This is a genomic window from Arthrobacter sp. 05L417, from assembly GCF_056397865.1.
On the sequence record NZ_JBFTOG010000038.1, the window covers coordinates 1 to 56,748 of the forward strand.

52 protein-coding genes and 4 pseudogenes (1 of these 56 only partly in view) are annotated in these 56,748 nt (G+C 62.3%); 35 read left to right on the plus strand and 21 right to left on the minus strand.

Features of this window, described 5'->3' with window-relative positions:
• The first annotated feature begins 176 nt into the window (after positions 1-176).
• The 5 genes from AC1DJW_RS21310 to mauJ all read left to right on the plus strand — a co-directional run bounded on the left by AC1DJW_RS21310 (position 177) and on the right by mauJ (position 4,870).
• Entirely contained in the window at positions 177-422 is a 246-nt protein-coding gene (locus AC1DJW_RS21310; protein ID WP_476902445.1) for an ABC transporter substrate-binding protein, read from the plus strand.
• A complete protein-coding gene (locus tag AC1DJW_RS21315) occupies positions 419-1,201 on the plus strand; it encodes an enoyl-CoA hydratase/isomerase family protein (RefSeq protein WP_476902446.1) in 783 nt (260 codons plus the stop codon). Before AC1DJW_RS21310 ends, AC1DJW_RS21315 begins: the two co-directional genes overlap by 4 nt.
• A 10-nt stretch (positions 1,202-1,211) precedes the next feature.
• Complete coding sequence (locus tag AC1DJW_RS21320; protein ID WP_476902447.1) at positions 1,212-1,937, plus strand: alpha/beta fold hydrolase; 726 nt, start codon at positions 1,212-1,214, stop codon at positions 1,935-1,937.
• Between the two features lie 66 nt (positions 1,938-2,003).
• Positions 2,004-2,750, plus strand: coding sequence for a FadR/GntR family transcriptional regulator (locus tag AC1DJW_RS21325; protein ID WP_476902448.1), 747 nt, complete (start codon positions 2,004-2,006; stop codon positions 2,748-2,750).
• 1,145 nt (positions 2,751-3,895) lie between these two features.
• Positions 3,896-4,870, plus strand: a complete 975-nt coding sequence (gene mauJ / locus AC1DJW_RS21330; protein WP_476902449.1) for a methylamine utilization protein MauJ — start codon at positions 3,896-3,898, stop codon at positions 4,868-4,870.
• Between the two features lie 221 nt (positions 4,871-5,091).
• On the opposite strand, the gene AC1DJW_RS21335 is transcribed toward mauJ, so the two are convergent.
• Positions 5,092-6,423 (minus strand): 3'-5' exonuclease, encoded by a 1,332-nt coding sequence (locus AC1DJW_RS21335; RefSeq protein ID WP_476902450.1) that lies wholly within the window; start codon positions 6,421-6,423, stop codon positions 5,092-5,094.
• Between the two features lie 144 nt (positions 6,424-6,567).
• Between AC1DJW_RS21335 and AC1DJW_RS21340 the strand changes: the two genes are divergently transcribed.
• Both AC1DJW_RS21340 and AC1DJW_RS21345 read left to right on the plus strand, forming a co-directional pair.
• Complete coding sequence (locus AC1DJW_RS21340; protein WP_476902451.1) at positions 6,568-7,224, plus strand: hypothetical protein; 657 nt, start codon at positions 6,568-6,570, stop codon at positions 7,222-7,224.
• Positions 7,225-7,376: 152 nt separating this feature from the next.
• Entirely contained in the window at positions 7,377-8,081 is a 705-nt protein-coding gene (locus AC1DJW_RS21345) for a hypothetical protein (RefSeq protein ID WP_476902452.1), read from the plus strand.
• 69 nt (positions 8,082-8,150) lie between these two features.
• Here the strand turns inward: AC1DJW_RS21345 and AC1DJW_RS21350 are convergent, their stop codons facing one another.
• Positions 8,151-8,915, minus strand: a complete 765-nt coding sequence (locus tag AC1DJW_RS21350) for a hypothetical protein (protein WP_476902453.1) — start codon at positions 8,913-8,915, stop codon at positions 8,151-8,153.
• Positions 8,912-9,295 carry a hypothetical protein gene (locus AC1DJW_RS21355; protein ID WP_476902454.1) on the minus strand — a complete coding sequence of 128 codons (384 nt, stop codon included), beginning with the start codon at positions 9,293-9,295 and terminating at the stop codon, positions 8,912-8,914. The genes AC1DJW_RS21350 and AC1DJW_RS21355 overlap by 4 nt, the downstream gene beginning before the upstream one ends.
• Positions 9,296-9,557: 262 nt before the next feature.
• On the opposite strand from AC1DJW_RS21355, the gene AC1DJW_RS21360 reads away from it, so the two are divergent.
• Genes AC1DJW_RS21360 through AC1DJW_RS21370 form a run of 3 tightly spaced genes read left to right on the plus strand, consistent with a single transcriptional unit; the run spans position 9,558 to position 10,714 of the window.
• On the plus strand, positions 9,558-9,965 hold the full coding sequence (locus AC1DJW_RS21360; RefSeq protein ID WP_476902455.1) for a MarR family winged helix-turn-helix transcriptional regulator: 408 nt from the start codon (positions 9,558-9,560) through the stop codon (positions 9,963-9,965).
• Between the two features lie 33 nt (positions 9,966-9,998).
• Positions 9,999-10,454, plus strand: coding sequence for a hypothetical protein (locus AC1DJW_RS21365; protein WP_476902456.1), 456 nt, complete (start codon positions 9,999-10,001; stop codon positions 10,452-10,454).
• Positions 10,451-10,714 (plus strand): hypothetical protein, encoded by a 264-nt coding sequence (locus AC1DJW_RS21370; protein WP_476902457.1) that lies wholly within the window; start codon positions 10,451-10,453, stop codon positions 10,712-10,714. Before AC1DJW_RS21365 ends, AC1DJW_RS21370 begins: the two co-directional genes overlap by 4 nt.
• 64 nt (positions 10,715-10,778) lie before the next feature.
• On the opposite strand, the gene AC1DJW_RS21375 is transcribed toward AC1DJW_RS21370, so the two are convergent.
• Complete coding sequence (locus tag AC1DJW_RS21375) at positions 10,779-11,390, minus strand: TetR/AcrR family transcriptional regulator (RefSeq protein WP_476902458.1); 612 nt, start codon at positions 11,388-11,390, stop codon at positions 10,779-10,781.
• A gap of 105 nt (positions 11,391-11,495) precedes the next feature.
• On the opposite strand from AC1DJW_RS21375, the gene gap reads away from it, so the two are divergent.
• On the plus strand, positions 11,496-12,503 hold the full coding sequence (gene gap / locus AC1DJW_RS21380) for a type I glyceraldehyde-3-phosphate dehydrogenase (RefSeq protein ID WP_476902459.1): 1,008 nt from the start codon (positions 11,496-11,498) through the stop codon (positions 12,501-12,503).
• A complete protein-coding gene (locus AC1DJW_RS21385; RefSeq protein ID WP_476902460.1) occupies positions 12,500-13,600 on the plus strand; it encodes a hypothetical protein in 1,101 nt (366 codons plus the stop codon). The genes gap and AC1DJW_RS21385 overlap by 4 nt, the downstream gene beginning before the upstream one ends.
• A gap of 98 nt (positions 13,601-13,698) precedes the next feature.
• On the opposite strand, the gene AC1DJW_RS21390 is transcribed toward AC1DJW_RS21385, so the two are convergent.
• Complete coding sequence (locus tag AC1DJW_RS21390; protein ID WP_476902461.1) at positions 13,699-14,325, minus strand: TetR/AcrR family transcriptional regulator; 627 nt, start codon at positions 14,323-14,325, stop codon at positions 13,699-13,701.
• Positions 14,326-14,435: 110 nt separating this feature from the next.
• On the opposite strand from AC1DJW_RS21390, the gene AC1DJW_RS21395 reads away from it, so the two are divergent.
• The 3 genes and pseudogenes from AC1DJW_RS21395 to AC1DJW_RS21405 all read left to right on the plus strand — a co-directional run.
• Positions 14,436-15,857, plus strand: coding sequence for an MFS transporter (locus AC1DJW_RS21395; protein ID WP_476902462.1), 1,422 nt, complete (start codon positions 14,436-14,438; stop codon positions 15,855-15,857).
• Between the two features lie 59 nt (positions 15,858-15,916).
• Complete coding sequence (locus AC1DJW_RS21400) at positions 15,917-16,747, plus strand: oxidoreductase (RefSeq protein WP_476902463.1); 831 nt, start codon at positions 15,917-15,919, stop codon at positions 16,745-16,747.
• A gap of 703 nt (positions 16,748-17,450) precedes the next feature.
• Positions 17,451-17,672: pseudogene (locus tag AC1DJW_RS21405) on the plus strand (IS3-like element ISAar46 family transposase); the annotation flags it as partial.
• A gap of 242 nt (positions 17,673-17,914) precedes the next feature.
• Here AC1DJW_RS21405 and AC1DJW_RS21410 read toward each other — a convergent pair.
• Positions 17,915-18,850: a LysR family transcriptional regulator gene (locus tag AC1DJW_RS21410; protein WP_476902464.1), complete on the minus strand. Its 936-nt coding sequence runs from the start codon at positions 18,848-18,850 to the stop codon at positions 17,915-17,917.
• A 127-nt stretch (positions 18,851-18,977) separates the two neighbouring features.
• On the opposite strand from AC1DJW_RS21410, the gene AC1DJW_RS21415 reads away from it, so the two are divergent.
• The 3 genes from AC1DJW_RS21415 (at position 18,978) to AC1DJW_RS21425 (ending at position 22,047) form a co-directional block, all read left to right on the plus strand.
• Entirely contained in the window at positions 18,978-20,117 is a 1,140-nt protein-coding gene (locus AC1DJW_RS21415) for a PrpF domain-containing protein (RefSeq protein WP_284754977.1), read from the plus strand.
• A gap of 60 nt (positions 20,118-20,177) precedes the next feature.
• On the plus strand, positions 20,178-21,488 hold the full coding sequence (dctA, locus tag AC1DJW_RS21420) for a C4-dicarboxylate transporter DctA (RefSeq protein WP_476902465.1): 1,311 nt from the start codon (positions 20,178-20,180) through the stop codon (positions 21,486-21,488).
• A gap of 247 nt (positions 21,489-21,735) precedes the next feature.
• Positions 21,736-22,047 carry a hypothetical protein gene (locus tag AC1DJW_RS21425; RefSeq protein WP_476902466.1) on the plus strand — a complete coding sequence of 104 codons (312 nt, stop codon included), beginning with the start codon at positions 21,736-21,738 and terminating at the stop codon, positions 22,045-22,047.
• Between the two features lie 79 nt (positions 22,048-22,126).
• Here the strand turns inward: AC1DJW_RS21425 and AC1DJW_RS21430 are convergent, their stop codons facing one another.
• The 9 genes from AC1DJW_RS21430 to AC1DJW_RS21470 all read right to left on the minus strand — a co-directional run bounded on the left by AC1DJW_RS21430 (position 22,127) and on the right by AC1DJW_RS21470 (position 32,598).
• Positions 22,127-22,237 (minus strand): hypothetical protein, encoded by a 111-nt coding sequence (locus AC1DJW_RS21430; RefSeq protein ID WP_390280820.1) that lies wholly within the window; start codon positions 22,235-22,237, stop codon positions 22,127-22,129.
• Between the two features lie 181 nt (positions 22,238-22,418).
• Positions 22,419-23,912, minus strand: a complete 1,494-nt coding sequence (locus tag AC1DJW_RS21435) for a glycoside hydrolase family 32 protein (protein ID WP_476902467.1) — start codon at positions 23,910-23,912, stop codon at positions 22,419-22,421.
• A gap of 232 nt (positions 23,913-24,144) precedes the next feature.
• Positions 24,145-25,704 carry a glycoside hydrolase family 32 protein gene (locus tag AC1DJW_RS21440; RefSeq protein WP_476902468.1) on the minus strand — a complete coding sequence of 520 codons (1,560 nt, stop codon included), beginning with the start codon at positions 25,702-25,704 and terminating at the stop codon, positions 24,145-24,147.
• Complete coding sequence (locus AC1DJW_RS21445; RefSeq protein WP_476902469.1) at positions 25,701-26,771, minus strand: ATP-binding cassette domain-containing protein; 1,071 nt, start codon at positions 26,769-26,771, stop codon at positions 25,701-25,703. The genes AC1DJW_RS21440 and AC1DJW_RS21445 overlap by 4 nt, the downstream gene beginning before the upstream one ends.
• Positions 26,768-27,733: an ABC transporter ATP-binding protein gene (locus AC1DJW_RS21450; protein WP_476902470.1), complete on the minus strand. Its 966-nt coding sequence runs from the start codon at positions 27,731-27,733 to the stop codon at positions 26,768-26,770. The genes AC1DJW_RS21445 and AC1DJW_RS21450 overlap by 4 nt, the downstream gene beginning before the upstream one ends.
• A complete protein-coding gene (locus AC1DJW_RS21455) occupies positions 27,730-28,656 on the minus strand; it encodes an ABC transporter permease (RefSeq protein ID WP_459341359.1) in 927 nt (308 codons plus the stop codon). The genes AC1DJW_RS21450 and AC1DJW_RS21455 overlap by 4 nt, the downstream gene beginning before the upstream one ends.
• Before the next feature lie 10 nt (positions 28,657-28,666).
• The gene (locus AC1DJW_RS21460) at positions 28,667-29,644 is read right to left on the minus strand and encodes an ABC transporter permease (protein ID WP_476902471.1); all 978 of its coding nucleotides are present in this window, start codon (positions 29,642-29,644) and stop codon (positions 28,667-28,669) included.
• 127 nt (positions 29,645-29,771) lie between these two features.
• Complete coding sequence (locus tag AC1DJW_RS21465) at positions 29,772-31,448, minus strand: ABC transporter substrate-binding protein (RefSeq protein ID WP_476902472.1); 1,677 nt, start codon at positions 31,446-31,448, stop codon at positions 29,772-29,774.
• Between the two features lie 79 nt (positions 31,449-31,527).
• Positions 31,528-32,598, minus strand: a complete 1,071-nt coding sequence (locus tag AC1DJW_RS21470; protein ID WP_059389026.1) for a LacI family DNA-binding transcriptional regulator — start codon at positions 32,596-32,598, stop codon at positions 31,528-31,530.
• A gap of 460 nt (positions 32,599-33,058) precedes the next feature.
• Between AC1DJW_RS21470 and AC1DJW_RS21475 the strand changes: the two genes are divergently transcribed.
• Complete coding sequence (locus tag AC1DJW_RS21475) at positions 33,059-35,581, plus strand: GH32 C-terminal domain-containing protein (protein ID WP_459341356.1); 2,523 nt, start codon at positions 33,059-33,061, stop codon at positions 35,579-35,581.
• A gap of 196 nt (positions 35,582-35,777) precedes the next feature.
• On the opposite strand, the gene AC1DJW_RS21480 is transcribed toward AC1DJW_RS21475, so the two are convergent.
• Complete coding sequence (locus AC1DJW_RS21480) at positions 35,778-36,071, minus strand: putative quinol monooxygenase (protein WP_476902473.1); 294 nt, start codon at positions 36,069-36,071, stop codon at positions 35,778-35,780.
• Between the two features lie 47 nt (positions 36,072-36,118).
• Complete coding sequence (locus tag AC1DJW_RS21485; protein ID WP_284754991.1) at positions 36,119-37,117, minus strand: LacI family DNA-binding transcriptional regulator; 999 nt, start codon at positions 37,115-37,117, stop codon at positions 36,119-36,121.
• 166 nt (positions 37,118-37,283) lie between these two features.
• Here AC1DJW_RS21485 and AC1DJW_RS21490 point away from each other — a divergent pair, with 166 nt between their 5' ends.
• The 4 genes from AC1DJW_RS21490 to AC1DJW_RS21505 all read left to right on the plus strand — a co-directional run bounded on the left by AC1DJW_RS21490 (position 37,284) and on the right by AC1DJW_RS21505 (position 41,412).
• Entirely contained in the window at positions 37,284-38,399 is a 1,116-nt protein-coding gene (locus AC1DJW_RS21490; protein WP_476902474.1) for a substrate-binding domain-containing protein, read from the plus strand.
• A 98-nt stretch (positions 38,400-38,497) separates the two neighbouring features.
• Positions 38,498-39,544, plus strand: a complete 1,047-nt coding sequence (locus AC1DJW_RS21495; RefSeq protein WP_234750546.1) for an ABC transporter permease — start codon at positions 38,498-38,500, stop codon at positions 39,542-39,544.
• Positions 39,541-40,335: an ATP-binding cassette domain-containing protein gene (locus tag AC1DJW_RS21500; RefSeq protein WP_284754994.1), complete on the plus strand. Its 795-nt coding sequence runs from the start codon at positions 39,541-39,543 to the stop codon at positions 40,333-40,335. The genes AC1DJW_RS21495 and AC1DJW_RS21500 overlap by 4 nt, the downstream gene beginning before the upstream one ends.
• A gap of 123 nt (positions 40,336-40,458) precedes the next feature.
• Complete coding sequence (locus tag AC1DJW_RS21505; RefSeq protein WP_476902475.1) at positions 40,459-41,412, plus strand: carbohydrate kinase family protein; 954 nt, start codon at positions 40,459-40,461, stop codon at positions 41,410-41,412.
• Positions 41,413-41,939: 527 nt separating this feature from the next.
• Here the strand turns inward: AC1DJW_RS21505 and AC1DJW_RS21510 are convergent.
• Positions 41,940-42,209 (minus strand): annotated as a pseudogene (locus AC1DJW_RS21510) (phenylacetaldoxime dehydratase family protein); the annotation flags it as partial.
• 223 nt (positions 42,210-42,432) lie between these two features.
• Positions 42,433-42,585, minus strand: coding sequence for a hypothetical protein (locus tag AC1DJW_RS21515; RefSeq protein ID WP_390280822.1), 153 nt, complete (start codon positions 42,583-42,585; stop codon positions 42,433-42,435).
• A gap of 72 nt (positions 42,586-42,657) precedes the next feature.
• Between AC1DJW_RS21515 and AC1DJW_RS21520 the strand changes: the two genes are divergently transcribed.
• The 3 genes and pseudogenes from AC1DJW_RS21520 to AC1DJW_RS21530 all read left to right on the plus strand — a co-directional run.
• The gene (locus AC1DJW_RS21520) at positions 42,658-43,725 is read left to right on the plus strand and encodes a LacI family DNA-binding transcriptional regulator (RefSeq protein ID WP_390280578.1); all 1,068 of its coding nucleotides are present in this window, start codon (positions 42,658-42,660) and stop codon (positions 43,723-43,725) included.
• Between the two features lie 11 nt (positions 43,726-43,736).
• Positions 43,737-44,732, plus strand: a complete 996-nt coding sequence (locus AC1DJW_RS21525) for an aldo/keto reductase family protein (protein WP_284754999.1) — start codon at positions 43,737-43,739, stop codon at positions 44,730-44,732.
• 23 nt (positions 44,733-44,755) lie between these two features.
• Positions 44,756-45,451 (plus strand): annotated as a pseudogene (locus AC1DJW_RS21530) (glycoside hydrolase family 32 protein); the annotation flags it as partial.
• Here the strand turns inward: AC1DJW_RS21530 and AC1DJW_RS21535 are convergent.
• A complete protein-coding gene (locus AC1DJW_RS21535) occupies positions 45,415-45,840 on the minus strand; it encodes an RbsD/FucU family protein (RefSeq protein ID WP_476902476.1) in 426 nt (141 codons plus the stop codon). The pseudogene AC1DJW_RS21530 and the gene AC1DJW_RS21535 overlap by 37 nt on opposite strands.
• Before the next feature lie 366 nt (positions 45,841-46,206).
• Here AC1DJW_RS21535 and AC1DJW_RS21540 point away from each other — a divergent pair, with 366 nt between their 5' ends.
• The 9 genes from AC1DJW_RS21540 to AC1DJW_RS21580 all read left to right on the plus strand — a co-directional run bounded on the left by AC1DJW_RS21540 (position 46,207) and on the right by AC1DJW_RS21580 (position 55,959).
• Positions 46,207-46,644, plus strand: a complete 438-nt coding sequence (locus AC1DJW_RS21540) for a GlcG/HbpS family heme-binding protein (RefSeq protein WP_390280582.1) — start codon at positions 46,207-46,209, stop codon at positions 46,642-46,644.
• Between the two features lie 92 nt (positions 46,645-46,736).
• Positions 46,737-47,582 carry an aldo/keto reductase gene (locus AC1DJW_RS21545; RefSeq protein ID WP_390280584.1) on the plus strand — a complete coding sequence of 282 codons (846 nt, stop codon included), beginning with the start codon at positions 46,737-46,739 and terminating at the stop codon, positions 47,580-47,582.
• Positions 47,583-47,950: 368 nt separating this feature from the next.
• The gene (locus AC1DJW_RS21550) at positions 47,951-48,898 is read left to right on the plus strand and encodes a sugar ABC transporter substrate-binding protein (protein WP_284755006.1); all 948 of its coding nucleotides are present in this window, start codon (positions 47,951-47,953) and stop codon (positions 48,896-48,898) included.
• Positions 48,899-48,957: 59 nt separating this feature from the next.
• Positions 48,958-50,553, plus strand: a complete 1,596-nt coding sequence (locus AC1DJW_RS21555; RefSeq protein WP_476902477.1) for a sugar ABC transporter ATP-binding protein — start codon at positions 48,958-48,960, stop codon at positions 50,551-50,553.
• Positions 50,554-50,597: 44 nt separating this feature from the next.
• Positions 50,598-51,659, plus strand: a complete 1,062-nt coding sequence (locus AC1DJW_RS21560) for an ABC transporter permease (protein WP_390280588.1) — start codon at positions 50,598-50,600, stop codon at positions 51,657-51,659.
• Between the two features lie 72 nt (positions 51,660-51,731).
• On the plus strand, positions 51,732-53,384 hold the full coding sequence (locus tag AC1DJW_RS21565; protein ID WP_390280591.1) for a GMC family oxidoreductase: 1,653 nt from the start codon (positions 51,732-51,734) through the stop codon (positions 53,382-53,384).
• Positions 53,385-53,428: 44 nt separating this feature from the next.
• Positions 53,429-54,154 (plus strand): gluconate 2-dehydrogenase subunit 3 family protein, encoded by a 726-nt coding sequence (locus AC1DJW_RS21570; protein WP_476902478.1) that lies wholly within the window; start codon positions 53,429-53,431, stop codon positions 54,152-54,154.
• A gap of 222 nt (positions 54,155-54,376) precedes the next feature.
• Entirely contained in the window at positions 54,377-55,408 is a 1,032-nt protein-coding gene (locus AC1DJW_RS21575) for a nucleoside hydrolase (RefSeq protein WP_284755012.1), read from the plus strand.
• Between the two features lie 260 nt (positions 55,409-55,668).
• On the plus strand, positions 55,669-55,959 hold the full coding sequence (locus tag AC1DJW_RS21580; RefSeq protein WP_476902479.1) for a hypothetical protein: 291 nt from the start codon (positions 55,669-55,671) through the stop codon (positions 55,957-55,959).
• A 530-nt stretch (positions 55,960-56,489) separates the two neighbouring features.
• Here AC1DJW_RS21580 and AC1DJW_RS21585 read toward each other — a convergent pair.
• A pseudogene (locus tag AC1DJW_RS21585) lies at positions 56,490-56,748 on the minus strand (hypothetical protein) (its annotated part continues 136 nt past the right edge of the window); the annotation flags it as partial.

Consider the following 56,748-nt stretch of genomic DNA (forward strand, 5'->3'; position numbering starts at 1 on the left):
ACCTCGAAAACTCACGCCGGGCCGTTCGTTGTATCCGGTCATCGTCAGCCTGACGCCGCCGACGGCACTAAATCAAGACACCCACGGGAAAACCTGCATCGTCACCGGCAAAGACGCCCCCATCGCTAAACAATGCGACGCATAACACCTCATACGCGATCGACGGCTACACGGCGGTGAAGCTCATCGCAGCAGCGGTTTTGAAAGCCGGTAGTGATGACCCGAAATTTGTGCGGGATGCCCTTGAAGAGGTTGACGTCGTCACCCCCCAAGGCCGATACCGATACTCGGCCACCAACCACCATGGCCTGAACGCTGACCAAGTAGCGGTAACCGTCATTGAAGACGGCAGATTCGTCGTAACAGACTGGTCCAGTAACGAGCTGGCGCAAGAAAGAAATCACCAAGGGAGGTCGTTATGAACGACAGGCAGGTTGTCCTGACCCATGTGGAAGGCCCCGTCGGATGGATACGACTGAATCGTCCGGAAGCACTCAATGCACTCAACGCCGAACTAGTACCTCAACTGGATGAGGCACTTACCCGCTTTGAGACGGACCCCAGCATCCGGGTCATGGTTATCACCGGAACGGGACGCGCGTTCTGCGCCGGCGGCGACTTGAACTCCTTCGACCCATCAGCCGAAGCCACCGTACAGGTATTCCTCGAACGCGCCGCCGAAACACTTGAACACATACCCCGGATCAATAAACCGGTCATCGCAGCCCTTAACGGCGTCACTGCTGCGGGGGGCCTGGAGATAGCAATGGCATGCGACCTCGTCATTGCAGCCCGCAGCGTCCGGATCGGCGACGCCCACGCGAACTTCGGCCTCCTTCCAGGGGCTGGAGGAGCGGTGCGTCTGGCACGCGCTGTGGGCCCAGCCCGTGCGAAATACCTGTCCTTCACCGGCCAGCTCTTTCCCGCTGAATTCTTCCTTTCATGGGGGCTGGTCAACGAAGTTGTCGACGACGACCAGCTGGATAATCGCGTCCAGGAACTGGCCGAGACGATAGCGGCCAAGAGCCCAATAGTCCTCGCCGGAGCAAAGCAGCTCATTGATGAAAGCTTTGACCAATCCCTTGAAGCCGGACTCAAGGCCGAACGCGACGCGATGTACGCGCACATGCGAACCGAGGACATGCGCGAAGGACTCGCAGCCTTCGTTGAAAAGCGAACCCCCAACTACACAGGACAATGAGGACCACCAAATGACCATTTACGTACTCGTGCACGGCGCCTGGCAATTCGGCGAAAGCTGGGACCAAGTGCGCTCAGAACTAGAAGCGCTCGGACACGAAGTCCACACACCCACCGCAGCAGGACTCCGCCCAGGCGACCCGGCCGATGTCAGCACCGACGACGCCTGCAAACCCATCATCGAGTACATCCTTGAGAAGGACCTCGATGACTTTGTCCTCGTCGGCCACAGCTGGGGCGGCGTTCTGATCGCCAAGATCGCAGAAGCACTGGCTTACCGGATACGGCGAATGGTCTTCCAAGGCGCATTCGTGCTCCTCGATGGACAAACGGTCCTCGATAATATCCCCCCGTTCTTCCCTCCAGCCCTTCAGGCGAACGCCGAGGAGCGAGGCGACGGAAGGGCGATGCTGCCGTTCGAAGTATGGCGCGACGGCTTCATGAACGATGCCGCATTTGACCTCGCAAAGGATGTCTACGACGGTCTGCGACCTCATCCCTTCCGGACCTTCACCGAGCCGGTTAACCTGGAAAAGTTCTTCGAACTACCGATTCCGAAGAGCTATCTGCACGCTACCGAGGACAACTGCCTGCTGCAGGGCGAATGGGGGTGGCACCCGAGGATGTCCAACCGGCTGGGGTACTTCCGCTTGGTCCAAATGCCAGGAGGCCACGAAGTCATGTACACCGCGCCCAAGTTGCTGGCTTCAAAAATCGAAGAGGCAGGTCGGGACTAAGAATAGTCAGTTGGTATGACCAGCTAAGCTAGGAGGTGGACACAAAACGGCGGAAGGACCCCCCGTATGACGCACCCCGCAGACGAAGAAGGCAACGTCGAGCTATTTGCCCCGGTTGGAAAACAAAGGCTTTTCGAGAGCGTTTTAGGCCAATTGGAAACCCTCATCCACGAAGGGCAGCTCAACGCGGGGGACCGTCTGCCCAGCGAACGCGCGCTGAGCGAAATGCTGCAAGTCAGCAGACCCTCCGTTCGTGAAGCACTTCGGGTTCTGGATGCGATGGACATCATCACCGTACGAACAGGTGTAGGGTCCGGCGGGGGTACGAAAATCAGCGACAAGCTCGGCCCCATGATTTCAAGGCTGATGCGCCTCTACATGGCCCTGGGACACTTTGACCTCGACAACGTCCTGGAAACCCGCCGGCTACTCGAGGAAGAAGCCGTCCGGGTGGCCTCGACGAAACGCACAGACGAACAACTTGCCGGGATGGACAAGCTGCTGGCTCAGATGGACGACCAGGTAGAGGACCGTGAACGGTACCTATCGCTTGACGGAAAATTCCACGTAGCCGTCGCACTGGCCAGCAGCAATCCTCTGCTGGCGCACCTCATGGGATCCATGCGGGACGCCGTCACCGAAAACCTCGTGAAGGCGCACATTGATGAGAGTGAGTGGCCGAGACTAGCAGGCAAGGCCCAACAAAACCACCGAAGGCTGGTCGAAGCGCTGCGAGCAGGAGACGCAGACACTGCCGCGCAATGCGTCGGGCAGCACGTCGACTTCTACGACGAGGCCCGTCTCAAGCGTTAAACGCAATAGAGCTCAACGGCGAAACCCGCCACCGTCGACAACGAATGTGTCCCATTTCCAAGGAAGTGGGACACATTTGTGCGATTATCCGTTGAGCCTTTCCTCCAGCGGCTTGCAACGGAAATGTCAGTCCGTCGGCTCATATACTGTGCGCATTATCGAAACACGTCCGCTCTTCCCGCGCGACTGGGACCGCAGAGCCTCTCGTCGCGTACAACAACGCAGACCGGCGTGTTGTCGTCGAGGCGGCGATGCGCCGCCTCGGACAATCAGCAGGTGAGCGGTTCTTGGGTTACCCTCCCACGTCGAAGCGGAGGGCCGGATCGCATTGCCCAATCTGTCACCTATTGCAGCCAGCGTGCGGTGCTCGTTAGCCGGTCCTCCACGAACGGCAGAATGCGCGGCGGGAAGCGCGCGATCCGGGACATCGCCAAGACGATCGAGGTCAGTGAGGCTACGGTGCTCCGAGAGCTCGCACGGCATCGGAAGAGTCTCCAGGCCCCGCAGGAATAAGGGTGTGACCGTGAGTCCTCCCGGGCCTTAGCTAGCGGGAGCGGGCTGCCCGCACCCAGGCAATCCGGACCGTTAACACCGAGCTCATCGTACTGCACTGGTCCGTCGGCATCGCGTTTCCATGAGCTTTCTCCCGTAAAAGCGGCGTCGGCCGTGGGCGTTAGATTTCGGCGTCGTTCTGATACAGGGACCGCTGCTGGGCACGAGGGTCCGGAGTGCAACTTGGGGAACCGGGAACAATCCAAAAGTTCGCGAGGAAATAAGCGACGCAGGAGCGCCGAACGAAGTTTTGTATTGGGATCGGCGCAAAGCGCCCTGGTTGCGCGGAGGACCCGCCCAGCGATGATCGGGTATCAGAATGACAAACAGCGAAGGTTCTTGTGGCTGTTCGTGGCTGGGCTTCGGCGTGTGCAGGCGGAGCGCGATGCGGGGCGACGTCCATCGCAATGTCTGCGCTCCGTGAACAGTATTCCAAGTCCACCCCGGTTGTCGGACGCAAGGTGGTAGCGTCTCGATCGTCGCGGATCCACGGCAGGCAGCATGAAGTCAGAGAGCAAGGAGTCGTTGTGAGAACAGACTGGAAGCCGATGGGGGAGCCTCTGCGGACCGGGCGACCTCTCACTACACAGCGAATGGAATACACGGTTGTGCCGATGTTCCCGGTATCGGATCCGCGCCATGGACTGTCTAACGGACCTACGGGATCAGCTGGCGGATACGGCGTCACCTATGTACTTGCGGTCCCTGGGGTGAACGTCAATCAGGAATCCGTTGATTTCGACCGACTAGAAGAACGAGGCGACAGTCTGTTCGAGGTGGAACCGAACGACGGAGACCTCGTGTTCAACGTTGGCGGGCAGGATACGTCCGACCCGGCCTTTCTTATTGCTGGGACCGTGAACGACAGGAATCATCTGCGCACCCTCAGCCACGAGGTCCAGGCCAATGGGTTCTCCGATGCCGCCGCCAAAAGCTATGACGTCATGATGCCGTTGTTGAGCAGATGGGCTTTCGAACACGACGCCCCGATTACCGTCTCGGGCGTTGAGCTTTGGGAATTAGCAACGGATGCACAGAAATGGATCCATACATTCGTAGGAGCCACAAAGCGATTCGCTCCGGTCACCGGCTACGTGACTGATCCGGTGAAACATGCGCTCGGCTCGTACAGGGAAGGACTGAGTTCCAGTGAGCCTCTTTATCAGGCGCTCTCCTTCTACAAGGTCTCAGAGATGGTCTTCCAACTCCGAGCTCATGCCAGGAAAGCGGCAGGGGGAAGCTACCGTGACCCAGGCGAGCGAGTCCCCACGGCGCTTGCGGAGTTTCTGCACCCCTTTGATCTGCAGATGTACGGCAACACATTTGCACCGTATCTCGGAAAGAAGTTCACGGCCGTCCGTGATGAGTTGAAGTCAACGCTTCGAAATTCAATAGCTCATCTGGATCCCGACCGCGATCCGTTCGGAGCCGATTCTTACTCAGACCTCGCTCGTGTAGAAGCGAGCATTCCTGTTTTGCGCTTCATGGCACGGGTCCTGCTTTCTTCCGTTCTCGACACGCCAGCTGATGCAGGGCAGCGGGACTGGCCTTCCTCTACAAAGTTCTGATCAAACTTGCGATTCGACAGAAATGGACTGCACCCGAGCATCCGTCCGGCGCGATGACCGCCTGCGGCCATGGGCTCGCCAGTCGGCACCGGCTTCCGTCCGAACAGGGGAGATGCCGTCTTCAATATTCTCAGCTTGCACGCTTTGCGCTCCTCGAGAATCAAGGTGCAACACATATCGGCGACCACACATGCCCTGTTGCGGGTATTTGCGATTCTGTTTCAGCTGAGGTCGGGGCAGTTTGATCGGTAGTGGCCCGGTGCCCGGCAGTGCCCGCATCTTCTTGGTGTTCGTGGCTTGTTGGCGGGAGACGATTCCGGTCCGATGCCGGGGCCTTCGCCGCGCAGATCCACCGGGGTGGCGGTGAGATCGTCGAAATATCCCGGAGTGCCGAGGAGCAACGCTGTGCGGTTGAGTTCGGTGAGTTCCCCTGGCGTGAGGATCTGGTCGGAGAGAGCGGCTTCTCTCATCATCTCCAGGAACCGTTCATTGAGCCCGCGGACCTGGGCGGCGCCCATGCCTCCGTTACCGGCGATGCGGGCAAGCAGCTTTGCTTCCTCTCCAACGATCTTGCCGTCCTCCACCGCGGAAACCAGTGCGTCGAGGTAGGCGGCAGCAGCGGCGTCACTGACCTCGCCTGTGCTGATCGGCAGACGGGACATCAGAGATGACATCCAGCCGTCGGTTCCCTTCCGCAAGGCGACTGCACGCGTCATCGGAGTAACGGTTCCAGGCCGGTGCCGTGCGCCCAGGCCGTAGGCGGGAGGGTGGCCGAACTCAATCCCGCCGTCGAAGCGTTCCAGCATCATGGGCAACAGGGCCGAGGTTGCCCTCACGTCACCAAGGGCGGCGTGTGCGTCCACCAGGGCTATACCTGCGTGCTGAGCAAGCGTCGCCAGTTTGTGGTTTGGTGTGTCGAACGTTTGCTGGCCAAGCCAAAGCGAGCAAAGCGCCGGCATAAGCGGTGTTGCAATACCGGCCCGGCCAAACTCCGCGGCGAGGAAGCGTTCCTCGAAGACGGCGTTGTGGGCAACAATGACCGTGCCTTCCAGACGGGAAAGGATGTCGCCAACAACGTCCGCGAAGTACGGGGCGTTCCGGACGGCGTCATTGCTGATGCCATGAATGAAGACGGCCCCAGTATCGCGGCCCTCGGGATTTAGCAAGGTTGAGTACTCATCCTCGATGCGGCCATTCCTGTCCACCCTGGCGACGGCAATCTCTATGACCCGGTCGCCGTTTACGGGGGAGAAGCCCGTTGTTTCGACGTCGATGACGGCGAAGGGACCGTCGTGAACATACCCTTTGCCGCTTGACGGACCGCCGTAGCTAAAAAGTTTGCCGGTCTTTCCGGGTTCCGCAAAGCGCATGACCGGATCGAGGGCTTTCGAGCTCGAATCGGTGCCTGGATGCGTGCGTGAAGGGGAGCAGGATTTCGGTTTCGGCGCTGGCTGGGTAGCGGTCGGTATAGGTCGTCCTTGCTTGGACTGTTTCGACGGCCAGAACCACCAAATGACGGCAGCGACAATGAGCAGAACAATCAAAATCCCCATAAGTGAATCCTTCGGCAAGGTAGAGCCCTGGTTCGTACCAGCGGGGGCAGAGATGCCGTCCTTGAACTTCCTATCACGGCTAAGCGATGCGAATCGGATCAACGGCACCGCGTGAAGCTGCCCACGCCCCTTAGGCTAAGGGGCGTGGATATGCAGAGTTGGTTAGCCAGTCTTACGCCCGAGGCGTGGTTTGCTGCTGCGGCAGCGCTGATTTCTTTTGCTGCGCTATTCTTCACGGGCATCGCGGCGAAGGCTGCGCGGGATCAAACACAAATTCAGCGGCAACTCCGCGTCGATTCTGCGCAGCCATATGTATGGGCAGACATCCGGCCCGAAACGGGGCAGGCCGGGCTTCTACGACTTGAAGTCGGCAATAGCGGTCCCACTGTGGCCACGAACATCCGGATCACCACCAGCACGCCGTTACCGGCCTCGGGTCAACGATTCGAGGAAAGAGCACGAGCGGTTGAGCGTCGACTTGCCTGTGGCGGTATCCGATCCCTCGCTCCCGGACGGGTCCTAGCCTGGACACTCGGAGTGACGCACGAGGTGGTTGCCGTCGAGGGGAACCCTCCTTGTGTTCTTACCATCGATGCGGACGGCCCCTTCGGGCCTCTTGAAACGCTCACATACGCTGTGGACTTGGATGATCTGAGGCAGACCGATGCGCGTCCCCTCGGTAGCTTGCACCTTGTCAAAGAGTCAATTGAGGGCCTGACCAAGCAGTTGAACCGGAGCTCAAGTGAGGTGGCCAGAAGTCTTGGTCGTTTTGATTCTGATGAAGAGAAAGCGGCGGAGTGAGAAGGGCGGGCCTGGAAACCTTCTTGGTCAATTGCATTGCCAGAGACGTTGGCCAAAATCAGAATGGCGACCCGAAACGCTTCGGCGGGTGAATCCTGAAACAGCGGCAGTTCCTCGGGAAGTCGTTGACCACGATCGTTCAGAATTGGGTTATGGCAAGCAGTAAGAGTTCTCGAACAGTTGGATCGGAACCCCTTGGTAAGCCAGCAGACTCAAACTACTCGCCGCAAGTCGCGGCCGCCATCAGGTTACTGGAGCAGGCCAACGATCCTTACCAGGTTCAGGCCTGCTTCACACTCTCACGTGGACTGGCGCTCGTTTCGGATCCTGAAAGTGCCATCATTGAGTTCGTCAAGCTGATCGAGCTGTACGTTAAGCAGCTCGCTTGGGTCGGCGACTTGGGGCCTGCCGCAGCGAAGAACGTCCTCGAGGACAAGATCATCTTTTCCAAGAGGGTCAAGGAAGACCTGAGGGCACGGATAATCCTGACGGATGAGACGGTGGACTTGATCTACAAAATAAAGGAGGTCCGAAACAAATTCGTAGGGCATGGGGGAATGCGTCCATTGCTCGGCGAACTCTTCGGAGATCCAGAAGGCAACCGAGGGCTCTTAGACCAGGCTGAGTTCAATTACGACCCTTATCTCGAGTACGGTCCGCACTTCTTTGAGCGGTTCCTGAATGACGTCATGCTGATGGGCGGCTTTCTGTTTTCAAAAATGCAGGGACTCGAACCCTTGGTGTGCGTTACGCCCGGATGCTGGTCCCAGAGCAGCCAACACGTTCATGATGTTCTCACCGAAGCCGGAGCTGGTTGGATCGGACCCAACCAAAACAGGCTCACGCCTGCCAAATGACAACCTGAGCCTGAGCAGCAGGAGCAGGTGTACACGCGCATCAAGGTCCGCACGCGCACCGACGGCGGGCTAGCGGCAGTCCAGTCCGTACATGGCCAGGACGTAGTCCAGGTCCGGGTCTGTGCGGTGGATTTCGGCTTCGTCCAGTACGGTGACGGGATCTGAGCCCAGGGCGTCGTCTTTGCGGCGCATCCAGTAGGCCCAGCAAATCCCGCCGCCGTATTTCGAATGTGCGCGTACTCCAGCGGCGTAGTTGCCGTCGTCGAGGACCTGTTCGCGCAACCACCCGGCGATGCGGGTTGTGGCTTCGCGGTCCTCGCCGGCCAGGGTTGCCAGCGTGATGACTCCCGTGCCGAAGGTGTCCGCGAGCTGTTCGCCGAGGTGGCGGTTCAAAGCGGCGATCGATTCGGCGGCGGTGAGGTCGATCCACCGCCGGGGTGCGGTGACCTGCAGCCTGTACATCAGGCGTCCGTCCCGCCAGCTGGCCGGCAGCCAGCCTGGAACCATGTTTCCGTTCCTGGTCCAATCGTCCTGGACCATCTTGCTAGCTTCCTCCACAGTTACGTCGAACTGCCGGGCGGCGAAGGCAATGGCGTTGCGGAAGTCGCTGGCCACCCGCGCCACCGCCAGGGTTTCGGCGTAGGCCGTCCTCCTGTCCCCGGCCAGGTATACGGTGGACCCTGGGGTGTCGAAACGTGACCATGAGGACCGGTCGGGGGAGCCGGTGGTGCGCGGGAGCGGGTTCAGGGGGCCGTAGGAGGATTTCGCGATTCTGTAGCCGTGGACGGGCCCGTCCACGAAGGCCAGGCCCGTGGCGGAGCAGACCTGGGTCAAGCGGTGAACCTGTCCTCGGTCATGGCGGCGGCTGCGCCCATGACGTCTTTGGCGCGCATGTCCCTGATCGCCTCGATCGGGGACACTTCGCCCAGCCAGGGGTTCGCGCCGACAAACCAGAGACGGGCCACGTGTTCGCCTTCCACGCCCGCGACGGCCGTCCAAGCGCGGTGTGCCAATTGCAGTCGGGCTTGGGCTTCGGCCCGCGGTTCGGGTCCGTCGGTGCGGGCCCAGCGGTAGCTGATCTTCGGGTCCTTGCTGCCGGCCAGGGCAGCGACCAGCGTCGCCCCCAGGGCGCTGTTGAGCTGCCTGACGATCTCCCGGATGCCCAGGCGTGCGGTTCCGCCATGGGCGGCTCCGACGTCGATTGATATGCTCACAGGTTTCACGCTCCTTCGACCTCTATCCTAGCGGAACGTACATGAAATCCAACCAAAAAAGCACGAAAAAAACACCAACTTGGACCAAGTAGCTTCGCGAGCGTCACAGCTTCACGGTCCGGGAGTTGCTGATGCTCGTGGCGCCATTTGTCGACGGGCAGGGAGAAGTGCACCTTGGCTTGTTTTGCGCACTGTAGCTTGGCCGGCGCGGTCCCTTCCATGCATTTGCAGCCCTCGCGTTGACCGCCCGTATACTTCGAGCATGTCAGATGCTCCCCCCTTCAGTCCGACGATTGCCCTTCTGGCTGTGGCACGGCAGTACGAATCGGAGCTCGGGGCTGCGCTGAAAAACCTGGATGTCAATATCCGTAAGTTCGGACTGCTCGGCCATATCGAGGCCACGCCTTCGATCTCCTTCAGCCAGCTCGCCCGGCGTTCCCGGATTACCGTGCAAAGCACCCACGCAGCTGTAGAAAGCCTTGTTAAGGCGGGCCTTGTTGAAGATGCCACGGCAACGTCCGGATCGGCCTCGACCCTCCGCCTGACGGAAGGCGGGCGGGAACTGTTAGCGAGAGCCAAGAGGGAAGTTCAGGCGTTGGATGAGAGTCTTGCGGGGCGATTTCCACAGCTCGCGGAGGCTCTAGAAAAATTCGTCCTCGAAACACGATGATGTATAGCGGCAACCTTCAGTTAGACTGAAGGTATGGAAGCTACTCTCCTCTCTTTGCACGTCGTCGCAGGCATTCTGTTTGTGGGGCCCGTGGCCGTAGTGGTCAGCCTCTTTCCCTGGTACGCACCGAACGGCACCGGAGCTCCCTCAGGCCGTTCCGATAACGGGGATAATGCCGTGGCGTGGGCTTTGCATAGAACCACCCGCACATATGGCGCCCTGGCGGTCATCGTTCCCGTTATCGGCATCCTCCTGGCGCTTGTCCAGGGCCGCCTGGGTGAAATTTGGATATCCCTCGCCATGATCCTGACTGCCGTGGCGGGCGCATTGCTCGTATTGAGAATCGCCCCAGAGCAACGCGATGCGCTCAATTTTCCTGGTGACAGAACGAGGCTCCGTCGCATCCGAATACTGGCCGGCGTGTTCAATGCGCTGTGGGTTCTGGTTGTCATCATGATGATCGTGCGTCCCGGATCGAAATATTCATGAGACCCGTACTGCGAGTCCTTGCAGCCTTGTCCATCCTCGAACTGGCGAGCGTCCTGGTGCTGCTGTTGAACGTCTCCGCGATGCAGGTTCACGCCGTCACGGTCACCGTGGGGCCGATTCACGGCGCGCTTTACCTTGCAGTGGGCGTTACGGCCCTGTTCGAACGTCGCCTGCGCCTGCGTACTCGCATTGGCGCGCTCGTCCCCGTCATTGGGGGCGTCCTGACGCTGATCAACGTTCGGGCAGAAGATTCGGCGTAGATCCGCCTCGCGAGTTGACGGCGGGCGCCGGGGTCGTCCGGACGGGCGAAGTCATCGGGCAGGTTCAGTGGGCCTGGACCATCACGAAATCCGGGTCGACGATTTCGAGTGCGGAGAGGTACTCGTCCCCGTCGAACCCTGGCACGATCGCGGCCTGCAGCAGGTAGCCCTGGCAGATGCCGACGATGACCGGGGCGACCGCCTTTGCGCGCTGCCGTGCCGCGGCCGCTGGAAGGTCGCGCTCGAGGAACCAAGCCTGGAAATAGCCCTCGAATAACCCGATCAGTTCCAGCATCAATTCGCCCACGAGCTCCTTGAGCCCTGCGTCGACGACGGCGACACCCCACACCTGCACGAGGATGCTGGGGTCGCCGAGATCGCGGCCCAGCCCTCCGAGAAAGTCGCGCACCACGGCGGCCGGATGGGGGAGGGGGGTCTGCTTCTCGAGTGCCGCCAGATCGGCAGTGCGGCCGGACATGACGTCGTGCACGACGCGCTCAACGAGATCCTGTTTGTTCTTGTAATGGTTGTAGATCGCGCCGGCCGAAAGTTGTGACTCGGCAATGATGTCAGCCATCGACGTACCCTCGAAGCCTTTGCGCGAAAAGCAGTGTAGGGCGGCGGTCGCGATTTGACGGCGTCGCTCGGCGCGGTGGTCATCGCTCACTTTAGGCATAGTCCTATTAAAAACGATTATTCGTTCTTGACAAGTCGATCAGACTTCCCAACAATAAAGAACGGTTATTCGTTTTTATTTCTCCGGACTGGAAAGGACCCACCCATGACTCGTCTCGCCATCAACGGTTTCGGCCGCATCGGACGAAACGCCCTGCGTGCCCTACTTGAGCGCGACACTGACCTTGAGGTCGTCGCCGTGAACGACCTTGCCGATCCCCCGACCCTCGCCCGCCTCCTTGCCTACGACTCGACGGCAGGCCGTCTGGGCCGCCCGGTGACCGTCAATGGAGACACCCTCGTCGTCGACGGCCGGCGCATCCGCGTGCTCGCCGAGCGTGAACCGGCGCAGCTGCCCTGGGCCGACCTCCGCGTCGACATCGTGCTTGAGGCAACCGGCCGCTTCACCTCCGCCGCCGCCGCCCGCGCGCACCTGGACGCCGGCGCGAAGAAGGTGCTCGTAAGCGCGCCGTCCGACGGCGCCGACGTCACCCTCGCCTTCGGCGTGAACACGGATGCCTACGACCCCGCCGCGCACACCATCGTCTCCAACGCCTCCTGCACCACCAACGCCCTGGCCCCGCTGGCGGCGGTCCTCGACGACCTCGCCGGCATAGAGCACGGCTTCATGACCACGGTGCACGCCTACACGCAGGAGCAGAACCTGCAGGACGGCCCGCATCGCGACCCGCGCCGCGCCCGCGCCGCCGGCATCAATATCGTGCCCACCAGTACGGGCGCGGCGAAGGCGATCGGCCTGGTATTGCCGACGCTCGAGGGCAAGCTCTCCGGCGACTCGATCCGGGTTCCGGTTCCGGTGGGCTCGATCGTGGAACTCAACACCACGGTCTCTCGCGACGTCACACGCGGGCAGGTGCTGGCCGCCTACCGCGCCGCGGCGGAAGGCCCGCTCGCGGGAATCCTCGAGTACTCGGACGACCCTCTGGTCTCCAGCGACATCACCGGCAACCCGGCGTCGTCGATCTTCGACTCCGCGCTCACCCGGGTCGACGGGCGGCACGTGAAGGTGGCCGCCTGGTACGACAACGAGTGGGGCTTCTCAAACCGCGTCATCGACACCCTCGAACTGCTCGCCAAAGGAACTCACCTATGAACCCCTCCCGTTCGGCCCGCCCACACACGCCTTGGGCAATTGTGGCCGCGATCGCCGTCGTCGCGTCCGTCGTCATCGGCGTCTTTGTGCTCGCCTTCACCTGGCCCTCCGTCACGTCGACCGTGCAGCACATTCCGGTCGCCGTCGCTGGCACGGGGCCGCAGGCCGACGCCGTCGCCAAGCAACTCGAGCAGGCTGCGGGCGCCCAACTCACCGTCACCCGCGTAGACGCCCGTGGGGACGCGCTGTCACTCCTGAAGTCGCGCGACGCATTCGGTGCCGTCGTCGTCGTCGGCGACGCCGCCTCGGCGGGCCCGGAAGTACTGGTCGCCGGCGCCAACGGCACCACTGTCACACAGGTAATGACTGCCGTCGCAGGGCAGATCCAGGTCGCACTCACCAAACAGCTGACTGCGCAGGGCGTCCGACAGGCCCAAGTGCCCATGGTGCCAGTGACAGATCTCGTGCCCTTCGCCTCGACGGATCAGCGGGGTGCCGGACTTAGCGCGCTCGCTTTCCCCCTCGTCATCGGCGGCGTGATCGGCGGAGTCGTGTTCACGTTGTTCGTCGCCGGGGTCTGGCGCAGACTCATCGGTGTCACGGCGTACGCTGTTGCTTCTGGGATCGTAGTCGTCGCGATCGCTCAGCACTGGTTCGGCATTCTGCAGGGGGACGCCATCGCGAACGGCCTCGCGATCGGCTCATCCACGCTCGCGATCGGCGGCCTCGTCGTCGGTATCACAGCTCTCCTTGGCCCCCGAGGCATTGCGATCGGAGCGGCGCTCGCTCTCCTGATCGGCAACCCGATGTCCGGCGCAACGCAGCCCCGGCAGTTCCTGCCTGATCCCTGGGGTGCAGTGGGGCAATGGTTCGCGCCAGGCGCCTCGGCCACGCTGCTGCGCGATCTGTCGTACTTCCGGGACGCGGCGACCATATTCCCGTGGCTCGTCCTCGCCGGCTGGGTCGCTCTCGGCGTCGTGCTCGTGGCCGCCGGCCGCTTCCGCAGCCAGGCAACCCTCGTGCCGCATGGCAGTCTCGAGGGAGATAGGCCGGAGGCCGCGCACAGCGATCTTCAGGACGCACGTCAGCCGGTGTAGGCAGCGGCCTGAAGGCCGGAGTGGGCCGAGCGACCCTGGCGGCTGGAAGCAGCCGCGGTCTGGAGGGGCAAGGCTTGGGGGGCAGCCGCAGGGGTCGCTCAGCGTTTTGCGGCGAACGACTCGACGTATGCCAGGGCGCCGTACAGGGCATCGCGCAGCGGCGTGCTGTCGCCGGCCGCCTGTTCCAGCAATGCTCCGCCCTGGAACGCGGCGGCGAGCAGGTGGGCTAATGCTCTCGGGTCGGCCTCTGGCCGCAGTTCGCCGCGTTCGCGCATCTTGTTCAGGCCGCGTTTGAACAGCTCCTGCCATCGCTTGAAGCCGTCGGCTACCGCATCGCGGTGGGCGGGTTCGGTTTTCACGACTTCGGCGGCCAGGGAGCCGAACGTGCAACCGCCGCGCAGCATGTCCTCCGAGGCGATGTACGTGTCATACCACCGGTGCAGGGCAGCGAAACTGTCCAGTTCGCCCAGCTCGGGTACTTGGTGGCGGGCCACAATGTTGTCGGCCTGCCAGGCGAGCACCGCGCGCACCAGGGACTCCTTGGTGGGGAAGTGGCGGTTCAGCTGGGAGCCGCTGATCCCGGCGGCCGCGCGGATCTGCTCGTTGTTGGTGTTCTGGGCACCGTGCTCGTAGATCAACTCGGCGGCTGCTTTGATGATGCGCTCGCGTGTGGCCAGGCCTTTGGGGGTCAGCTTCTGAGTCGACGCTTCGCTGCTTGCGGTCATGGAGACAACCTTAGCAGAAAAATGGGCTTGACAACCCCTTTTTTAAACGGTCTCATTGAATTGAGCCCAAAAAGGGCTAATAGGCCCATTTTCCTGAAGGAGCGGACGGCGTGTCCACACAGGCTTCATTGCAGGCGGTCGCAACGACACCACACCCCGGACCGGCGCCGGTCGTCAAGGAGACGGGCCACCCGCGCCGCTGGAGCATCATGGCGGTGCTCGGTGCGGTCGCCTTCATGGCACAGCTGGACTTCTTCGTCGTCAACGTCGCGCTCGACGGGATCGGCCAGTCGTTCCCGGGCGCCAGCGTTGCGAGCGTGTCGTGGGTCCTCTCGGCCTACGCGATCGTCTTCGCCGCCGTGCTCGTGCCCGCGGGTCGGATCGCGGACCATTGGGGACGGAAGAAGATGCTGCTCGCCGGGGTGGTGGTCTTCACCCTCGCTTCCGCCGGCGCGGCCGCCGCGCCTGATCTCCCCGTGCTGGTCGCCGCCCGCGCCATCCAAGCCGTCGGTGCGGCGATGATCGTCCCGACCTCGCTTGGCCTGCTCTACCCGAGTTTCCCTAAACGCCAGCACACCCTCGTGGTCGGCCTGTGGGCGGGTGTGGGCGCGATCGCGGCCTCGGCCGGCCCGCCCGTCGGCGGTCTGCTCGTCACCCTCGACTGGCGGTGGATCTTCCTGATCAACGTTCCCGTCGGGATTGCCACCCTCGTCGCCGGCGCGCTGCTGCTTCCCGAGGTTCGCCAGCCCAAGGGCGCCTCCCGGCCGGACCCGGTTTCCGCCCTCACGCTGCTGCTGGCCGTGAGCATGCTGGTGCTTGCCACCGTCCAAGGACCGGAATGGGGCTGGGCCGACGCACGCACCATCGCGCTGTTCGCCGCCGCCGTCGCGGTCGGGGCCGCAACCATCGAGCGGACCCTGCACGCCAAGTCACCGGTGATCGAGAAGCAGTTGTTCACCAGCAGGCCGTTTACCGCCGCCACGGTGGCTCTGTTCCTGTTCTTCGTAGGCTTCGCCATCGTCCTGCTCAGCACTGCCCGGTTCATGCAGGAGGTGTGGCACTTCAGCCCGCTCAGCGCCGGCGTCGGCATCGCCCCGGCTCCCCTGGCCTCGATCGCCTTCGCGATGAACGCCGGACCAATCCAGCGCCGCTTCGGCCGCATCGCTCCAGCCGTGGCCGGCACCCTGATCATGGCGCTTGCCGCCGTTTACTGGCTCGCGGCCGTGCACACCGCCCCCGACTACTGGGGTGGTATGTTCCCGGGCCTGATCATGGTGGGCCTGGCCGGCGGCCTGGCCCAGGCGCCGCTGTTCGCCGCAGCCGGAACCCTCGCACCCGAACGCGCCACCACCGGAAGCGCGGTGCTCAACATGAGCCGGCAGATCGGTAGCGCCGTGGGCGTGGCCGTGCTCGTCGCCCTCACCCCTCACGCCACTATCGAGGGGTTCGACCACGCCTGGTGGGTCCAAGCCGGCGCCGGACTTGCCGCTGGCGCCGCCCTGCTCGCCCTCCGCCCCCGTCGCACCACTTGACCAACCGGGCGCCCTTCGACCCACCCACCCCCTACACAAACTGAGCATTGGAGAACATCATGAGCGTTTGGTTCATCACAGGATCGTCCCGCGGACTCGGCCTGGAAATCGCCCGCGCCGCGCTGACCGCCGGCCACCAGGTGGTAGCCACCGCACGGAATGCGGAAACCGTCCCCAAACAGGTGCCCGACGCCGCCGACCAGCTCCTGGCCGTGCCGTTGGACGTGACCGACCCGGAGAGCATCCAGGCCGCCGTCGACGCGGCGGTGGAACGGTTCGGCCGGATCGATGTCCTGGTCAATAACGCCGGAACCGGCCTGCTCGCCGCAGTGGAGGAGTCCGGCGACGCCGCAGTGCGCGCCCTGTACGAGACCAACGTGTTCGGCCCCCTCGCCGTACAACGCGCCGTGCTTCCGCTGCTGCGACGCCAGCGTTTCGGGCACGTGATCAACATCAGTTCCATCGTGGGCTTCGCCACCGCACCGGGCTGGGGCATCTACGCATCCACGAAGTTCGCAGTCGAGGGATTCACCGAAACCCTCCACGCCGAACTGGCACCACTGGGCGTCCACACGACGCTCGTGGAACCTGGCTTCTTCCGCACCGACTTCCTCGACCCAGCCAGCCTGCACGCGGGCCCCGACGTGATCGAGGACTACGCGGTCACCGTCGGCACCATGCGCCTGGCCGCCGCAGGCCTCAACCATGCCCAGCCCGGCGACCCGGCCAAGGCCGCCCGCGCCATCGTCGAGATGGCCGCCGCTGCCGAGCCGCCCCTGCGCCTCCAACTCGGAGCCGACACCCTGCAAGCTGTCGAAGCCAAGCTGCACAGCTTCCGCAAGGAGATGGATGCCTGGCGGCACGTCGCCCTATCAACCGACCACGACTAGTAAGACCAGCACCGCAAGTCTCAGTAAGCTTGGCAAAACGCGCGTCAGCGTTGCCAAGTTCGCTGGCCTCGACAGGGAGCTTGGCGCGGGGGGAGCGGGTGGGTCTTGAGCGCGAACTGTCGGGTGATCGTCCATCCTGCGACGGCCTTGTCTCCCAATGCGACCGACTCACCTTTAACTCACCTTAATGAGCGGCAACCGATGACAAATCATCGCCTGTCGTTGATGGTAAAAACCTTAGATTCCGGGGGAGAGCGACCATATTCAAGGCGCACAGAGGGCCTCGGTCCTAAAGCGGGGGTCGTCGGTTCGAATCCGACAGGGGGCTCCAGTTTTGGGTTTGAGCTGCGGGGTTGTTTTCGATGACTGGCGGCCGGGGATGTATTCCTGCCGGTTTCCTCGGTCCGGATCCAACAGTATCGGCCCTGACCTGCGGGTTTAGTGACCAAAACGGCGGGCCGTGGGGGCTGTGGCTGGCCGGCGTTCTTCGGTTCAAATTCAACGGTGGTATCAATGTGGCCCTGACCTGCGGCTTTGGTCCAGCGGTGACCCGCTTCTCGCTTTCTTATGTGCCGGACTCACCTTTAACTCACCTAATGGGCTCCAAACGTGTCTTACCGGAGGCAGTCCCGAGCTCGGAGCTTCACGGTTGAGATGGGCAAGATGCTCAAGGGCACGAGCCAAGTTATCCGCAACCGATACGCTGGACCAGGGAATCTACCGGGGGTCCTTGTCGACCGTTTATCGGGTGCTGGAGGAAAACAAACAGGTCAAGGAACGCCGCCGCCTGGCCAAGCACCCGTCCCGGGCCGTTCCTGAACTGGTCGCCACGGCCCCGGGGCAGGTGTTCACGTGGGATATCACCAAGCTTGCCGGCATGGTCATGGGCAAGTATTTCGACTGCTACGTGATGGTCGACAAATACGGTCCGGAATTCCCCGAACGCTTCACCACCACCAGAGACCCCAAATTCTCGCGCTCCCAGGACCCGCGTGGATCAACCAGCCCAGGGAAAACACCGAACAGCTAGCCGCCTAACTCCCCTTGGTACCGTTCAGCTTGATAAATTCCGCGGAGACGTTGCCCGGCAGTGAGGCATCAAGGCAGCACACTGCGGCCATTTCGCGCTGGGGAAAGACGGCCATAATCCGCTGCGATTCATAGGACTCAGGAACTGGGGTTGCTTGCGGCGAATGTTGGGGTTTGCAAATGCTTCGCCGTTGACAGGAATACGGACGCGGCCTGTTGTCCGGCCGGGCTGAGCCTGCGGTTTGCAAGGTGGGCGAGGAGGATCCTCCTCGTCGGGGAGCCGGTGAGTGGAACGGCGATGATGTCGGGGCGGAGGGCACTCAGGGCGAGCTGCGGGGCGAGGGCGATGCCGATGCCCGCGGCGACCATGCCTTGGGTTTCCTGGTAGTCGTTGGCGGCGAAGGCGATGCGCGGTTCGAAGCCGGCATCGCGGCAGACCCGCCGGAGGACGTCGGCCACGGGGTGTTCGTCCCGGACGATCCATTCCTGGTCGCTGAGCGCGTCGATCCGAACCGAGCGGCGTGCGGCGACGGGGTGGTCCCTTGGTACGAGCAGCATGGTGGGGTCATTCATGAGCGGGACGAGGTTCAGGTCCTCGTCCTCGATGCGCTCCCACGGGTAGTCCCAGAGCAGCGTTAGCTCGATGTCCCTGCGCCGCAGCCGTTCGAGGAGACCGTCGCGGCGTGCGCTGACCACCGTGACCGCGACGTCAGGGTGGCGGGCTCGGAAGGCGAGCACGACGTCGGGCATCAGGGAGGCTCCGACGGTGGGGAACGTCCCCATGCGCAGTTGGCCTCGCCGTAGGCCGGCGAACTCGCCCATCTCGGCCCGGGCGGCCTCGATTGTCCGGTCGATGTCTTCCGCGTAGCGCAGGAGTGCCTGACCGGCATCGGTGAGCACGACGCCCCGCGGATGCCGGTCGATCAGGGCGACGCCCACTTCGTGTTCCAGCTTGGCGATCTGCTGGGAGACGGCCGATGTCGTGAAGGACAGGGCCGCCGCGGCCGAGGTCAGGGAGCCGAAACGGCTGACTTCCCGGAGCAGGTGGAGGCGGTGCAGATCGAGGTCGGCCATGATCTGAGTTTAGCAAAAGTAGAGGCCAGTGGAGAATCCTGTGATTGTGCTCAACTCGCGATGCGTGGATCGTAGAAGGAGCAGGCGCCGTGAGGCGCGACACAACAACACGTGAAGGAAGAAGACCATGCAACTCCGCGGTCACTGGTACCGGGGCGGCACGAGCAAGTGTTGGCTCTTCGACGCCGAAGACATGGCCCAGCATGCGACCGGCCGCGAGGAGATCCGCAGCCTGCTGGCCGACGCCTTCGGTGCCGCAGATGCCCGCCAGCTCGACGGCGTCGGCGGCGGCACTTCGACGACGTCGAAGGCTGCCGTCGTCCGGGCCACTCCCGACGGCCCGGCCGACCTCGACTACCTCTTCGCCCAGGTCGGGATCGGGGACGCCACGGTGGAACTCGGCTCCAATTGCGGCAACTGCGCCACCGCGATCGCGCTGTATGCCGTCCAGTCAGGTGTCGTTCCTCCAAAGGAGGGCACGACGCGGGTCAGCATGCGCAACCTCAACACCGGAGCCGTGCTGAGCGGCACGATCGCGACGCCGGGCGGCAACGTCCCGGCGTCGGGCCTGGCCCGGGTTCCCGGCAGCAGCGCACTCGGTGTTCCCGTCAGCTTGTCGTTCCACGCTCCGTGGGGGCAGACCACGGGTGCGGTTCTGCCGACGGGGAGCGTCGCTGACCAGATCGCGGCCGCCGGGACCACACTTACGGCGACTCTGGTTGACGCCGGTGCGCCGGCGGTGCTGATTCCGGCGGACGAGGCAGGCATCGACCTGTCGTCGATGACCGGCAACCTCTCCGAGCAGCTGCCCCTGCTCGTGGCGGCCCGGGCGTCGGCCGGTCTGATGATGGGGCTGCGAAAGCCCGAAGATCCTCCGCAGAATGCCGTGCCGAAGGTCGGCGTCGTCGCGGGGCCGGGCGACTATGTCGCGGCCGACGGAACGAGGATCGCGGCGGACACCCATGATCTGCGGGTGCGCATGCTCTCGATGCTCGCACCACACCCCGCGATCGGGCTCACCTCCGCGGTCGCCGTCTCCCTCGCAGCCGCCTTGCCTGGATCGGTGGTGGCGAAGGTGCTGCCTCCGGCGGACAGCGCTCACCGAGGATCCCGGCTTCTGCGCATCGGCACACCTGCCGGTGTCATCAGCACCGAGGTCGTCACGGACGAGTTCGGCAACGTCATCGAGGTCGCCCTCCACCGGGCGGCCCGCCATCTCGCCGTCGCCGACATTGACGTCGCGCAGCCTGTGGCACTGACGGCCTAGCCCCTTTATTCCGCCCCTGCCATCATGGATGGAACGGGCACTCACCCAGGAAGTTGTTCAATGAAGATCAAATCCATCCTCGGACACTTGTATGTCCAGGTACTCATCGGCGTCGGGCTCGGCATCCTCGTCGGCGCGCTGTGGCCGGACCTCGGGTCCTCACTCAAACCGCTGGGCGACGGCTTCGTGAAGCTCGTGAAATTCATGATCGCGCCGATCGTCTTCTGCACCATTGTCAGCGGCATCACCTCACTGACCGACGCCAAGAAGGTCGGCCCGACCCTGCTGCGGTCGCTGGGCTTGTTCTACGTGCTCACAGGGGCGGCACTGGCCATCGGCCTGGGTGCGGTCATGCTCTTCCAGCCGGGTGCAGGCATGCACATCAACCCAGCCCACCTCGATACCTCTGTCGCATCGAAGTACACAAGCCAGCTGCCCAGCAGCAACCCCGTGGACTTCGTCATGAGCATCATCCCCACCAGCTTCATCGGGGCCTTCGCCGACGGCGAAGTCCTGCCCGTGCTCGTGATCGCGCTGCTTTGCGGCTTCGCCTTCAGCAAGCTCGGCACACCCGGCCAGCTGGCCCTCAACATGGTCAACAGCTTCAACAAGCTGCTGTTCGTCGTGTTCGGCTTCCTCATGAAAGTCGCACCCATCGGGGCGTTCGGCGCCATGGCGTTCACGGTCGGCAAGTACGGAGCCCATTCGATCGGCAACCTCGGGATGCTGATCCTCGCCTTCTACGCCGCGTGCATCGTCTTCGTGGTCCTCGTCCTCGGAATCCTGGCGAAGCTCACCGGTTTCAGTCTCTGGCGGATCCTGCGCTACTTCCGCGACGAGTTCCTCATCGTCCTCGCCACATCCTCAAGCGAACCCGTCCTTCCGCGCCTGCTCTCCAAGCTCGAACGCATCGGCTGCGACCGCGGAGTCGTCGGCCTCGTCGTCCCGACGGGCTACTCCTTCAACCTCACCGGCACCGCGGTCTACCTGACGCTCTCCTCGATGTTCATAGCCCAGGCCTGCGACATCCACCTGGGCTGGGACCAGATCCTCCTCATGCTCGGAATGATGCTCCTGACCTCCAAGGGCGCCGCGGGCGTGACAGGCAGCGGCTTCGTCGCCCTCGTCGCGACCCTGACAGTCATGCCCACGCTGCCCGTTGCCGGAGTGGCACTCATCGTCGGCATCGACCGCTTCATGAGCGAAGCCCGCGCCCTTACCAGCACCGTCTGTAACATCGTCTCCTGCGTCGCCATCGCCAAGTGGCAGCGTGCGCTCGACACCGAGAAACTCCAATCCGAGCTCAAGACGGGCTACGTGCCCACCGAAGCCGAAAAGCTCCAGCTCACTGAACCGGCACTGGCACACTGACGGTGCCCTTAACGAGTCAGGCTCCAGCCCTCGGCAATAACCTGACCCGCCCACCCGGCGACCTCCGCCGGGTCCACACAAGGCTGCATCGGACACCCGGCCCTGCATATCCATCGCAACAGGTAACCCGACAGTCGGGCGCAGGAACCGGGTCCGGTGCCAACGTGGCGGGAAGCAGACACGCTGCTCCCCGCCACGTCCCCACCCGGACCGGATCAAACGGAACCAAAAACAAACCAGGGAACCCATGACACCCCCCTTGCAACAGACCACTCCGGACGAACTCGCACAGGCACCGAGCGGCGCTCCGACGACAGAAATGGAGCGCATACCGGACTGGAACAAACTCACCCGCGCAGACGAAGTCGCAATCCGCCGCCACGATGGATCACTTTCCTCGGGACGGATCGACATGCTCTCCATGGACCGAAAGGTCTTCTGGATCATCCAGAATAACGGCAAAGGGCGCACGATGATCGAGAAGGACGAAGACACCACCGTATTCCGTCGCGCATCGGGCCGCCGTAACGAAGGGCACACAGGGTCTTACCGGATATGAAGATTCATCAGTTCAGCTTGGCACGATGCAGCAGCAGTATCTCGTGCGGCATAACCCAAGCTGCCCGGTGCGGCAGCACCTAGCTCCTGGAGATGACTTTCAGACCGTCCGGGCGCGTCTTCCTCGTGGGTGAGACATGCCGATACAAGGTCTGGCGTGTGATGCCGAGTTCTTTGCAGAGCTCGCTGATTTTGGTGCCTGGCTACCCATGGACGCTGCGGCAACCCGCCCTCGGCCTTGAGCCGAACCCAGGCGCGCCAGGGGACTCTCTATTTCAGGCGCGTCCCCTGGCAGGCAAGCTGGGTCGCAGTCGTCCACCCGTTGCGTTGATTGGGTGGGTTTGAAACCATCCGGCGGTTGGGTAGCCATGGTCAGGCGAGGGTGGTGAGCCTGAGCGAAGCGACCTTTGCGGTTCCGCCGGTGGTGTACAGCGACACGCCGGTGCCGGAGGGGTCTGGGAAGACCAGTTCGGTGAGGGTGACTTCTCCGTCTTGGGCGAAGATCTCCACAGAACAGTGATCAACGAAAATGCGCAGGTTATACGCTCCATCCACGGCACGCAGGGGCGCGGTGTCGATCGATGCAAAGGCGCTGTGGAACGCCGTGTTGCCCGAGACCGTTCGATCCACGAGCAGTCTGCCGTCACCCGGACAGATGCCGATCCTTATACCTTCGTTGCCGTTGCCGCGGATCACGAGGCCAAATTCATCTGCGGAACCGGGCACAAACGTTACCTCGATGAGTTGCACGGCGCCCCCGCCTGCCACGGAACGGATGCCATCGACGTCGAGCTCTGTGTAGGCAACTGTGCGGGTAAGCGCTGCGGGGTCAATCAGTGCCTGCTGGGTGAGGTGCGGTGCCCCTTCAGAAGTGACCAGCGAGACCTCGCGTACAAGCGACATGGGGCTTCGCCACGGGGAGGTTGGAATGTCGTTGCCGTACTGCCAGTTGTTCATCCAGGCCATCATGAGCCGGCGGCCGTCCGGAACGTTGCTGAAGGACACAGCCGCGTAGTAGTCCCGGCCCCAGTCGAGCCAAAGATACTCGGCCATGTGCGCCGGATCCTGGTCGCCTTCAGTGACCGTGGTTTCGGACCTGAACGTCACGCCGTCGAAGTCTCCCACGAAGTATTGTCCCGCAGATCCTCCGTTCGGCCCGCCGGGATTGAGGTTAACGGTCAGCACCCATCTGATCAGGTCCTCGTTCCCGTCAAGTGGCAGAGGAAACAGGTCAGGACATTCCCAGACTCCGCCAGTAGCGTTGGCCGGCCCGAAACTGCTGAGGTAGTCCCAGCTCTTCAGGTCATCGGAACGGTACATCACGACCGTGAAATGCAGTGCCTCGACAGCGACCATTACCCAATAGGCGCCGGCCGGGCCGTTGTAGCGGAACACCTTCGGGTCGCGGAAGTTCGCGGAATTGCGGTTCATGACCGGGTTTCCGTGGTACTTGGACCAGGTGTAGCCGCCGTCCGTGCTCCATGCGAGTGACTGGGCCTGGATCCCGGCGTGCTGTGAGTTCTCCTTGTAGGCACTTGTGTAGATGGCGACCAGGGGTGCAGCAGTTCCGTCGCCGAGTCCGCTGGTGTTGTGCTGGTCGTAAACGACGCTGCCGGAGAAGATGTCCTCGTATTCGTCGCAGGCAATAGCGACGGGTTGCTCTGTCCACGTGATGAGGTTCGTGGAGGTGGCGTGCCCCCACGACATGTTTCCCCAGACATTCCCAAAGGGGTTGTTCTGGTAGTAGAGGTGGTAATTACCCTCGTAGTAGATGAGGCCGTTGGGGTCATTGAGCCAGGTGTCCTTGCTGGCGTAATGCATCGCCGGCCGGAAAGCCTCACGTGTGGGCGCGGTTACCGCGGTCATGAATCAAAGTCTCATTTCATTTCGTCTTCCTGAGGAAGGCTGGGTGCGGCCATCCAGCCGGCGAACGGCGCGGGGCGCTGTTCGGCGGCTGGACGGATGCTGGTGCTAGCAGTTGCTCTTGTATAGGTCGTACGTCCGCTTCGCGGCGGGATGCACCGGCCATGAGCTGGATGTCTTAGGTGGTAGAGCGATGGGGAAATGACTCCAAAGGCGGGAGAGCTCGGATCCTGAGTTAGGGGAAGAGGTTCCGAGCTCCTCCAAAGATCTCAGCCATGGTCCAGGCATCGAAGGAGAGCAGACTCACGGTACCCTCGGCGGCCAGGCTCACGTGCTCGCCGGCCAGGGTCGGGTAAACGCGGGCGGTGAGCGGCTTACCGTTGGCGAAAATTTCGACGGCGGATCGGTCCACCAGGACGCGCAGGTGCACCCGGCCGTCGGGCATCGGGAGCGGTCCGGACTTGTCGTCGACATCAACGGTTGGATCGAGGCTGCTCTGAGTCCGGTCGAGGCGGAGTGTGCCTTGGCCGTCGCCTTCAGTGGTCCGGCACAGCTCGATCACTGTTTCCTCCTTGGATTTTCCGGAGACGCCACCGTCAGCCGATCCCAGCAAGCCCAGTCGCAGCACAGCACCAGGCTCGAGCTGCACATCCAGTTCGAGGTCCAGTTGGTTGCCGGACACGCCGGTAGCCACAGGTGCCCCGGTACCCACCAGCTCCTGTCCGGGCAGGCCCACATGGTCCCGGCGCAGCTTCTCGATTTCAGGCACGGGCGCGAACACCAGGGTTCCGTCGTCGGCCACGGTTGTGACGCGCGGCAAACTCATGACGCCCGACCACCCGGCCTCGATCATCGCGGCGTCGCTGCGGCCCTCCTGAAGCCAACCAAACATGATGCGTTGGCCGGACTCATCCTGGAATGACTGCGGCGCATAGAAGAACCGTCCACCGTAGTCGAGCCGATGCAGCCCGGTGGGCTCGAAGGAGTTTTCCGAATAGCGGCCGGTCCAGTACAGCGGGTGGCGGGTGTCGCCGTTGTCCCATGCGGAAAAGACCAGCACGTCGGGCGCGTCGCCAGAAGTAGGAACCGTACCCAACGAGGCCCCGCTTGCCCGGAACAGGTCCACGCATTCCCACATGGTCCCGGTCCAGTCGGTATCGGCAGGATCGCCCTGGGAGGCGTCACCGATGAACAGCGGCCCCACGTATTCCCAGGAGCGCAGATCCTCCGACTCGTACAGGAACGCCGTGCCGCCGCGCCCACGAATGCCCGAACCTACCAGTTGCCGCCACTTTTTGCCCTCGCGCCAGACGCAGTGATCGCGATACGCCGTGATCTCCACCCCGGCCGGCGGGGCTGCGATCACCGGGTTCTGAGGAATTTTGCTCCAGCTCAGGAGGTCTGCGGATCCGACGGCAACGCAGGGCAACTCGTGCTCGCCCAGCCGTCCCGAGTACACCAAGGTGGGTGTTCCGCCGTCGTTCACCAACACCCCCGACCAGCAGCCGTCGGCGTCCGGACCTGCCGAAGGTTCCAGCGCCACCGGCTGGTCCGTCCAGTGGACGAGGTCGGTGCTGGTCGCATGGCCCCACTGGATGCGGTGGTGGAAGGCGCCTTCGGGGTTGTACTGGTAGAAGAGGTGATAGGTGCCGTTCCATTGGCTCACGCCGTTGGGGTCGTTCAGCCAACCGGCCGGGGACACGAAATGGAAGCGCGGCCGAAGGGGGTCCGCATCGGCGCGGGCAATCAGTTCGTCCTGGGGGACGGTGCCGAGCGGGTGCGTCGATTCTGTCATGCGGAAGCCTTGTTGTCGGTAGGTTCAGTTGCCAGCGCGTGGCCGCCGGCTCCAGCCTGCGGGCGGTAGAGGTGGCAGCGCACCCAGTGGCGGTTTTCGGGGTCGCCCACACCGTGGCGAACGGGTTCCTCGGCCGAGCAGGCCTGGTTTGGGTCGCCGTCGAAAGCGCAGCTGGTCGAAGCCATCACAGCCTGCCGCAGCTCGGCCCGGCGGACGGGATCGTAGGAGCCCGCCCTGGCCGGATCCGGGACGGCTGAGACCAGCAGTTGCGTATACGGGTGGGCCGGGCTGGCCAGGAGGTCCAAGGACTCGCCCTCTTCAACGAGCTCACCGGCGAACATGACCGCCGTCCGGTCCGCGAGGTATCGGGCCGAAGCGAGGTCGTGTGTGATGTAGAGCATGGAGATTCCCTGCTCATCGCGGAGTTTGCGCATCAGGTTCAGCACGCCGATCCGGACCGAAACATCCAGCATGGAGGTGGGTTCGTCGGCGAGGATGACCCGTGGTTCCACGGCAAGGGCCCGGGCGATCGCGACTCGCTGGCGCTGCCCGCCGGAGAGCTCGTGCGGGTAGGAGTTCAACATGTCGGCCTGCAGGCCCACGGTGGTCATAAGCTCCTCGAGTCGCTGCTGTGTCTCTGTCTCGGAGCTGCCGCCCTTCCGGTGGATCGCTAGCGACCTCCGCAAGAAGTGCTCCACTCTGTGGGCAGGATTCAGCGAGCCGAACGGATCCTGGAAGACCATCTGAAGTTGGGAGCGGAACACTCTCGATGCCTGGAAGCGGTCACGCTTGAGGACGTCGACGCCGTCAAGCAGGATCTCGCCGGAGCTCGGACGTTCCAGCCGGGCAACGCAGCGGGCCAGGGTGCTCTTACCCGACCCAGACTCTCCCACGAGGGCCACGATTTCTCCGCGGCCAATGGTCAGGTCTACGCCGTGCAGGGCCCGGACGGACTCCCGGGAGAACAAGCCACCTATAGCGAAAGACTTTCCTAGTCCGCGGACCTCGAGGGCCGTAGCTTCTGTGTCGGCGGAGGGGCGCTGGGATGACAGCACAGCGTGGCTCATCGTGCGGCTCCTTCCATGATGGCGGTGTCATCAGCTGCTTCAGCGTCGGCACCAAACGGAGCCACGAAATGGCCGGGTGCTGCTTCGGTGAGGTCGGGGATGTTCCGGAACCTCACGCCGTCGGGCAGTCCGGTCAGCGGAACCCGCGGACCGGTCAGCGGCGGGAACGCACCCATCAGCGCCTGCGTGTAGGGGTGGCGAGGGTTGGCGTAGACGTCCTGGGCTTTCGCGGTCTCCACGATCCGGCCTCCGTACATCACGGCCATTCGGTGCGACAGCTCCACCATGAGGGACATGTCGTGGGTGATGAAGAGGACGGAGAATCCCAGTTCGCGTTGGAGTTCCTTGATTTGGGCCATGATTTCCTGCTGCACCACCACGTCCAGGGCGGTGGTGGGTTCGTCGAGGATCAAGAGGGACGGCTTGAGCGCCACGGCCATCGCGATCACCGCACGCTGGCGCATGCCGCCCGAAAGCTGGTGCGGGTAGGACTTGAGGCGAGCGGGGTCGATCCTGACAAGTTCCAGCAGCTGGCCCGCGCGTCGGAGGGATTCCTTGCGGGAGTAGCCGGCGTGTGTGGTGAAGATGTCCACGATCTGCTCGCCGATGGTGAGCACCGGATTCAGCGAGTTCATGGCCGATTGGAAGACCATAGCCACATCCTGCCAGCGGAAACGCCGCAGTTCCTCAGGGCTCATGGCCAGGACGTCCTTGCCGCCGAAGGAGATGCTGCCGGCGGCGATTTTTGCGGGGTCCTTGAGCAGCCGCATGATCGAGTTGGCGATGGTCGACTTGCCGCAGCCGGACTCGCCCGCCAGCCCGAAGACCTCACCGGTGCCGATGCTGAAGGAAACACGGTCGACGGCGGTGGTGGAGCGAGTGTCGCCGATGTACTTGACGCTGAGGTTCTTGACGTCGAGAACGGGCTCGTGGGAGCCGAAGGAAACTTGGGAGACTGTCACTTGGCGGCGCTCCTTTCGGTATTTTTTGGGGTTTTGATCTTCCGCAGCCGCGGATTAGTGACCTCGTCCACGGCGTAGTTGATGAGCGCCAGTGCGAACGCGACCAGCGCGATGCAGACACCCGAGGGAACAAAGACCCACCAGCTGCCGGTCAGTAGGGCGCCCTCGTTGCCGGCCCAGAAGAGGTTGTTGCCCCAGGAAACGGTGCTCACGTCACCCAGGCCAAGGAACTCCAGGCCTGCCTGGGCGCCGATGCCGTAAATCACGCAGGCAAGTAGCGTGCTCATCACGTTCGATGCCATGTTGGGCAGGATTTCGCGGAACATGATCCGGCCGGCCCGTTCGCCGGACACCACGGCCGCGGCCACAAAATCTTTTGAACGGATGGACAACGCCTGGGATCGCAATACACGTGCCGACCCAGCCCAGCCGGTGACCACGAGCACCAGGATCACGGTTCCCAAACCCGGCGGCAGGAAAGCTGCCAGGATGACAAGGAGCGGGAGTCCGGGCAGGAGCAGGAAGACGTTGGTCACCAGGGACAGTGCTTCGTCAATGAACTTGCCAAAGTACGCCGATGCCAGGCCCACCAAAATGCCGATGAAGGTGGATGCGAAGCCCACAGTCAACCCGACGAACAGGGAACTGCGGGAGCCATGGACAGTCAGGGCAAGCACGTCCTGACCTTTGGCTGTGGTGCCGAGCCAGTGCTCGGGAGACGGTTCCAGCGAGGCCATCGCGGTGATCCGCGACGGCTCTCCGGGGAACAGAACGGGGGCCAGTAACGCAAGCGCGATGAACACGAGCATCACGATCATGCCCACCAGGGCCTTCTTGTTGGTGATAAGTCCGTGGACGAAACTGCGGTTGGGCTTGCGGGCAGCTGTGGGCTCAGTGGGCTGTTTGAGAATTGCGGTTGTCATGATGGGTCCCTCAGATGCTGCGCACACGCGGGTCGAGGCGGACGTAGAGGATGTCCACTAGGAAGTTCGCCAGCAGCACGGCGGCGGTGATGGTCAGGAACAGGCCCTGCATCAGCGGGTAGTCGAGGCCTTGGACGGCGTTGAGGAGTTGGTAGCCGACGCCGGGATACGCGAACACCACCTCGGTGAGCATTGCACCACCCACCACGAAGCCCAGGCTCATGCCGAAGCTCGTGACCGAAGGGAGCATGGCGTTCCTTGCCGCGTAGCGGAGCATGATGCGGCCCGGACGGAGACCCTTGGCCTGGGCCATGGTGATGTAGTCCTCCGAGTTCGTGGCGATCATGGTGTTCCGCATGCCCAGCATCCAGCCACCGATGGACACCAGGACGATCGTCAACGCCGGGAGCAAAAGGTGAGCACCGACGTCGCCGATGAACTCCCAGGTGAACGCGGGCTCCAGTCCATCCGTGAAAGCGTGGCGGATCGGGAACCAGCCCAACACCACGCCGAACAGGTACAGGGCTCCCATGGCCAGCCAGAAGTACGGGAAGGATCCAATGAAGATCAGGAGCGGCGGCAGGGCGGAGTCGATCGCGCCGCCGCGTCGCCAGGCGGCCAGGATGCCGAGTAGATTGCCGATGATGGCGGCGAACACCAGGGCGGTTCCGCCCAGCAAAAGGGTCCAGCCGATCTGGCTGGCGATGACTTCGGTGACCGGGGTGGGGAAACGCGAGATGGAGACACCCATCTGGCCGGTCAGGATGCTGTGCATGTAGTCGACGTACTGTTCCCAGAGCGGCCGCGTATCCACGCCGAGCATCTTGCGCAGGGCTTCGATCTGTTCGGGCTGCATCTTGCCCTGGGTACGGGCGAACATGCGTGAGACGGGGTCTCCCGGCATGAAACGCGGGAGCAGGAAGTTCAGGGTGATGGAGGCCCAGAAGGCGATCAGGTAAAAACCCAGGCGGCGCAGGATGAAGCGCACGGTTGCTCCGTTCGGGAAAGGCGGGGTCCGGGACGACAGTGGTCCCGGGCGGGAAAGATGAAAAGGTTCTCGGCCGGTGGGAACCGGAATATGGCAACTGCAGCCACCGGCCGAGAAGTGGCGCCGGCTACTTGCGCGGTTCCAGAGTGGTCAGGACAAGGACCGTGGTGGGGGAGCGGTCAGAGAGCGTTGCGTAGGGGTTGTCCTGAGTGGGCCATCCCGTGAAGTGAACGTCCGTGTAGTCGCCCCATTCGGGGCCGGAGAACAGCGGAACCGTCGGGGCCACCGCGTTGTATTCCGCCTGAAGCTGGTTCGCGATCTGCTTCTGTGCGGCTTCGTCGCCAGCAGCAGCGAACTGCTGCAGGAGATCATCGGCCTTTGGATCGCCGAAACGGTGGTAGTTCTCGGTGGCCTTGGCGCCCACCGGCTTGACGGTGGATGTGCCCATGGTGGAGCTGAAGTACTTGAACGGGCTGGGGTCGTTCGCGCTCCAGACGATGCCGGTGTCGAACGTTCCCTGCTCGTAGCCGGAGACGACGGAGGCCCAGTCAGGGGAGTCCACCTTGGCGGTCACGCCGATGGCCTGGAGGTTCTGGGAGATCACGTTGGCCACGGAGAGCCAGTCGGAGGAGCTGGCGCCCACGGAGATCTTGAACTCGAAAGGCTTGCCGTCCTTGAGGGTGCGCTTGCCGTCCGCGCCCTTGGCGTAACCGGCGCCGTCGAGCATCTTGTTCGCTTCGTCGACATTCAGCTTGGTCCAAGTGCAGTTGTTCGCCACATCGGCGTTCTTCCAGCTCGCGTAGTTGCCGGAGAGGCCTGTGCAGTCGGCCGGAGTGGCGTACCCGCTCATGCCGATCTTGGTGACCTGGTCACGGTCAACCGCCATGCTCAGGGCCTTGCGCACCGTCGCGTCATTGAACGGCGCCTTGCTGGTGTTCAACTGCCAGTTGATCATGGCGCCGGTCGGCGGGAACCAGAAGTGGCGGTGGTCCTTGTCCTTGGCGATGAAGGTCTTCTCGATGTTCGGGATGAACTGGGTGGACCAGTCCACATCGCCGTTGACGCTGGCCAGGTTGGCGGCATCGTTTCCGGACATCGCCAGCATCTTGATGCCGGCGATCTTCTGCTTGTCAGGCTGCCAGTAGTTCGGGTTCTTCTTCAGCACGAAGGACTGGGACTGGAAGCTGTCCACCTGGGTGTAAGGGCCGGTTCCCACGGGGTTGGCGTTGGTGTCCTTCGCCGGATCGGCGATGGATGACCAGATGTGCTTGGGGAGGATGGGGAGCTGCCCGATCTCATAGAGCGCGGGGGACCAGGGCTTGTTGAAGGTGAATGTCACCTTGTCGGTGCCCGCCGGAGTGACGGAATCCAGGTACTCGAAGCCGCCCTTGAGCTTCTTCTGCAGCTGGAAGGTGTAGGCCACGTCATCGGCGACGAAAGGCTGCCCGTCGGACCACTTCACGCCGTCACGCAGGGTGAAGGTGACGGACTTGCCGTCCTTGGCAGCGTCCCAGGAGGCGCCCAGCCAGGGGACGGTGTTGCCTTTGGCCGGGTTGAAGACCAGTAGGGGTTCGTAGATGGCCTGCTGGACCATGGGGTTCACAGTGGGGGCGAAGGGGTTGAAGTTACGGTCGAAGGTGCTCATGTCCTCACGCGGGATGGTCAGGAAGGCGCTCGCGTTGGCTCCGGCGTCGGTGCCGGCGGACTTGTTGACGGTGGCAGCGCAGCCGGTCAGCAGCATTGCACCCACAGCCAGTCCGGCCGCTGCAATGCGGGCAGACCTCAAGAGTCGGGGTTGTGTCATGATGGGTATCTCTTTCCTATCTTCATCAGCAAGGTGAAGGGGTGGGTAAGGGTTTGCTCTTCGAAACTTGATTTCGCGGTCAGACCGAAGAGCGTTCTAGCAGCGGACAGTCGACCAATTGCTGGTCGGCAGTGATCGGCTGTCCTGCTGTGAGAGCTGCGAGCGTCTGGACTCCCAGTGCGCCCATTTTTTCGAAGGGCAACGCAACCGTGGTCAGTTTTGGCCTGAGGTAGGCCGCAATCAGTTCCTGGTTGTCGAAGCCGATCACGGCGATGTCCCCGGGGATGGTCAGTCCCCGTTCCTTGATGGCGTCATAAGCGCCCATCGCCATGCGGTCATTGAGGCAGAACAGTGCGGTCGGCCTGTCCTGCTGGGGGTAACGATCCAGGATTTGGCACGCCGCCTCGTAGCCTCCATCCGCCGTCGCATGCCCGGACACCACCAGCTCCGGATCCAGTTCGAGCCCGGCGCCGGCGAGTGCTTCGCGGGCACCTTCCAAACGCCCGACGGCCGCGGGAATGTGCGGGTCCAGGTTGATGACTCCGATCCTGCTGTGGCCGGCCCGGAGCAAACGATCGACGGCAACCCTGCCGCCCCCGCGCTCGTCCGGGACGATCGAGGGCAGCTTCCCGTCCGCGTCGAAACAATTGATCAGGACAGTGGGAACCTCGTGGGCGCTTTCCGGAACATGTACCCCGCGGTGGTATGTTGCCGCGTACAAAAGTCCTTCCACTCGTTGTTCCAGCAGCTTTTCCGTTGCTGCATCTTCCAGGCCTTGGTTGGGTCCTACGGCATCGGCCTGGTCGGAAGGCGCGATGAGCAGGAACCGGTGGTCAAGCCAGGCTTGATCCTGGGCGCCCTTGATGATGTCCACCGCAAACGGGGCCGTCACGATCTCGGTGACGAGTCCGTACCAATCACTGCGTTGGGAAGCCAGTGCGCGCGCTCCGGCATTCGGGCGGTAACCCAATGCCTGGACGGCGTCGTTGATGCGGATGCGCGTTTCCTCAGAAATGCTGGCGTTTTCGCGGTTGTTCAGCACGAACGAGACCGCCGTCCGGGAGACACCGGCGTGCTGGGCGACATCACTCATGGTGACACCCCGCTGCCGCACAGCCGCGGCTTTCTGGGGGGTGGTGGTTTTCGCCATTGAATGCTCCGTGTCTTCGTTGATCCTGCGCGCAGTACCAAGGGTTCGGTCTGAGGTCGTATCGCAATCGTTGGCAAGTAACGCGAGTTACCTTCAGCGGTGTGATTGAGGTTACACGCGTTACCTCGTAGCTGTCAACGGCTTCCACCGGCATGCGGGCAGTTGGTTCACGATCACTTGAGCCAGGCCGGGCGTCGGAGGATTTGACTGTTGACTTGTCCGATGGACAAGCCGTAGGTTCCCTTTTTGACAACGTTGTCTTCGTTCGGTGGATCTGACGCAAGTGCAGCATTTGAGTCGATCAATGCCCCCACACAACTAGCCGAGCGACAACCGGCATTACCTGCCTGTCACTGTCGACACGAAAGGTGAATACGTGCGCCGCACACATTCCGGTCCCGGTCTGACACCCGGACCAAAATCAAAAAAACGTCTCAACGCCCTGATCCTCGCCGCCGCTATGACCGCTGGCAGCGCCCTTCCGCTGTCCGCCCCGGCCCTGGCCGCGGACACCTCCGGGGCGGCCGCTACGGCTTCCGGCGCGGTCGGAACTTCCGCGCCCTACTCCGAGACATACCGACCCCAGTTCCACTTCAGCCCGGCGACGAACTGGATGAACGACCCGAACGGCCTGGTCTACTACCAAGGCGAATACCACATGTTCTTCCAGTACAACCCCTCGGGGGACACCTGGGGCAACATGTCCTGGGGCCACGCCGTCAGCACGGACTTGGTGCACTGGACGCAGCTCCCGCTCGCCATTCCGCAGGACGACAAAAACATGATCTTCTCGGGCAGTGCTGTCATCGATAAAGACAACACGACGGGCTTTGGCCAGCCGGGCAACCCCGCCATGGTGGCAATCTATACTGCCGCCGACAAGGCTACCGGGAAGCAGTCCCAAGCACTCGCCTACAGCACGGACAAAGGCCGGACGTTCACCAAATACAATTCCGGGAACCCGGTGCTGGACATCGGGTCAAACAATTTCAGGGACCCGAAAGTTTTCTGGTACGAGGCCGGACACGAGTGGCTGATGTCAGCCGCGTTGTCCGACCAGCACAAGGTGACTTTTTACAGTTCTCCAGACCTGAAAACCTGGAAGCATCTGAGCGATTTCGGGCCTGCAGGCGCCACAGGCGGCGCCTGGGAATGTCCTGACCTGTTCCCCCTGCCGGATCCCGCCAACCCCGGCAAACAGAAGTGGGTATTGACGGTCAACCTCAACCCGGGCGGGATCGCCGGAGGTTCGGGCGTCCAATATTTCACGGGAAGTTTCGACGGCACCAAGTTCACCTCGGATGACAAACCCTATGTCCCCCCGGCCGGGACATCTTTGGGAAACTTCGATAACGGTACTTACGATGGCTGGCAAACCACCGGGACAGCCTTCGGCACTGTCCCGGCCACAGGAAGCCTGCCGGGCCAGTCCAGCGTTACAGGCTTTGAAGGAACCGGCTTCGTCAACAGCTTCAACGGCGGTGACGGCCCCACCGGAACACTCAGTTCCCAGACCTTCACCGTCAACAAATCCCACCTGAACTTCCTCGTCGGCGGCGGCAACCACCCTTACGCCGCCGACACCGTCCCGTTCGGCACCCTGCCGGCCGGGACCGTGTTCAACGACTTCTCCGGGGCCACCTACGGGGCCGGCTGGACCGCCACCGGTTCCTTCGCCAGCTCCGGGCCCTCGACCGAGAGCCTGCCCAACCAGCTCGGCCCGAAGGTGCTGGACACCTACGCGCCCCAAGGCGAGATCGGCACCGGCACCATCACCTCCCCGACGTTCACGGTCAACAGCCCGTATATCGACCTGCAGGTCGCTGGCGGCAACCACCCCTGGGGCCAGTCGAACCCGACCGCGGTCAACCTGATCGTCGGCGGCAAGGTCGTCGCCACCACCACGGGCCCCAACAGCGCCGACCTGACGTGGACGAATTGGGACATGAGCAAGTACCAGGGCCAGCAGGCCCAGATCCAGGTCGTGGACCAGAACGACGGATCCACCGGCTGGGGCCATCTCATGGTGGGCGACATAGTCTTCGCCAACGCCCCGGCCAAGCCCTGGGACACGCAGACCTCCGTCAATCTCGTCGTCGACGGCAAGGTGGTGCGCTCCGCCACGGGCGCAAACAGCGAGAACCTGGACTGGACGTCGTGGGACCTGAGCGACCTGATCGGCAAGCAGGCGCAGATCCAGGTCGTCGACCACAACACCGGCGGCTGGGGACACATCCTGGCCGACGACTTCACCCTCTCAGACACGGCGGCACAATCCGCAGTCCAACGCGCTCACTGGGTCGACTACGGCAAGGACAACTACGCGGGTGTCACCTTCAATGACGCCCCTGGCGGCAAGCGGATCATGATCGGCTGGATGAACAACTGGGACTACGGCCAATCCATTCCCACCTCATCGTGGCGCAGCGCCATGACCGTCCCGCGGGAGCTGTCCCTCCAAACCGTCGACGGCGCACCCCGCCTGGTGCAGACACCGGTTAATCAGCTCAACCAGCTCACTACGGGGCCGTCAGTCCACAAGGAGAACATGTCCGTCCCTGCCGGAAGCACCGTCCTGCCGGCCACAGGGAAGGCGCTCGACATCTCGGCGTCCTTCACTGCAGGCACTGCAAGCTCCTACGGACTGAAAGTCCGCACCGGGTCCGGCCAGGAAACACTCATCGGCTATGACAACAAGTCCGGACAGGTCTACATCGACCGGACCAAGTCCGGCGCCGTGGGATTCAACCCCAGCTTCCCCGGAGTCCAGACCGCGCCGCTGACGACAAGCGGAGGAACGGTCAAACTCCGGATCCTGGTTGACTGGTCCTCGGTCGAAGTCTTCGCGGACGACGGGAAAATCGTCCTGACAGACCAGATCTTCCCGGACCCGTCCAGCCAAGGCATCGAAGCTTTCGCCAACGGAGGAAATGCTGTTCTCACTTCTCTGGACGTCAAGCAGATGAAGTCGGCCTGGCAATAACCGGACGCCCCATCGCATTGATCAGACCGCGGCGCCCGCAACTTCACCGTTGCGGGCGCCGTACCTGTCCGACCCTGAATCATGCACGTACCGGGGCAATCATGCTGGGCCAGGAGAGCAGCCAGCTGACCGTCATCCTGAGGAGCCAGGCTCTGTTCGTTCCGGCCTGTGCGCGCTTTTCGGCCTTGGCCAGGCCCTAAGCCATTGGATGGAGCCAGGTCAGGACCGAGCCGTCGCCTTCGATGTGCCCGGCAAGTTCAGCGTTGAATTTCCGGCCGTATTCCGCCCCGATGTGTTCCTCGAATGCCGCTTCGTCGCGGTAGACCTCGAACACGAAGTATTCCCGCGGGTTGGTTTCGCGGGTGTAGGGCAGGAACATGACGTTCCCTGGTTCCCGGCGGACGTGGCCGGTGAGCTCTGCCATCATTTTGGCCACCCTGGCTTCGCTGCCTTCCCTGACGGTGAATTCCGCGTACAGTGTTTTGGTCATGTCCGGTCCTTTGCTTGGTGGGTTCGGCTGTCTTGCAGAGTTGGTTGTTAGTTCAGCGGCCGGATCTCACCGGAGCCTCTGGGGATCAGTTCCGACGGGACGATGTAGGTTTTCGGGGCGCCGTCGTAACCATCGATTCTGGCAAGGATCCGCTCCGCCGCGGTCTTGCCGATGCGCTCGGGGTGCTGGGCAATGACGGTGATCCCGGGCTCCATCATGTCGGCCAGGGTGAAGTCGTCAAATCCGATCAGTGCAACGCTGTGGTGCAACCCGAGGGACTTCAGCGCGCGCATGGCACCGAAGGTGACCAGGTTCTGGCTGGAGAAGATCGCCGTGGGAGGGTTCTCCGAGGTGAGCAACTCGATCGCCGCCCGAAGGGCGGTCTCCTCGTCGTGAAGTCCGTTGCGCACCGGGATGGTCGAGGTCGCAATCCCGGACCTGCCGATTTCCTCCAGGAACCCCGTGCGGCGTCTCGTTGCCGTCTGGATGTCCGTCCGGTCGCCGAGGTAGGCCAGTCTGGTGTGGCCGTGCCGGATGAGGTGCGCGGCCGCCTTCGCGGCGCCCACCTCGTTGTCCGTGACTACCGCGTCAGCATCGATGCCCACCGGCTCGCGGTCGATGAACACCATGGGCAGGGACCGTGAGTGTTCCGGGATGACGTAGGCCTGGCTTCTGGCGATCGGGGTCAGGACAAGTCCGTCCACCCGGCGGCCCAGGAAAGCGGAAATCAGCTTTTTCTCCCGCTCCGGATCGTCATCCAGGCTTGAGGCGAAAACGGCGATTCCCCGTTCAGCCAGTGCGTCTTCCAGCGCCCGGTGGATCTCTCCGCTGAAGGGGTTGGACACACTGGGCAGCAACAACCCGATGGACTGGGTCTTGCGACCGGACCGTTTCAGGCTGCCCGCGGTCATATCGAGGTGATACTGCAGCTGTTCCGTGGCCCTGAGCACCCGCTGACGGGTCTCCTCCGAAACCCCGGGCTCGTTGTTCACGACTCTCGAGACCGTCTTGATCCCCACTCCTGCGAGATCCGCGACGTTTTTCATCGTCGGAGGCCTCCGACCGGAATCGGATTGGTAACGATTAGACACCGTTGTCAACGAACTGCTCCTCATCATCGATTAACACTTGACTCCACAGTGTGAGCTTGGTTACATGATACATGACATCGTTGTCTAGCGCCGGAAGGGCGCCACAAACACAGGAGTTTCAATGTTGAGTTCCAAAGCCCCGAGGTCGGCCGCGACCCGCCTTCTTGCCGCCGGCGCAGTCCTGACCCTCGGCGCACTTAGCTTGACCGCCTGCGGAGGCAGTTCCTCCAGCTCGTCGTCCAGCGGAGGCGCCGCAGGAAAGCTCGGCGTCTCGCTGATCGTGAAGACCACCTCCAACCCGTACTTCGTGGCGATGGAGGACGGTGCAAAGAAGGCAGCGGAGGGCGGAAACATTGACCTGAAGCTCGCGGCCGGCAAGTCCGACGGCGACGAGGACACCCAGATCCAGGCCATCGAAAACGCCATCTCCAAGGGCGACAAGGGCATCCTGATCACTCCGAACGGTCCCGCCGTCGTCGATGCGATCAAGAAGGCCCGTGACGCGGGGCTCTATGTTATCGCCCTGGACACTCCGCCGGACCCGGCCAGTGCCGTGGACATCACCTTCGCGACCGACAACTTCGCCGCCGGCAAGCAGATCGGTCAGTGGACCGCGGCGCAGCTCGATGGCAAGAAGGCCACCATCGCCCTGGTCGACCTGTTCAGCGACAAGGTCGTCTCGGTCGACTACAACCGCGACCAGGGGTTCCTGACCGGCCTGGGCATCGACACCGCGGACAAGACCAAGAACGGCGACGAGGCCAAGACTGGCAAGTACACCGGCGGCAAGGGCGGGGACTACGAGATCGTCGGCAACCAGGCATCCCAGGGCGCCGAGGACGGCGGCCGCACGGCGATGGAAACCCTGCTGTCGAAGAACCCGAACGTCAACGTCGTCTACACGATCAATGAGCCGGCCGCGGCAGGCGCCTATGAGGCGTTGAAGGCCGCGGGCAAGGACAAGGGCGTGCTGGTGGTCTCCATCGACGGCGGCTGCACCGGCGTGAACAACGTCAAGGCCGGCATCATCGGTGCCACCGCGCAGCAGTACCCGGTGAAGATGGCCCAGCTGGGCGTTCAGGCCATCCAGGACCTGGCCGCCTCAGGCAAGAAGCCCACGGTCTCAGCTGGCCTGGACTTCTTCAACACCGGTTCCGCACTCGTCACGGACAAGGCAGTTTCGGGACTGCAGAGCATCGATACCACGGCTGCTTCCCAGATCTGCTGGGGCAAGTAAAGCCCTCCCCTCTGCGGGGAGCCGTGGCAAAGGCGTCTCCCCGCAGAATACCCAGCACGACAACAGTTATAGAACATTGAAGTTCAGGAGCTATTCAAGTGACCCAGCAACAGACCGCCGGCCCGCCGAGCGCAGGGCATGCTGACCTGGCCGAGGAATTCCTCGACCGCCAGACCCCTCTCAGCAGAATCCGCAACATTCTCCACCGCTACCCGGCCCTCAGCCCCGCCATTGTCCTGCTGATCGCGGTGGTAGTCTTCGGGATCCTCAATGAGCGCTTCCTGCGGGTGGAGAACCTGTCTCTCATCACGCAGCAGGTCGCAGTGGTGGGCACCCTCGCGATCGCCCAGACCCTGATCATCCTGACCGCCGGCATTGACCTCTCGGTCGGGGCGGTCATGATCCTGTCCTCGATGGTGATCGCCCAGCTTGCAGTCAGCAACGGCATCCCCGGGCCGCTCGCCCTCATTGCAGGTCTCGCCGTCGGTCTGGCTGCCGGGGCTCTCAACGGCTTCCTGGTGACCAGGTTCCGGCTCCCGCCGTTCATCGTCACCCTCGGAACGCTGAACATTTTCGTCGCCCTGACGCTCCTTTACTCCGGCGGCAGCACGGTGCGCGGATCCGCAATGCCGCCGGTGCTCACCTGGCTGGGAAGCACCTTCCCGATCGGACCCGTCCGCATCTCCACCGGAGTCGTGATGATGATCCTGCTCTACGTCGTCGTCGCCTTCATCCTGGGCAAGACAGCCTGGGGACGGCACGTCTACGCCGTCGGCGATGACAAGGAAGCGGCACGCCTTGCCGGCATCCCTGTCAGCCGCGTCCTCATGAGCGTCTACCTTGCCGCGGGCGCAGTTCTCGCCGTGGGCGCCTGGATCCAGATCGGCCGCACCAACGCCGCCAGCCCGAACGCCGGGGTCGATCTGAACCTTGACTCCATCACCGCCGTCGTGATCGGCGGAACCAGCCTCTTCGGCGGACGCGGCTCCATCTGGGGTTCACTGCTTGGCGCATTGATCGTCGGCATCTTCCGCAACGGCCTCTCACTCGCAGGCTTGGACGTCCTCTACCAGACCCTCGCCGTAGGCATCCTGATCATCGTTGCCGTGTCTATCGACCAGTGGATCCGAAAGGTCAAGTCATGACCATGACAGAATTTGCAGCCCCGCACACCAACACCCGCGAACCCATCCTCAAAGCCAGGAACCTCGTCAAGACCTTCGGCCGCGTCGTCGGCCTGGACGGTGTCAGCCTGGACCTGTACCCGGGCGAAGTGCTGGCCGTCATCGGCGACAACGGCGCCGGCAAGTCCACGCTCATCAAATGCCTGACGGGCGCCGAAATCCCCGACACCGGGGAACTCTACGTCTCGGGACAGCAGGTGCACTTCAAACGGCCGCAGGACGCTCGGGTCCACGGCATCGAAACCGTGTACCAGAACCTCGCTGTTTCACCGGCCCTCGATGTCGCCTCGAACCTGTTCCTCGGCCGTGAAGAGCGCCTCCCCGGCCTACTGGGAAGCGTGTTCCGGATGCTCGACACCAAAGGCATGCGCAGGAAGGCCAAGGAAGAACTGACCCGCCTGGGCATCTCCACCCTGCAAGACGTCACAGTGCCGGTCGAGAACCTTTCCGGTGGCCAGCGCCAGGCCGTCGCCGTTGCCCGCGCAGCGGCCTTTGGGTCAAAGGTGGTGGTTCTTGACGAGCCCACCGCGGCCCTGGGCGTCCGCGAATCGAACCAAGTCCTCCAGCTCGTCCGCGACCTGCGCGACCGCGGCCTGCCGGTCATCCTGATCAGCCACAACATGCCACACGTGTTCGATGTGGCAGACCGGATCCACATCCAGCGCCTGGGCAAGTGCGCGGCCACCATCACCCCGCAGTCCCACAGCATGACCGACGCCGTCGCGATCATGACAGGCGCCGCCAAGGCCTGACAGGGCCGATCGGCGCTTCCCGCTCCCTCGGAGCCCCTTCTCCGTCCGCGGACCTGCCAACAGGTCCGCGGACGGATCCATCCCGGGGCTCCCCACCAACGGCAATCCGAAGAAAGAACCACGATGCACAAGCTCCAACCGGCCGCCCCCGCCCACGACCAGATGGACGTCATCGTCATCGGCGAAGCCCTGATCGACATCGTCAACGGCCCCGAAGGATCCATCAGCTATCCAGGCGGGTCCCCGGCAAATGTCGCCTACGGCCTTGGCCGGCTCGGCATCCCGACCGGGCTGCTCACGGCGATCGGCGACGACGAACACGGCACCGCCATCACCAACCACCTCCACAGCGCAGGCGTCCGGCTTCTTCCCGGATCCACCTCCCTTGACCGGACAGCAACCGCCACTGCCACCTTGGCCGCAGATGGCTCCGCCAGCTACGAGTTCGACATCGCATGGCAGCTGGCGGGTGCGGCACCGGCCATGATCCCGAAAGTTCTCCACACGGGCTCCATCGCCACGTTCCTGGCACCGGGAGCCGGCACCGTCCGCACCCTCCTCGAGCAATGCCACCACTCATGCCTGGTCACCTACGACCCCAACATCCGCCCGGCTCTCCTCGGCAGCCACTCCGAGGCACAATCAGTCTTCGAGGACCTGCTCCCGCTCACGGACGTCGTCAAACTCAGCGACGAAGATGCACACTGGCTGTACCCCGCATCCTCCCCGGACGACGTCCTCTCCCATCTGCTGCAACATGGCGCGCGCCTGGCCGTCATCACCAAGGGCGCCGACGGTGCCCTGCTCGCCACACCCGGCGCCCGGTTCAGCATCCCATCCGTGAAAACCGAGGTCGCCGACACCATCGGGGCAGGCGACGCCTACATGGCCGCACTCATCTTCGGACTACTGACCCGGGGCGACGAAGCATTCGGGCCGGCCGCACTCCAAAACGTCGGACAAACAGCGTCAATGGCCGCAGCAATCACAGTCAGCCGCCCGGGCGCCAACCCGCCGACCTCCAAAGAGCTTCTTACAAGGCTGGCCGAGCCTCTACGACCCTATGCCACCATCTAGTCCGGGTAACCGTCCCCGCCAAACCACGCCCGCCCCGCGAACTTAGGAAGAGTGGAAAGGATCCTCTTCCTGCTGGAAGGCTCCAAGACCCCGATCTGAGGCCGCTCCACGGGACGACGAGGCATACGCAGTCCACCGGCTCGATGTCCAATATTGAGGCGGCCGGGGACGCTGGTTCGGATGGTGGTCAGTAGCCGCAGGGAGCGCTTGTGGCTGCCGATTCCGAACGGGCTTTGGCCGTGCCAGTTTTAAGCGACCCGCGGCATGGCCAACAGGAACGGCCAATCGGACGGCGAAAATCATCGGTTCCGCTACTAAGCAGCGGCCCGGTCCAGAAGACGGGCCCCGCTGCACGGTCACGGGGCTCCGGAGACACCGGACTCACGTGTCCTTGTGCAGGAAACGATCTACGACGAGGTCGTACAGAAGTTGGCCGACAAGGTAAACCAGATCCGTCTTGGGGATCCTCTGGACCAACCCCAGTACCCGCGTTCCTGGATTTCACCGCTGTATCCTCCGGTGGCCACCCACGCGGCCCCCTCTGGGAAGGTGTTGGAGGAGTACAGCGCCTCAAACCCGCGTGCTTCCGGGTTGACTGCTTCGATCCAGCGGCCGTGCTCCGCGGCCTCCAAACCAGCCCCGATCAGTGCGTCGCGGTGCTTCTTGAACCAGCGCCCATAGGCCTCGGCGTCGTCCCAATTGGCAATGATGACCTGGTTATCGAAGCCCTGTTTGTCCGTGTGGACGGAGTGCTCACGGGATATCGGTCCGTCTTCTTGTGCACATAGCTCCCACATTCCAGCGGAAGCTACTTTCGCCTCACTGAGGAGGACTAAAGAAGACGGTCGTTTTATAACACGGGGCTGGGCTGTCCGCTAATGTCGCATAGGTCGAAAGGAACCTCCCGCGTACCACCCGTATAGAGATGCCTTGGAGATAAGGGAAGTCGGCCTTTCACCGCCGCCCGGCCGGAGTGAACCTTGCTTGGTACCAAATCTCAGCAGCGTTGAGTCAGTAGCGTTAAGACGGTTGTTTAGCCATGGTGTGGGCGAGGCGGTAGGAGTCGGTGCCGGTTTCGATAATGGTGACGTTGAAAGTCCGCCCGTCCACATCCTGAACCACCAGAACGGCAGCTGAACCGGGCATCGCGGACCGGCCCTCGTCGTCAGGCAAGCAGGACTCGATGGATATGACGCGCTTTGCAAGCGCTTGCGTTAATTGTTGAAATCGCCCTAGTATGGACGCATGACAGTAAGCGTGGAATCGGTCGCGGAAATGGCTGGAGTTTCTGTATCGACGGTCTCTCGTGCCCTGCGCTCCGTCCCTGGCGTGTCCGCCGCGACTCGCAAGCGCGTGCAAGAGGCTGCCGACGAACTAGGCTATTCGGCGTCTCCGGCTGCTTCGCGGCTGGCGACGGGCCGGACCATGACAGTAGGCATCGTGGTACCCATCCTGGCGAAGTGGTTCTTCGGAAAGGTCATCGGTGAAGCCACACATACGCTCAGGGAAGGCGGATTCGATGTGCTCCTTTTCGAACTGGCCACACCTGGGCAGCGGGAGCGGTTCTTTGGTGGCGCGCATCTGCATGGTCGGACTGACGGTGTCATCATCATGGCGCTGCAGCCCACGAAGGACGAGTTGGAATCGCTCACTTCGCAGGGTCAGGCAGTGGCGCTGCTGGGTGCGGAAGCGCAGGGCATCGGTTCGGTATCCGTGGACAACGTCGGCGCCGGGCGGGCTGCCGTGAGGCATCTGCTCAATCTCGGCCACGAACGGATCGCGTTCATCGGCATCCGTGATGAGGAAGGCAGCAACCTCGGCGGTGTACCTCCCTTGCAACGGCTGATGGGCTATCGGGAGGCCCTCTCCGAAGTCGGACTGCCCCGGGACAGCAAGCTTGAACAGTTGGATGAGAACAGCGTCGCGGGGGGTGCCGCTGCCATGTCGCGGCTGCTTGTCGCGGAACAGGTCCCGACAGCGGCTTTTGTCGCCTCCGATGAGATGGCCTTCGGTGTTCTCAAGGTCCTCCGCAAGGCCGGCTTGGACGTTCCACGGGATTTCTCCGTGCTGGGGTTCGACAATCATGAGCTCTGTGACGTCGTGGACCTGACAACCATGGACCACGAAGTAGCCGAACAAGGACAGGACGCCGCCCGGATCCTCCTGGACATCCTGAATGGACGGCCCCCTGCCACCCTCGTGTTTCCGGCACGCCTGGTTGTGCGGGAGACCACCGCACCTCCCCGTGCCCTGCGCTCAACTGCCAGGATCCCGGATTCTCCTCATTCCGCCGGACGCTCCGGCACCCCCTGAAAGGAAACTTCATGCAATACCGCAAACTCGGCACAAGCGGCATGTACGTCAGCGCCATAGCACTGGGCAACTGGGCTACGCATGGCGAAACCGTGGACCAGGACCTCGCCACCGAATGCGTCCGCAAGGCGCTGGATCTGGGCATCACCACTTTCGACACCGCGGACGCCTATGCAGGCACCAAGGCCGAATCCATGCTCGGCGAAGCCCTGAAGGGAGTCCGGCGCGAAGGCGTGGAGCTCATGACCAAGGCGTTCTTCCCCACGGGACCGGGCAAGAACGACCGCGGCCTGTCCCGCAAGCACGTAATGGAATCCATCAACGGTTCGCTGAGGCGTCTGCAGACGGACTACGTGGACGTTTACCAGGCTCACCGCTATGACTACGAAACCCCGCTGGAAGAAACCATGGGGGCCTTCGCGGACATCGTCCGCGCCGGTAAAGCCCACTACATCGGCGTGTCCGAATGGACCGTTGAAGAGATCCGGGCCGGCGCAGCGCTGGCGGCCCAACTGGGCATCGGGCTCGTGTCGAACCAACCGCAGTACAACATGCTGTGGCGCGTGATCGAGCCTGAGGTAGTGCCGGTCTGCGAAGAGCTCGGGATCACCCAGGTGTGCTGGTCACCGCTGGGCCAAGGGGTGTTGAGCGGCAAATACGGCGCTTCCACGGTTCCAGCCGGCAGCCGTTTCAGCGACGATGACGGCGGACTGAAGACCGAGCACAAGTTCATGCAGCCGGAGGTGCTGGAACGCGTGGAGAAGCTCAAGCCGATAGCCCAAGATCTAGGCGTGCCGTTAGCCACCCTGGCCGTGGCCTGGGTGTTGGCCAACCCGAACGTTTCCGCAGCGATTGTCGGCGCCAGCCGCCCCGAACAGCTCGACGACACAGTCAAAGCTGCCGAGCTGGTTCTAGGGCGCGAAACGCTTGAACTGATCGACGATACTCTTGGCGACGTCGTGGAGCGCGACCCTGCGAAGGTTGAGTCTTTCCCGGAGCGGGTTTAGGCCGGAACTGCCACAGCAACGGCGACTGCTGGTCAGGGTGCCTCGTGGTTGACCAGCGAAACACCGCGGGATACGGAGCGGGGACGGTAATAGCCCTTGTCACCCAAGCGCCGGAAGGCCGCCAGGCCCAGTACCTTTGGTATTCCACAGACCGCGGGCGGTCGTTTCAGGCCGGCGGCCCGGCCCCTGTGCTGCCCAACCCGGGAGTGAATGATTTCCGCGATCCCAAAGTGATCTGGGACGCTTACTGTGACCGGTGGTTCATGGTCAACGCCGAAGGGCAAAAGCTCGGTTTCTACGCCTCACCGGACCTGCGGTCCTGGCAGCGCGTCGGCGAGTTCCAGCGTAACTACTTGGGGGTGCTCGAGTGCCCCGACATCTCTCGTATTACAGCCGACGACGGTACCTCGCACTGGGTCCTCGGTACAAGTGCGAACGGCAAGGGTCGCGGACTGCCCGCGACGTACGCCTACTGGACTGGAGCCTTCGACGGCAGTTCCTTCACGCCCTACCGTCCCGAGCCGGAATGGCTCGATTATGGCTTTGACTTCTACGGAGCAGTGACCTACCCGATCTTCTTCACCACGGCTCGGCTGGCTTTGTCCGTCGATGGCCGCCATCCACCAGTGCCTGAGCGAATCTTGTTATCGTCAACCGAAATTGGAGGGTTCAGGCGGCTTCTTCAAACGACGCCTTTCTGGAGCATGAAGCACGCATAGGGCTGATCTTCCGCGGTCTGCACCACGACGAACGAATCCCGTACCCGCCTGTAAAAGTCGTGTCGCTCCACGGCCCCGTAGACCAGTTCTAGGCCGGTGGACTCGGAAGCCATGCGAAGAAATCGGGTCTGGATTTCAGTCACCGTCGCCGGGTCTCCGTCCGGATGCATGCGCTCAAGCGGATGCTCGACAAAGCTGTCCAACGGAAGAACACTGAGGATCGCCTGTGCTGCCTGCAGCAGACGAGTTCCTCGAATTTGTATCACGGGGCAGCCGCTCGAATAGGCAGGATAGTTTCTGTCGACCAGGGCAAGCCGATCGCCGTGCCCCATTTCATCGAGCATCTTCAAGAGCTCTCCGCGGAGCAGCGGGTTGATGTTTCTTAGCATGGATCTTCTTTCGATCTACGAGAACACGTTGACGACGGCGCTGAACCCTTTTATGCCCGAAAAGCGACTGCGTCATGGGCGGGTCCCCAGGAAATCCGGCCGATATTGGCCCCGGGGGCCTGACTCACTGCCGAGCGAAGCGAACGTAACCCGGCAGACCAGCGGGCCTTCTCAGGTAGCGCCTCCCTCCCTCCTCGGCGAACAACATCCCGAAGCTGCCTGAAGTTGCGCCCCGACTTCGGAACGGCGGAGGTTTGGAAAATTGCTGACTATAGACAACAGCGCCGGAAGGCCTCTACGCTATCGATATTGTAAATATTCACTCTATCTAACATTCATTTTGAGTGGAACACAAGGAGGACGTGCGTGAATAAACTCGTCAGGTCACGGAATATTACTCGGGTGCTGGCGCGCGTTGCCGTCGACGCCGCAGTCGGAAAGTCCACGGAGATGGGTGTGTGCGTCAGCATCGCAGTGGTCGACAGCGCCGGACACCTTGTGTGTTTCGAACGAATGGACAGTGCGCCCTTTCAGACGGCGAAAATCGCAGTTGACAAGGCGTACTCTGTCGCCGGTAACGGCATGGCCACGCACGAGTTCTGGGAAGTTGTCCGTCAGGAGGAAGCCCTGCTGCATGGCGTGGCCACGATCGAAGGGGCAACCATTATCGGCGGAGGACTACCTGTCCTGCACGACGGCGAACTGATCGGTGCCGTTGGAATCTCCGGAAAGAGCTCCATGAACCAGGACCGTGAGATCGCCGAAGCTGCCATCAAGGCTGCTGCAGCTTGCCTGGCGCCCTGAAGCTTCGATTTCGCGTAGCTCGAGCACACCTTTCCTCGCAGAACCCCTGCCTCAACGTCCCAATGTAGATGTCCAGCCCCAAGGAGCACTTTATGTCAATTCAGCCAATTCCCGACTTTGCCCTCAACGACGGATCTGCAATTCCCCAGATCGGCCTGGGCATCTTCGGCCCAAACGACGCCTCTGCCGCCGACACCGTGGCTGCGGCACTCAAGCTTGGATACAGGTCATTGGATACGGCCGAGCAGTACCAAAATGAAACCGGCGTGGGCGAAGGAATCCGCCGCTCCGGTGTCCCTCGGGGCGAAATATACGTCACCACCAAGTTGGGCAATGAAAGCCACGGCTATGACGCGGCGCGCCGCGGATTCGAAGGCAGCCTTAAGCGGCTCGGCCTCGACTATGTCGATCTCTTCCTGATCCATTGGCCGATGACGAAGATTGGCAAATACGTCGAGAGCTGGCGGGCACTTGAGCGTCTGCAAGAGGAAGGCCTGGCAAAATCCATCGGCGTCGCAAATTTTCAGATCCACCACCTTGACCGCCTGATGGCTGAATCAAACGTGGTTCCCGCCGTCAACCAAATCGAGCTCCATCCCGGCCTGCACCAAGCGGAGTTGAAGGCATTCAACACCTCGCATTCCATTGCGACGATGGCCTGGTCCCCCTTGGCCGGGAACCCGTTTGCTAACCGCAAGCTGACTGACAGTCCCGTCCTCCGGAAGATCGGCGCGAAATACGGGAAGACCGCGGCCCAAGTGATTATCAGATGGCACCTCGACCAAGGAAATGTGGTCATCCCGAAGACCGTGAGTCCCGACCGAATGATCGAGAACACGCAAGTCTTCGACTTCCAGCTCGAGGAAACCGATCTTGCGGAGATCGCCGCACTTGAGGTGGGGATCCGGAACCCCTACGACCCCGACCTTATGGACTGAGTGCGCCATAACCACTTTGCGTTGGCTCCTGTAGTTTGCAACATCAAATAACAGATTTGATCCGAAGGCTTCCGCTTTCAACAATGTGGCGATAGTGTTACTAACCACATCATGTAACACTCAAAGATGAGGATACAAAAATGATTCAGCGTTCATTGACTGCCAAGCAGTCGAACCGCAAGTGGACCTCCGTTCGAGCAGCGGCCGTCCTGAGTGCAGGTGTGCTTGCACTCTCCGCGTGCGCCGGAGCCCCAGGAAACGCCGGAGGCTCGAAAGAAAATTATTACCTTCCCGAGAACGTCGCCCTTTATGCGCCCGACAATGCGACAGTACTCAAACAGGCTCCGGGGAACCCTGTCACAGGACCCGTGACCAAGCAGACGCTGACCCTCCCCTATGCAGGAGCGTTGCCCGTCGCCGACGGACCCATTGGAGACCCGGCCAAAACCTACACCTTCTGCTTCTCTCAAGGGCTGGCCAACAACCCCTGGTCTACTGCACAAAAGGAAAGCCTCATGATCGAGGCCGCCAAGCATCCCAATGTCCAGATCAAGTACACAGAAACGAATGATCCGAGCGAACAAGTCGCTGACCTTCAGTCCTGCGTGAGCCAGAAGGTCAGCGGCATCCTGGTATTTCCCCAGTCGGTGGGTCCGTTGACTCCCGCCATCGATGCAGTCTGCAAAGCCGGCATTTTCGTCATCGGCATGGAACGGACGGTCGACACCGACTGCCCTGATTCTTGGGTCTACCTTGACTACAAGCAAGGTGCTATCCAGATTGCCAATACCATCGGCGAGTCGCTGAAGGGTAAAGGCACCGTGGTGGAGACGCAAGGAACGATGGGGTCCTCGCCCCAGATTCTGCGCCACGAAGGTTTCATAGCCACCCTGAAGTCCAAGTATCCGGACATCACGGTGAATGAAACTTCTCCCGGCGACTTCGATCGCACGAAGGCCTATCAGGCTGCACTCAGCTTCCTCCAGTCACCTCAGGGGAAGAAGATCGACGCCTGGTACACCCAATACAGCGAAATGGCGCTGGGTGTTTACGCCGCGATGCAACAAACGGGCCGGACAGACATTCCTCTCTATACGTGGGGGGACGACAAGTCCACCACTGCGGCCATCCAGCGCGGAGAAGTCTCGGCCGCTGTTCCCGCGACGCCCCTGCACGCGGATCTGGCCCTTCGAGTAGCCATTCAGGCCATTGAGAAAAAGGATTACCCCAAGCGCATCATGCTTGAGCAGCCGCTTCTCCTGACCAAAGACAACGCCCCAGCGTACGACAAGACCACCTGGGGATCCGCGGGCTAAGCGCGGTCTGACCGACCTTTCGCCGTCCAGCAACCGCCGATGCAGGAAAGACAACTCTCATGAAGAAATCATGGCTTCCAATTCACGGATCAGCTCCGCTCGGAAAGCATCCCGATTCCGAGGCACGCAACGGCACCTTCGACGGGACAGTCGTGGCCTTGCGCGGAATATCGAAGACCTACCCGGGGGTGCAAGCCCTCACCTCCGTGGACCTGGACATCTTTCCTGGAACCGTCCATGCGATAAGCGGTGAAAACGGGGCCGGCAAGTCAACTCTGTCGAAGGTCATCTGCGGTCTCGAGCAGCCGGACGCGGGGGAGGTATACATCGATAACAAGAGGGTGCATCTCACCTCCCCCCAAGACGCCCGGCTGCTCGGAGTCAGCGCCGTCCCGCAGGAGCTCTCCCTTGTCCCCCACATGTCTGTAGCGGAGAACCTATGCGTTGCTGCCTTCCCGGCGCGCTCCGGGATGGTCTCACGCAACGCTCTGAGGGCCAAGGCGCAGCCTGTGCTGGATTCCCTCGGCCTCTCCATCGATCCGTTCTCAGAGCTGAGCGAGCATTCCCCCGGCATCCAGCAACTAGTCATGATCGGCAGGAGTTTTGTTGGCAAAGCCAGGATCATCATCCTGGACGAGCCAACCGCCGCTCTGACGGAGCCGGAAGTCGCCCACCTTTTCGAGGTTGTGGAAAAGGCCAAGGACGCCGGCACAGCCTTCATCCTGGTCAGCCACCGTCTCCAGGATCTGTCCCGGATTGCCGACACTGTCACGGTGCTTCGGGACGGAGTCAAGATCGTCACCAAGCCGATGAGCGAGATGAGCCACGACGATATTGTCAAGGCCATGGTAGGACGTCCGGTTGAACGGTTCACGCACGAGATTCAAAACCGGGCAGGCATTGATTTCGAGGTCAAATCCGGGCAGATCAAGATGCCCCCGAGACTTTCGGTGAAGAACCTGTCGAGTCCCGGCAAATTCGAGGACATCAGCTTTGAGTTGAACCCCGGTGAAATCGTGGGCATGGGAGGGCTGCTGGGTGCGGGCCGCAGCGAAGTTGCACGGGCGATCTTCGGGGTTGACAACTACGATTCCGGCACCGTCGAGGTGAATGGGGTGCCGCATCGGATACGTAATCCCCGGGAAGCCTTCCGCGCGGGCATCGTGATGGTTCCTGAAGAAAGGAAAAGCCAGGGGCTGGTACTGGACATGACCATCGAAGAGAACTTCACGCTGTCGCAACCGGAGGTCATCTCCAAAGGCGGGTGGCTCAGCAGGACGCGGTCTGCGCAGCTGGCGCGGGACCTGATCGGCAAGCTCAGCGTGAAGGCGGCCGGAGCCGGCGTGCCAGTAGGGACATTGAGTGGGGGAAACCAGCAAAAAGTGGTCATCGCCAGGTGCTTTCTCAACGACTTTCCGGTCTACATCTTCGACGAACCCACACGGGGGGTCGACGTGAACGCCAAGTTCCAGATTTACCGACTCATCAACGGACTCGCAAAGGGTGGAGCCGGGGTACTCGTTATCTCCTCGGAGCTGTCTGAGCTGCTGGCGATTGCGGACCGGATCCTTGTCATGCGGGACGGCCGTCTTGTGGATGACATCCCGGCCATGGGGGCCACAGAAGAACGCATCCTCTCCTCCGCGATGGTCTAAGTCAGATCCCGGAACCATTCTGATTCTCTGAGAAGGAAACGCACATGAGCACTGAAGTCGCAACGCCGACTCCCCAAAAGCAGAACTTACGTCGGGAATGGACTCCGGCGGCCCTACGCAAAGCCGGAGCGCTCCCGGCACTCGTTGTCGTCTTGATCCTGGGATCGGCCCTTTCACCGTTCTTTATGACCATCGACAACATCCGAAACGTCCTGGGTCTCGCCTCGATAATCGGTCTACTGGCAGTGGGGCAGGGATTCGTGATAATCGCTGGGGGTGCCGGCATTGACCTTTCGATCGGAGCCACCTTGGCCCTGGCGGCCATTGTCGGTGCGAAGATGGCGCCTTACGGCCCGGTCGGAGTCATCCTGGGCGCATTGTTTACAGGGCTGTTCGTGGGCACAATTAATGGGCTAGGAATCGCCTTCGGTCGGTTACAGCCCTTCATCATCACCCTGGGAACCATGACGATCGCCACTGGCGCCGCGTTTTTCCTCTCGGGTTCGAACCCGATCCGGCTGCGGGGCGACAACGCGCTGAAATGGCTCAGCACTGAGGTATTCGGCATACCTGTTCCGGTGATCGTTTTCGTCCTGACCGTTGCGATCGCTCAGATTGTGCTGTCAAAGACTGTTTTCGGGCGTCAAATCTACGTCCTGGGCGGCAACGAGGAAGCGGCCCATTTCGCCGGCATCCCGGTCGTTCGGCACCGCATGACGGTTTACATGATTTCAGGCCTCTGTGCCGGCATGGGAGCCCTTGTCCTGATGTCACGACTGCAGACCGCGGACCCGGCTTACGGCCACGGCTATGAACTTGCAGCCATCGCGGCCGTCGTCGTCGGCGGCGCCCCGCTCACAGGCGGAGTCGGAACCATCCGGGGCGTTGCAGTCGGCGTCCTGATCATCCAGTTCATCACCAACATCCTGGATCTACTCAACGTCAATCCCTACATCCAGGCCATGGTTCAGGGACTCATCCTGATCGCGGTCGTCGCACTCAACAGGCGCGGTTCGGCAACCTCAGTCCAAGCGCTGAAACGGTCTGTGCCGCTGATTTGCGGCCTGGCACTGGGCGCAATCCTCCTCTTCGGGTTACCGCACTGACGCGTTCAGTTCGGCACCCGTTCATTCCAAAAAGGTCACCGCTTCAGAGGTGGCAAGAAAGGTTAGGTAGTCATGATTCCCAGGAAGAAACCTGAGCCGGTCGAAGTATTGATCATCGGTGCAGGCGCCTCCGGCGGCACGGCCGCCAAGGTGTTTACAGAGGCCGGGATCCGTGTGGTCGCACTTGACCGGGGCCCATTCTTGCGAAATGAACAATTCTCCGGTGATGAACTCAAATACCTGAACCGGAACTACGTCTGGCCGGATCCTCAGCTGAAGCCACGCACGTACCGGCCGGACGAGGAAAGCCCGGAGGAAGAAGTCCAGTTCTCCCCGACCCCCCAAGGCGTCGGGGGCGGAACGATTCATTGGGGCGGCATCGTTCCCCGGATGACGGAGGACGACTTCCGCCTCCGTTCGCTGCACGGTGATATTCCCGGCGCGAGTCTGGTCGACTGGCCGATCGAATACGGTGACCTCGAGCCGTACTACACGCGCGTTGAATGGGAGCTCGGCACTTCGGGACTTGCCGGCGCCAACCGATGGGAAGGACCTCGTTCTAAGGGATACCCCACGAAGCCGGTCGAGCTGACGCACTATGGGCGTGTTTTTGCGCAGGCCATGAAAAAGATGGGCCAGAGCACGTTCCCGATTCCGCAGGCAATGGTCACCGAGCCGTATCGAGGCCGCAACCCGCACGTGAATTCGGGCTTCTGGCAGCAGTATGGCGACCCCGTAGGGGCCAAATCTTCAACGGCGAATACGTTCATTCCGGACGCACTTGCCACGGGGTTGCTTGATCTCAGGCCGGACTGCTATGTCCGGGAGATCGTCCTTCACCCGGACGGAACAGCCAAGGGCGTCATTTACACCGACGCCGATGGCAATGAGGTTGAGCAGCTTGCCGACATCGTGATCTGCTGCGCCGGGGCAATTGAAACCACGCGCCTGCTTCAACTATCGAAGTCAGCGACTCATGCCAACGGGCTCGCCAACAGCAGTGGTCTGCTTGGAGCAAACGCCACTTTCCACGAGTACCTCTTCGCGATCGGACTGTTCGACAAGGAGGTGGTTGATCCCCTGTATCCCTGGGCCGGCCACTACATGAACACCATGTCGTTCGATTACTACCAGACTGACTATGACCGCGGTCACATGCTGGGAACGCTCATCTTCGCCTCTATGCTTGGCCATCCCGTCAACTGGACCTTCCCCGGGCGACCCACTTGGGGACAGGCCTCTAAGGACACTGATCGCGATCTGTTCAACCACAGCATGAAGCTCGGTGTCATGGTCCAGGATCTACCCGTCGAATCCAACAGGGTAGACCTTGACCCAAACGTCGTCGATGCCTGGGGGCTGCCAGTCGCCCGGATTACCCACACCCCTCATGCCAACGACTTCGCCCAGGCCAAGTGGCAGGTTGCCAAGAACATGGAAATTCTTGAGGTGGCGGGCGCCAGCAAGATCATCCCCGTTAACCTCGAAAAGATCACAGGAAACTGCTGCCACGAGATGGGTACGGCAAGGATGGGCAACGACCCGTCAAAGTCCGTCGTCGACAAATGGTGCCAGACCCATGACGTGCCGAACCTTTACATCTTCGACGGCAGCTTCTTCCCAACCTCGACCGGCGTTAATCCGACGCTTACCATCATGGCCAACGCCTGGCGGTGCACTGAACGCATCATCCATGTCCGTGGCAAAGGCCGCACAGCGGACTGACGCCACTTTCCCTGATTCAACAGACAACAAGGAGGGTTTCTCCCATGGTCAGCCAATCCCAGGCCCACTGGCCCACAGTGCCAATTTCGGCTCGAGACGTAGACGGGCCCCTGTTTTTTACGGACGATGAGTGGACCCTCGTCCGGGCCGCGACGGCCAGAATCATCCCCACGGATTACGATCCCGGGGCGGCGGAAGCCGACGTCGTACGATTTCTGGACCGATTTCTGTCCGGTGACTTCGTGTATGCCAGCGCCACTGGTGACGGATTCCTGGAAATACGCGGGAAGGAAGCCGAAGCCTGGCAAGCGCGAATCAGGCACAGGCAGTCCGTCTACCGCGAAGGACTAGCGGCCCTGAAGGCGCTCAGTCTGGACAAATACGCCAAGGACTTCCACGAGCTGTCGGATGACGAGCAGGACGCGCTGCTCGTTGAAACCTCCGGGCGGCCAAAGCCGCGGCACGTTCAGTTGCACGATGACGAAATTTTCAACTCAGGGGAGGGCGGCCCGCCCCCGACCAACCAACCGGTCAGCGACGCCGGCCTCGGATTCTTCGACATGCTCGTCGCGCATACGCGTCAGGGCTTCTATGCCGATCCCGTGTATGGAGGGAACAAAGATTCTGTCGGGTGGCGAGTCATCGGGTTCGACGGGCCGAAATCATTGGCGGACACGGTAGCCGGCCGTTACACGACGACTGACTACATGATCATGGGAGCCACCTGGCCGTACCCGCAAAGTCCCAGGGTTCAGCGCTTCGGCCGCTAGGGCGGGCTAGGCCGGCAAGTTTTCGTTACCGAGCCCAACACAACCATCGCATTTGTTATTTTCTGTTACCAGAATCATCAAGGCTCGGAAACTTCCTGGGTGCATCGAAAAAATGAGGCTATAAACCCTTGACGGGCTCCCAAGTACGTGTGACATAATGATAAATGTCACAAGATGTTAGACATAGCTGTTTATCCAGCCAACGAAGATTGGAGTAAGAAAGTGGAAAAGACCCGCATCATTCTCGATACGGATATCGGAACCTACTACGACGACGCCTTTGCGGTGATGTTCGCGGCTCAGTCGCCGGAGCTGATCGTCGAAGGCGTCACCACCTGCTACGGAGACACGCACCTGCGGGCTCAGATCGCAGTCAAGGTCCTGGAAGCGGCCGGCCGCAGCGACATCCCTGTGTTCAAGGGCATCGGTATGCCGATGCGCGGCCATGCACTGATGTTCGGTTTCGAGGGCGAGGGCATCCTCGAAGAGGGCGAAGAGCCCCAGTACGAAGACCAACACGCGGTTGATTTCATCATCGAAACGATCATGAACAACCCGGGTGAAATCAAGGTCGTCACCCTGGGTACGGTGTCAAACGTCGCCCACGCCATCCTTCGCGAACCGCGGGTCGTGGAGAACATCAAGGAACTCATCATCATGGCGGGCGTTGTTATCCCGATTGTGGATGAGAAGGGCGTCCGTCGCTCGCCTCGCGAGGAGTACAACTTCAACAACGATGCCATCGCTGCTGAAATCGTTCTGAACTCCGGCATGCCGATCACATACGTTCCGTGTGATGTGACGCTCTACACGCCACTGTTGAAAGAGGACGAAGACCGCATCAGGAAAGCCGACACTCCGATTACGGAAATGGCCACCCGGATTCTCGACCTGTGGCCCCCGCAGGAAAAGCTGATCTACACCGCCGTGGGAATTGCAACCGAACACACGGCCCTGTGGCTGCATGATCCGCTCGTGGTCATGCATGCCTTCGATCAGACCTTGCTGAAGCTGTTCCCGCTGCACATCGCCACGGAGTACAACCTGACGCCGATCGAACGTGACATGTACGTTGCGAACGCGAACGGACAGCAGGATCTCTTGCGCACCAACCCCAAGAAGCTGCCACCGAACATGGACGTGGCACTCGAAGTGGACGGTCCCCGGGTCAGCCACTTCTTCGCAGATCGCCTCACTGCACCCCTTGGAAACGGCGTTACGAAGGAACTGGAAACCCAGGGCGCCTCTTCGTAGATTCCGCGTACGGAACATGTGCCACTCCGCCCGAACCCCGGGCGGAGTGGCACATGGCTTTCGGGCAAACTCCCTGAGGTAGTTTCGCCTACTCAAGATCGTTTTCTACGGTAATCCCGTGCCCGCACGAGCAGGTGCCGGCCGCATATTGGTGAAAAGAGCAGGACATGAAACCAGGTCAGGGACCAGCATCCCTTGCGGGGCGCACTCGAACGGCGGCCGCTGAAGGCCGACCCGGTCCGCGGCTCCCCGGACGACGTATGATCTTTGCGCTGACTCTCTTGGTTTCGTGGATCGCGACCTTTTTCCAGGGCAATACAGGTGCAGCCGCTGAGAAGGCCTGCTACGAAACGATCAGAGTGGCCCTGCATGATTCCGGTTCGATTGCCTTCAGCGATGCCGCTAGATCGGGAGGTGACCCGGTCTGGACGGTCAATGTGACAGCCGATGTGGAAAATTCACTGGGAACTGCAACGCACATCAAATATGTGTGCCGAACGCACCGTGAGCCCGGCAGCACCGAATGGAACGTTGACTCTTTGTCACGGTAAAGCGGCGCCGGCACAGTTGCCTTAAACACGGTCACGGCCTGTCAAAGACAGTGCTCTGATTTCTTCCGGACAATATGCATCGAATTCTCCCCGCCTGGGAGCCGAAACGCAGCAGTCCGGCCTACTGCAAATGGAGCGACCTGTTCCGATCCTCCGCCGGCTTCATCGGGCTGGCAGGTGAACCCAGCCAGCCTCGACCTCGAAGACATCGGGAAAAGTTGCAAGCCATTCCGGGTGATCCTGTCCGCCCAGAGAATCACTCGCGGTGCCCGAAAAGTTGTACTAAGTCGCGCCTATTGGATGTGTCCGCGGTGCCCGGTAGTGGCTGTGTGGGCGAGTTGCTCGTGTCTTCGGCACCAGCGGGACCGTTTCAGGGTGTGGTCGGGGGAGAGCGGCCTGGACCAGACGGGGCGGACGAGCAAGTGCCCTCCAGTAACGACTGGCCGATCAGCTCGCTGAACAAGAACACCAATCTGCGTCGACTTTACTTCCCCGAGTATGGATCTCAGCTGTCCACAGGGCCTCGCGTCGGCCGCGGTCAGGATGGAATGCTCGACGGCGACGAAGGCTATCTTGGGTCCGCGGCGGGCGGCCAAGCGGTGGTCTCTCGCGGCGAGGTAGGTGTTCCTGGACCGTGCGGCCGACATGGCCGCGATGCCCAGGGCCGCCTTGAGGTATTTGCTCAGGGCTTCCCTGGCGTCGCGAAACGGTACCATCGCCTCCTCGATCCGTGCAGTGAGCGCTTCGATGACCCGGGTGTGGGAGTCGATCTGGTCCACGTGCAGCCGG

Excerpts from the sequence above, each read along its gene's own strand:
- AC1DJW_RS21390 (WP_476902461.1), bottom strand. The coding sequence starts at position 14,325 with ATGACCGCAAGCAGCGAAGCGTCGACTCAGAAGCTGACCCCCAAAGGC.
- AC1DJW_RS21400 (WP_476902463.1), top strand. The coding sequence starts at position 15,917 with ATGAGCGTTTGGTTCATCACAGGATCGTCCCGCGGACTCGGCCTGGAA.
- AC1DJW_RS21410 (WP_476902464.1), bottom strand. The coding sequence starts at position 18,850 with ATGGCCGACCTCGATCTGCACCGCCTCCACCTGCTCCGGGAAGTCAGC.
- AC1DJW_RS21475 (WP_459341356.1), top strand. The coding sequence starts at position 33,059 with ATGACCGCTGGCAGCGCCCTTCCGCTGTCCGCCCCGGCCCTGGCCGCG.
- AC1DJW_RS21335 (WP_476902450.1), bottom strand. The coding sequence starts at position 6,423 with ATGGGGATTTTGATTGTTCTGCTCATTGTCGCTGCCGTCATTTGGTGG.
- AC1DJW_RS21500 (WP_284754994.1), top strand. The coding sequence starts at position 39,541 with ATGACCATGACAGAATTTGCAGCCCCGCACACCAACACCCGCGAACCC.
- AC1DJW_RS21365 (WP_476902456.1), top strand. The coding sequence starts at position 9,999 with ATGGAAGCTACTCTCCTCTCTTTGCACGTCGTCGCAGGCATTCTGTTT.
- AC1DJW_RS21565 (WP_390280591.1), top strand. The coding sequence starts at position 51,732 with ATGATTCCCAGGAAGAAACCTGAGCCGGTCGAAGTATTGATCATCGGT.
- AC1DJW_RS21470 (WP_059389026.1), bottom strand. The coding sequence starts at position 32,598 with ATGGCGAAAACCACCACCCCCCAGAAAGCCGCGGCTGTGCGGCAGCGG.
- AC1DJW_RS21445 (WP_476902469.1), bottom strand. The coding sequence starts at position 26,771 with ATGAGCCACGCTGTGCTGTCATCCCAGCGCCCCTCCGCCGACACAGAA.
- AC1DJW_RS21370 (WP_476902457.1), top strand. The coding sequence starts at position 10,451 with ATGAGACCCGTACTGCGAGTCCTTGCAGCCTTGTCCATCCTCGAACTG.
- AC1DJW_RS21315 (WP_476902446.1), top strand. The coding sequence starts at position 419 with ATGAACGACAGGCAGGTTGTCCTGACCCATGTGGAAGGCCCCGTCGGA.
- AC1DJW_RS21325 (WP_476902448.1), top strand. The coding sequence starts at position 2,004 with ATGACGCACCCCGCAGACGAAGAAGGCAACGTCGAGCTATTTGCCCCG.
- AC1DJW_RS21520 (WP_390280578.1), top strand. The coding sequence starts at position 42,658 with ATGACAGTAAGCGTGGAATCGGTCGCGGAAATGGCTGGAGTTTCTGTA.
- AC1DJW_RS21570 (WP_476902478.1), top strand. The coding sequence starts at position 53,429 with ATGGTCAGCCAATCCCAGGCCCACTGGCCCACAGTGCCAATTTCGGCT.
- AC1DJW_RS21440 (WP_476902468.1), bottom strand. The coding sequence starts at position 25,704 with ATGACAGAATCGACGCACCCGCTCGGCACCGTCCCCCAGGACGAACTG.
- dctA (WP_476902465.1), top strand. The coding sequence starts at position 20,178 with ATGAAGATCAAATCCATCCTCGGACACTTGTATGTCCAGGTACTCATC.
- AC1DJW_RS21580 (WP_476902479.1), top strand. The coding sequence starts at position 55,669 with ATGATCTTTGCGCTGACTCTCTTGGTTTCGTGGATCGCGACCTTTTTC.
- AC1DJW_RS21555 (WP_476902477.1), top strand. The coding sequence starts at position 48,958 with ATGAAGAAATCATGGCTTCCAATTCACGGATCAGCTCCGCTCGGAAAG.
- AC1DJW_RS21425 (WP_476902466.1), top strand. The coding sequence starts at position 21,736 with ATGACACCCCCCTTGCAACAGACCACTCCGGACGAACTCGCACAGGCA.
- AC1DJW_RS21375 (WP_476902458.1), bottom strand. The coding sequence starts at position 11,390 with ATGCCTAAAGTGAGCGATGACCACCGCGCCGAGCGACGCCGTCAAATC.
- mauJ (WP_476902449.1), top strand. The coding sequence starts at position 3,896 with ATGGAATACACGGTTGTGCCGATGTTCCCGGTATCGGATCCGCGCCAT.
- AC1DJW_RS21345 (WP_476902452.1), top strand. The coding sequence starts at position 7,377 with ATGGCAAGCAGTAAGAGTTCTCGAACAGTTGGATCGGAACCCCTTGGT.
- AC1DJW_RS21415 (WP_284754977.1), top strand. The coding sequence starts at position 18,978 with ATGCAACTCCGCGGTCACTGGTACCGGGGCGGCACGAGCAAGTGTTGG.
- AC1DJW_RS21465 (WP_476902472.1), bottom strand. The coding sequence starts at position 31,448 with ATGACACAACCCCGACTCTTGAGGTCTGCCCGCATTGCAGCGGCCGGA.
- AC1DJW_RS21505 (WP_476902475.1), top strand. The coding sequence starts at position 40,459 with ATGCACAAGCTCCAACCGGCCGCCCCCGCCCACGACCAGATGGACGTC.
- AC1DJW_RS21320 (WP_476902447.1), top strand. The coding sequence starts at position 1,212 with ATGACCATTTACGTACTCGTGCACGGCGCCTGGCAATTCGGCGAAAGC.
- AC1DJW_RS21560 (WP_390280588.1), top strand. The coding sequence starts at position 50,598 with ATGAGCACTGAAGTCGCAACGCCGACTCCCCAAAAGCAGAACTTACGT.
- AC1DJW_RS21525 (WP_284754999.1), top strand. The coding sequence starts at position 43,737 with ATGCAATACCGCAAACTCGGCACAAGCGGCATGTACGTCAGCGCCATA.
- AC1DJW_RS21455 (WP_459341359.1), bottom strand. The coding sequence starts at position 28,656 with ATGACAACCGCAATTCTCAAACAGCCCACTGAGCCCACAGCTGCCCGC.
- AC1DJW_RS21545 (WP_390280584.1), top strand. The coding sequence starts at position 46,737 with ATGTCAATTCAGCCAATTCCCGACTTTGCCCTCAACGACGGATCTGCA.
- AC1DJW_RS21435 (WP_476902467.1), bottom strand. The coding sequence starts at position 23,912 with ATGACCGCGGTAACCGCGCCCACACGTGAGGCTTTCCGGCCGGCGATG.
- AC1DJW_RS21385 (WP_476902460.1), top strand. The coding sequence starts at position 12,500 with ATGAACCCCTCCCGTTCGGCCCGCCCACACACGCCTTGGGCAATTGTG.
- AC1DJW_RS21485 (WP_284754991.1), bottom strand. The coding sequence starts at position 37,117 with ATGAAAAACGTCGCGGATCTCGCAGGAGTGGGGATCAAGACGGTCTCG.
- gap (WP_476902459.1), top strand. The coding sequence starts at position 11,496 with ATGACTCGTCTCGCCATCAACGGTTTCGGCCGCATCGGACGAAACGCC.
- AC1DJW_RS21360 (WP_476902455.1), top strand. The coding sequence starts at position 9,558 with ATGTCAGATGCTCCCCCCTTCAGTCCGACGATTGCCCTTCTGGCTGTG.
- AC1DJW_RS21535 (WP_476902476.1), bottom strand. The coding sequence starts at position 45,840 with ATGCTAAGAAACATCAACCCGCTGCTCCGCGGAGAGCTCTTGAAGATG.
- AC1DJW_RS21480 (WP_476902473.1), bottom strand. The coding sequence starts at position 36,071 with ATGACCAAAACACTGTACGCGGAATTCACCGTCAGGGAAGGCAGCGAA.
- AC1DJW_RS21490 (WP_476902474.1), top strand. The coding sequence starts at position 37,284 with ATGTTGAGTTCCAAAGCCCCGAGGTCGGCCGCGACCCGCCTTCTTGCC.